Source organism: Flavobacterium limi (assembly GCF_010645075.1).
Classification (GTDB): domain Bacteria; phylum Bacteroidota; class Bacteroidia; order Flavobacteriales; family Flavobacteriaceae; genus Flavobacterium; species Flavobacterium limi.
This window is the reverse complement of record NZ_JAADZV010000004.1, coordinates 288,357-346,027: the sequence shown is the minus strand read 5'-3', so window position 1 is coordinate 346,027 and position 57,671 is coordinate 288,357. Positions and strand designations below refer to the sequence as shown.

Below are 57,671 nucleotides of genomic sequence, written 5' to 3'. Positions count from 1 at the left end.
ACTCTTAAATATAAGGATACTTTTTTCAAGGGATTTCCCATTTTAGATTATATTCCTAATGGTATTGATATCTATGAAGAACCTTTTTATCATTATAGTGAGATACCTTATTCTGCGGGTAATGATTTGATTATTAAAGGATATTTTCAGTCTTATAAGTACTTAAATAGAGATAAAGTGTTGGATCAGTATGCCGTTGACAAATCTACCTTTGAGTTTATTCAGCAAAATTATCCAGAAATCTTAAATGGAGGATATACAAGTATTCATGTAAGAAGAGGGGATTATCTTAAAGTATTGTACAAACATCCATTTTGTGGAATAAATTATTATTTAAAGGCAATTAACCTAATAGGAAAAAAAGAGAATTTTATTGTGGTAAGCGATGATATCGGGTGGTGTAAAAATAATATAAAATTAAGAAATGTTATATATGTAGAGAACACGTCTCCTATTATAGATTTGTATATTCAATCGTTTTGCGATAACAATATCCTTAGTAACAGTTCTTTTAGCTGGTGGGGAGCATATTTGAATAATAACAATAATAAAAAAGTTATTATGCCAAGTTTGTGGTTTGGATACCGGTTTAAAGTAGATGTAAAAGATTTAATTTTGCCTTCATACATAGTTATTAAAAATAGATATAGTTTGATTTTGTTTTTTAAATCATTAGTTCAGGTGATTAACGAAAAAAAAATATTTTTAAAGAAAGTAAATGTTTTTTAAAATAAATAACGTCCAATTTAAAAGATGCTTGTCATTAGGAATCCTTTTTTTTTCAGGAACAGGATTTAATATTCTCCAGATGAGCGGTGGTCTTATAATCTGGCTATTGATTTTGTTGCTTTTAAATTTTAAAAATTTACGTAAGGTTTTGTTGCATGATTTATTGGCTATAATAATCATATGTTCTATTCTGTTTATATTTTATTCTTTTAAAAGTAATGAAATACCCTATTTTATCTTTGTTGCTATAGTTTCTTCGTATATTATTTTACTAAATTATCGTACAGCTAATTTTCAAAATAAATTCATAAGTGATATTACACTGCTTCTTAGATTTTATATGTACTGGACTTTAGTACATGTTGTATTTTTATTTATTGGGCAATCATTGTTTCAACCAACTTATGTTAATTCTTATTATCGTCAAATAGGTTATGTTTTATGGTATATTGATTCTGGGGGGCCATCTTTTTTAAATAATTACAGATTGTGCGGATTAGCTTGGGAGCCGGGTATTTGGCAAATGTATTTAAATATGAATCTTTTGCTCATGTTTTATTGGAAAAAAAGGTTAGTTGAAATTCTTTTGTCAATACTTGCAATTATATTTACGTTCTCAACGACTGGAATACTTCTGATGTTATTTGTTGTGCTTTCATATTTCCTATATATTAAATCAGTAAAAAATGTAAAGGCTATAATTATTCCAATACTAATACTATTAAGTTTATCAACTCTAATAATTAGTAATGTTACAGATAAATTTCAAGGAAGCGGAGCTACTTCGTCTATGGTAAGGTTAGGAGATTTCAGCTTGGGACTAAAAATGCTTGAAAGAAGCCCTATAATAGGTGAAGATCCTAAAAGTACACTGAATTCTTCTGATCAAATGATCCTAAAAGTAAGAGAACAAAATTGGGATGATTCATTACAGGGAGATAAAACGGGATATTTGGATGCAGAAATGGTAAATGGATTTTTTATTTTTTTATTAGATTTCGGATTAATTGTAGGCGGGTATTTACTATGGAAAACGTATAATTTTAACTTGTTTACGAATAATAAACTGAGAAATATATTTATTACTATTATTATACTGACACTTTTATCTGAACCAATTTCCCGTACAGGTTTTTTCTTCTTTTTTGTGCTCGCATCAATTATAATCGTTCAGAAAAAGAAAAAAAATATTTTAAATAATTCATTAAAAATAGATTATTGATTCATGAATAATAATGTGATAACTATCGTAACTGCAACTTATAATGCAGGTAAATATTTAGAAAAATGTTTAAACAGCATTATTCCTCAATTAAATAATGAAGTGGAATTAATTATTATAGATGGAGGGTCAAAAGATAATACTATTGATATTATAAAAAAGTATCAAAACCATATTTCACATTTTGTTTCAGAACCAGATAAAGGTATTTACGATGCATGGAATAAGGGAATTGAAAAAGCATCAGGAAACTGGGTTATGTTTATTGGGGCCGATGATCAATTAGTGCCTGATGCCTTAGAGAGTTACCGCCAGTTTATTTATAATAATGGAGGCGCAAATGATATCGATTTAATATCATCGAAAGTTCAAATGATTGATGAAAATGGCAAAACCATTAGAATCAAAGGCTGGCCTTTTTTATGGCCAATGTTTTTAAAAGAAATGACAATTGCGCATCCGGGAGCTTTACATGCAAAAAAGCTTTTTGAAAAATATGGTAATTATGATATCAATTACAAAATTGTTGGTGACTACGAATTACTTCTTAGGGGAAAAGATTCTTTAAAAACTTTATATCTGGACAAGGTAAGCGTGATTATGAGCGAAGGTGGTGCCAGCGACAGTGTGAAATCAATTAAAGAACAATATAAAGCAGTTGTTTCCACAGGAAAACAGCCCAAATATTTGGCATTTATTAATATTGCTATCATATATTGTAAATTTAAAATTAAAAAATCTTTTCGAAAAATTGGCTTAAATTTATATCTGCGTAAGTCTTATTAAATATTATCTACATAATAACAGAAATTATATTAAAATAAAAATGACTAAAAAGAGGAACATATTACTAATCGGTGGTGCAGGTTTTATAGGGACAAATTTATTGAACGCTTTTATTGATAATGATGCATATAATATGTTTGTTTTGGAAACTCCATTTGCAAATATTTCCAAACTGCAGCATTTAGAAAAAGAAATTACAATTTTTAAGGGAGTATTGGCAGATTATGATTTGCTGCAATCCATTATATTAGATCATAATATTAATGTTGTAATTCATTTAGTTTCTACATTAGTTCCGGGAAGCTCTTATGATGATTACAAAAGAGAATTCGAAAATATAATTTTTCCGACTGTTCGTTTAATGGGATTATGTGCTGAAAAGAATATTAAGTTTATATATTTCTCTTCTGGGGGAACCATTTACGGCAATAATTCACAAGGAAAGTTTTTAGAGACAGATCTTAGAGAGCCAATTTCTTACTACGGACTTTCCAAGCAAATAATTGAAGACAGTATTTTGTTTGAGCATAGAAGAGCTAATCTCAGATACTTAATTGTCAGACCATCAAATCCTTTTGGACCGGGGCAATCGTTAAATGGAGTGCAGGGTTTAATTGCTGTGGCTATAGGCAAAATCATGGCAAACGAACCTATAACTATATGGGGAGATGGAAGCAGTATTAGAGATTATATCTATATAGATGATCTTGTACGTATAATGTATGAACTTATTAATAAAAATGTCGAAAATGAAATAATAAATATCGGAAGTGGTATTGGTCATTCAATAAATGATATTTTGTTGCATTTAAGAAATATAGCAGGAGACAAGTTAATGGTTAAATACGAGACATCTCGTTCAGTTGACGTAACAAGCGTTATATTAGATATTTCAAAACTTGAATCGTTTATAGAAATCAAAAATACGCCGTTAGAGGATGGCATAAGAATGTTCTACAATGATGTCAAATTAATTTTAAAAATTTAATGGACAGTAAGCCTTATTTATCTATTTGTATTCCAACTTATAATCGTTTAGAAATCCTGGCCAATACTTTGGATAGTATTTATGCTGATTTAAATGATGTTGATATAGAAGATTTTGAAGTCGTAATATCTGATAATCAGCCCAATCACTCGACTAAAGAACTTATTGATAAATTCAATTTTAAAAATTTGCATTATCATGCTTCCAAAAGCATTGGTTTTCTAAATTCTTTTGATGTGCTAAAGCTGGGTAATGGTATGTTCCTGAAATTGCATAATAATTATACTATGTTTAGAAAGGGTTCTTTGAAGCAAATGATTAATGAAATAAAAGAAAATTCGATAGACAGACCTGTTATTTTTTATACCAATGGATTAAATCAATTTGGCGGTATCAAAAGATTTGATTCGTATAATTCATTTATGTATGGATTGTCATATTTATCATCATGGAGTTCAGGATTTGGCATTTGGAAAAAGGATTTCGAAAATGTATGTGATACAATTGAAGTTAATAACTATTTTCCACAGACTTCTTTATTAGTAAGTCAAACCCAGAAATCAAATTATATTATAAATGATATACCGATTTTTGATAATCAGGATATTCCTAAAAAAGGAGGGTACAACATATTTAAGGTTTTTTCTGTTGATTACGTTTCATTAATTGAAAAAGTGCATAACAGGGAAGAAATTTCAAAGGAAACATTTAACAAGATAAAAAAAGATCTGCTTTTAGATTATCTGTCTGTAAGATATTTTAAAACAGTAATTGTAAGGATGGATAATTTTGAGAAAAATAATATAAAAGAAAGCATCCAAATCCATTATTCTGCATTCATGTATTATATAATGATTGGGACAGCTTTATTTGCGCCTGTCAAAGCTTTAATTCGAAAAGTGAAAGTGTTTTTTTACATCAAAAGTTATAATTAGTCTATGAAAATTGCAATACTAGGAACAAGGGGAATTCCTAATTATTATGGAGGTTTTGAACAATGTGCTGAGTATTTGGCTGTTGGTTTGGTAAAAAGAGGCTTTGAAGTCATTGTTTACAACTCTCATAATCATCCTTATCAGGAAAAAGTATGGAATGGTATTCAGATTATACACTGCTACGATCCTGAATATAAACTAGGAACGGCAGGACAATTCATTTATGATTTGAACTGTATTTTAGATGTCAGGAAACAAAATTGCGATATAATTCTGCAATTGGGATATACCAGCAGTTCCATTTGGGGATGGCTAATGCCTAAGAAAGCAATAGTAACAACCAATATGGATGGTTTGGAATGGAGAAGAACCAAGTATTCTGAAAAAGTCAAGAAATTTTTGAAATGGGCAGAATCTTTGGGAGTAAAATACAGTGATTTTCTTATTTCAGATTCTATTGGAATTCAAAATTATTTAAAAGAAACATATAAGGCGGATTCTACTTATATAGCATATGGGGCAACTCTTTTTGAAAATAATGATGATAAGGTCCTTAATGACTATAATTTATCAGCCTATAAATATGACATGTTAATTGCAAGATTAGAACCAGAAAATAGTATTGAAATTATTTTGGACGGAGTAGCAAAGGCAAATCTTTCACGTCCTTTTTTAGTAATTGGCAATCATAAAACTTCTTATGGGGATTATTTAAAAAATAAATTTTCTTCATCTTCCCAAATTCAGTTTATTGGAGGAATATATAATATTGAAGTGTTGAATAATTTACGGTTTTACTCAAACTTATACTTTCACGGACACACGGTTGGGGGGACTAATCCATCCTTGTTAGAAGCAATGGCTTCAAATAGTTTAATCTGTGCGAATGATAATGATTTTAACCGCTATATTTTAGGCACAGATGCTTTATATTTTAAGGATCAGAATGATGTTGCAGATCACCTGAAAAATGTAAATTACGTGGATGAGTCTTTTCAAATGATGTTAAGTGAAAATAGAAAAAAAATTACCAATATTTACGACTGGGAACTTATTATAGATCAGTATGCAAATCATTTTAGAGATATAATAGAGATAAAAGTTAATACTAATTAAAATATGGAAATTTTACAAAAACTTTCTAATTTTCGTTTTTCTCGTTACTTTAAGCTTTTGTTTGTAATTTGGGACGTAATATTGCTAAATACAGCTATTGTATTGTCTGCATGGGCACGTTTTGGGAATTTAGATAAACTCTTTCTCAAGGAGGTACAAACGGTGTCTTTTTTATCCAATTTAATCTGGATAGCTTTATTGTTGCGTAATGATTCCTATCGTATTGTACGAATCGAGCCTTTGGAATCTATTTTAAAAAGAACGACTAAAAAATTTATATTCCATATTGCAATTATTGCATTTTTTGTACTTTTTTTAAAGTATACACAGATTTCCAGGCTTCGGCTACTTTATTTTTACGCCTTTTTCTTTTGTCTTTTAATGCTTTCCAGATTTTTATCGATGGAGCTTTTAAAATTTATTCGTGCAAAAGGGTACAATTTTAAGAATATAATTATAATAGGAGCTAACGACGCAGGAGAACGAATTCGTAAAACATTGTCAAGAGATTTAACTTACGGTTATCGTTTTTTAGGTTTTTTTGATGAAAAAGTAGATCCTTTTGCTTTTATTTCCTCACCGGTATTAGGCGGATTTGATGATGTTGAGAAGTATATAATTACTAATCAGGTGGATGAGATGTATGTAGCATTGCATATTGATAATGTAGATGTAATAAGCAAATTGATAAAAATCTGTGAACATCACATGGTACGTATTAAGTTTATTCCGGACTTTCAATTGTATACTAAATCAAGCAAGGTTGAAATTTCATTTTATGATAATACACCTGTATTGATGTTTAGGACAGAGCCTTTAGAGTATACTGTCAACAGATTATTGAAGAAAGCATTTGATATCGTTTTTTCTCTGGCAGTAATACTATTGATTTTTCCGTGGCTTTTTCCGATAGTAATGATTTTGATCAAAATGGAATCGCCGGGGCCAGTTTTTTTTAGACAAGAGAGGTCTGGGCGTGATAATGAATCATTTTTTTGCTGGAAGTTTAGAAGTATGAGAGTTAACAAACAAGCTGATAAATTACAAGCTGGAAAAGGAGATGCACGTATTACTAAATTTGGGGCATTTATGCGTAAAACAAGCATAGATGAATTGCCTCAGTTTTTTAATGTTTTTTTAGGTGATATGTCCGTGGTAGGTCCACGTCCACATATGGTTAACCATACAAAACAATATACTGATTTAATTGGTAATTATCTGGTACGTCAATATACAAAGCCAGGCATTACAGGCTGGGCTCAGGTAAATGGCTATCGTGGTGAGACTAAAGAATTGATAGATATGGAAAACAGAGTAGAATATGATATATGGTATATTGAAAACTGGAGTATTTTATTAGATATCAAAATCATTATTAAAACTGTTATCAATGTATTTAAAGGTGAAGAAAATGCTTATTAAGTTTGTTTTTAGTTTGTAATATCATTTTAAAGTAGTAATTTAATGTTACAAATAATTAAAGTTAGATTACTTTTCTAATCTAAATCAATTAATAAATAAAAATTAAAGCTATTGCCTTATATTTGTTACATAAATCCACAATTCTAATGAATTTCAATCTTTCCAATCTTTTCAATAAAAGTATATTTTTTTTGCTTTTATTCTTATTTTTTTCCTGCGCCTCTAAAAAAGATATTGTTTACTATCAAAACATCGATGGAGCAAATGTGTCACAAAATACTGTTTCTTATGAAGTTAAAATCCAGCCAGACGATTTATTAATGATCATCGTATCTGCTGAGGATCCAGAAATAGCGAGTCCATTTAATTTAGCAGTAGTATCAATACCAAATCCAAATAATATACAGCTTGCTACAAATCAACAAACTGTCCAGTCTTATTTAGTAGATCGAAATGGTAATATTGAGTTTCCTGTTATAGGGAAATTGCAGGTTGGAGGCTTAACCAGAACAGAAGTGTTACAATCTTTAAAAGATAAAATTGCGGTTTATATTAAAAATCCAATCATTAACCTCAGAATAGTTAATTTTAAAATTTCATTACAAGGAGAGGTAACTTTACCCGGAACTTATTCTATAAACTCAGAAAGGGTTACCCTAATTGAAGCTTTAAGCATGGCAAAAGATTTAACTATTTATGGCAAAAGAAATAATATTTTAATTATACGTGAAATTAATGGTGTAAAATCATATAACAGAGTTGATATTACGAAAGCAGATTTTATCAATTCACCTTTTTATTATCTGGCACAGAATGACGTGGTGTATGTTGAGCCTAATAATACTAAGATTAATGCAGCAGCAGTTGGCCCTAATACTTCTGTTATCATATCGGCAATTTCTATTTTAATATCGCTCTCTGTTCTACTTTTTAAATAAAACTGAATAAACAAAAAACAATGCAAGATTTTTATAATGAAGGTGTAGAAGATGAAATCAATGAAGTGAATCTTCGTGAACAACTGGATAAATATTTAATTCACTGGAAATGGTTTATATTAAGTGCCTTCCTTTGTTTGGTTTTGGCGTTTTTGTATCTAAGATATACAACGCCTAGCTACGAAGCAACTACTTCTATATTGGTAAAGGATGAGAAAAAAGGGGGGATGCTTTCGGAATTATCTGCCTTTACAGATTTAGGAGGGTTGAGTGGAAGTTTAAAAAGTAATGTTGATAATGAGATTGAAATTTTAAAATCGAGAACATTAGTTGAGAGTACTATCAAAGAACTTGATCTTAATGTAAGTTTATTTGTGGAGGGAAATGTTGTAGATCGTGATATTTATGGTGAAGCCCCTGTAAATGTTTATTTTATTAATAAAACAGAATCATTTGATGAGGCTAATGTAGTTTTAAAATTAGATTTATTGTCTAATAATAGTTTTTCTTTAGAAAATACAATAGTTAATCAACCCGCTGTGAAGGTAATTTTATCTAAAAAAAAGCAATTTGAGTTTGGAGAAAAAATACCCACAAAAATAGGAACATTGATAATTGGGAAAACAGCATTCTATAAACTAAGTAACATTGGAAAAGATAAATCGATTCGAATTATAGTTAGTCCATTGGATAATGTAACAGCAAGTTTTAAAAATAGACTAAAAGTAGAACCAATAAGCAAAACAAGTAGTGTTGTTAATGTATCTGTAACTGATCCTGTACAAAAAAAAGCTGAGGATTTTCTAAATAGTATGATTCAAATATATAATGAAGATGCGGCGCAGGATAAAAATTTTATTTCAGAAAATACATCTAAATTTATTTCTGAGCGTCTGGCATTAATTACTCAGGAATTAGATGGAGTAGAGCAGGATGTCGAAAGCTTTAAGAAGTCAAACAGATTGACAGATATAGAATCTGAAGCCAAACTATTTATTGAAGGATCAAGTGAATATGATAAGAAAGGTGTAGAAACTGAAATTCAATTAAATGTAGTGTCTTCATTGTTGGATTTTATAAAAAAAAGTACCAATGAAGATTTACTGCCAACCAATATTATAACGGATAATGGAGATACAGGAGGGTTGATTGCATCTTATAATCAATTGGTTTTAGATCGTAACAGGATTTTAAAATCGGCTACAACTGAAAATCCATCTGTAATTAAATTAGACCAGCAAATTACATCTTTAAAATCTAATGTAGCGACAAGTTTAAGAAGAATGCAGTCTAATTTACAAATACAAAATCGTGATTTAAAAAGCCAGGAGAATATTTTAAATAATAAAATTGGTAAAATACCAGTGCAGGAACGTCAATTCAGAGTAATTGCACGACAGCAAAAAGTAAAGGAAGAGTTATATTTGTATTTATTACAAAAGCGTGAAGAAACAGCTATTTCATTAGCCGCTACCGAACCAAATGCGAGGGTAATAGACGCTGCAAAATCGAATAAAATTCCGGTAAGTCCTAAAAAAAATGTTATTTATCTCGCCGGATTGTTAATAGGTCTTTTAATCCCTTTTGGGATAATATACGGACATGATTTATTGGATACCAAAATTAAAAGCAGATTGGATTTGGAGGGAAAAACACAAATTCCTTTTATTGGTGATATTCCGACTTCTGAAGATGCTAATGAGTTGATTAAAACCGAGAGCAGAACAAGTTCAGCGGAAGCTATAAGGATTGTCAGAACGAATCTTGAATTTATGCTGACAAATGTTCCTGAAGGTTTGGCAAAAACTATTTTTGTAACCTCTACTTTTCCTGCAGAGGGTAAAACTCTCGTTTCAGTGAATCTTGCCGCTACATTTGCATTATCGGGAAGAAAAGTTTTACTTGTCGGAATGGATATTAGAAATCCTAAATTTATGGATTATTTTGCAATGCCAAATTTTGGATTAACAAATTATTTATCCTCAAATGATGCAGATATAAACAAATATATTATTAAGCATAATGATTATGACAATTTCTACATACTGCCTTCTGGGGTAATTCCTCCTAACCCTGCAGAGTTGTTGATGGGTAAAAACGTGGATAAGCTTTTTGAAATATTAAAGAAAGAATACGATTATATTATAGTAGACACAGCACCTGTAAGTTTGGTAGCGGATACTTTATTAATAGCAAAAAATGCAGATACTTTCGTATATGTAATGCGTGCGAATGTTTTAGAAAAAAGGATGTTGTCTATTGCAAATACTTTTTACAGAGAAAAGAAATTGCCAAATATGTGTATAGTACTTAATGACACTGATTCTACTAAAGGATATGGATACGGATATGGTTATGGCGTAAAAGCTGAGAAAAAATCATGGTTTAATAAATTCAAAAAAGATATAAGCTAATTAATGAGTTTTATATAAAAGAAGGTCCAAATTTATTTGGACCTTTTTTGTGAAATTATTATTTGTAGAAAATAAGTATTAGAATTTAAAAAACTGATTATTAGATATGATTTCTTTTAATCCATCGATTGAATTTATTTTTATTCTTTGTTCAAATGCAGCTATATGATTGTTATGATGTACATCTGTACCTGCAAAGTCATACATTCCGTTCTTCAGCAATTGTTCAGCAATTTTTGTAATTTCTTCACCGTAATAACCTACTACCGCCAGTAAATTCAATTGAAACAAACAGCCTGCTTTTTTTAGTCTTTCGTATTCGATAAAATTTTTATGATAAAATAAATATCGTTCCGGATGTGCTAAAACAGGTATGTATCCTGCAACCTGTAAATCAAATAAAATTTTATATAGCTGTATTGGAGCATTTATATATGACATTTCTACCAATACATAATTATCTTTTAAAGCAAGAAGCTTTTCATTTTGAAAATGCCTTTCAAACCAGTCATCCATAAAGTATTCTGCTGCAGCAAGAAAAGGTTTGGAAATATTATAAGTTTCGGTTAATAGTTTGCTTGTTTCTGCATGATTATCCTGAATGGCCTGAGGGGAATTATTCCAGATATAGTGACTAATATGGGGCGTTGTTATGAATTGCGAAACCCCAATATTTTGGAATGATTTAATTAATCTCTCAGTATCAGAAATTGTTTTAGCCCCATCGTCTATGCCTGGCAATAAATGCGAATGGATATCAATATAATCACCTGATAAAAGGTCTTTTAAGTAGTGTTTTTGTTTGAAGAATGATAACATAAAGACAAAAATAGAAAAATTGAAAGAAATAAAGATTAAATTAGAAAAGATTAATTATCCATATTATAAACAATATGAGTTTAGAAACAACCATTTTTTTGATGGTAATTATTTAGTTATTTTCAAAGATTGAAACTTGTAAGTTTATCGATGGAATTCAGCCATTAGAATCCGTTAGCGTGTTAAATGTAATAAAAAAAGCAACAGTAATATGATATTGTATTACGGTATTAGTAAAAAACGACTGTTCTTTGCATTTGGATTTGGTTGAAAATTTTTAACTTACCTCAATTTTTCAAATAAATATTTTGATGGAGTTATCGGTTATTATTCTTAATTATAATGTGCGCTATTTTCTGGAACTGTGTGTGCTGAGTGTTCAGGAAGCCCTTTCTGCAATCGATGGGGAAATCATTGTAGTTGATAATGATTCTGATGATGGGAGCTGTTTAATGATGAAAAGCAGATTTCCGGATGTATTATTAATTGAAAACAAGGAAAATTCAGGATTTCCAAAAGGAAATAATATTGGAGTAGCAAAAGCTAAAGGAAAATATATTTGTATTCTAAATCCCGACACAGTAGTAGCTGAAGACACATTTGTGAAAATTTTGGCTTTCGCCGAAGAAAAAAAAGACCTCGGAATTATTGGGTGTAAATTAATTGACGGAACAGGAAATTTTCTGCCTGAAAGCAAACGTGGAACTCCAACTCCCTGGGTAGCTTTTACCAAGATTTTCGGATTGTATAAAATTTTTTCAAATCAAAAGCTTTTTAATCAGTATTATGCACAGCATTTGTCAGAAAATGAAACAGGAAATGTTGATATTTTAGTAGGGGCTTTTATGGTAATGGAACGGGAATTATATTTGGAAACGGGAGGATTTGATGAAGATTGCTTCATGTATGCCGATGATATAGATTTGTCGTATTCTGTTTTGCAAAAACAAAGAAAAAATTACTATTTTCATGAAACATCTGTCATACATTACAAAGGGGAAAGTACTGTAAAAGACGAAAAATATATGAGAAGATTTCAGGAAGCAATGGAGTTTTTCTACCGAAAGCATTTTAGAAGATCTTTGTTTTTTTCGGTTTTTATCAAAGTTGGAATTTTTCTTTTTTCATTTGTAAAAATGTTTTTGGGAAAGCCTAAGTTAAATCCATTGCCGGAAAGCTATGTTTTCTTTTCTTCAAATGAAATTTTGTGCGGTCGACTGTCTTCGGTTTTAAAAAATAAAGTTGTTTTTTTAGATTTCAAAAAGGAAAAAATGGTAAATTCGTGCCTCGTTTCAAAGGGTAAAAGAATTGAAGTTATTTTGGATAATCAATACGTTTCTTTTAAAAAATGTATTGAAATCTTAGAAACTCTGAAGCATAAGAGTATTACTTTTAAAATTTTACCCAAAAAGGCTAATTTTATTATTGGAAGTAATTCTAAAAATGAACGGGGTGAAATGATGAAAATTGAGTAAAAATTATATTTTGTATAATTTATATTTAAAATATTTAGTAATTTCGCAATCTGAAAATCAAAATCACCTTTTAGGTTAATAATATGGCAAGATTTGAATTGAGACTTCCGAAAATGGGAGAAAGTGTCGCTGAAGCAACTATTACAAGCTGGTTGAAAGAAGTGGGAGACAAAATTGAAGCTGACGAAGCGGTACTGGAAATTGCGACTGACAAGGTTGATAGTGAAGTGCCAAGTGAAGTATCAGGAATTTTAGTTGAACAGTTATTTGGCAAAGATGATTTGGTTCAGGTTGGGCAAGTTATAGCGATTATTGAAATAGAAGGGAATAGTGCGGCAGAGGTAAAATCGATTGAAGAAACTGAAGTTCCTGTAGAAGCAATTGAAATTGAAAAAACAATCGAAGTTGCCAGAGAAGCTGTTTCTGTTCCTCAGGATTTTTCGGGTTCAGATAAATTCTTTTCTCCATTAGTGAAAAATATTGCCAAAGAAGAAGGGGTTTCTCTTTCTGAGTTAGAAAACATCACAGGTTCAGGAAAAGAAGGAAGGGTTACAAAAGAAGATATTTTAAAATATATTGAAAACCGTAAATCTGATGTTGAAGAAGTAAAAGAAGTTGTGCTTTCTCCAAAAACAGAAGAATTGGCACCTCAAAAAATTCAACAAGCAGTTCCGGTTTCTGTAAATGGAGATGACGAAATTGTTGAGATGGACAGAATGCGTAAGTTGATTTCTGGTTATATGGTAGCTTCACTTCAAACTTCTGCACATGTTCAGTCTTTCATTGAGGTAGATGTAACGAATATTGTAAAATGGAGAGACAAGGTTAAAGCAGCTTTTGAAAAAAGGGAAGGTGAGAAGCTAACCTATACACCAATTTTTATGGAAGCTGTTGCGAAAGCAATAAAAGATTTTCCGGGAATCAATATCTCAGTTGAGGGAGATTACATCATCAGGAAAAAGAATATAAATTTAGGAATGGCAGCTGCTTTGTCAAACGGAAATCTGATTGTACCTGTTATTAAAAATGCAGATCAGTTAAATCTTGTTGGAATGGCAAAAGCGGTAAATGATTTGGCAAACCGTGCTAAAACCGGAAAGCTAAAACCTGATGATACTCAGGGAGGAACATACACTGTCACTAATGTGGGGAGTTTTGGTAGTGTTTTTGGAACTCCAATTATCAATCAGCCGCAGGTTGGGATTCTGGCCTTAGGGGCTATTCGAAAAGTGCCTGCCGTTATAGAAACCCCGGAAGGTGATTTTATCGGAATCCGTCAAAAGATGTTTTTATCTCATTCTTATGACCACAGAGTGGTAGACGGAGCGTTAGGAGGCAGTTTTGTAAAACGCGTGGCTGAGTATTTAGAAGCTTTTGATGTCGATAGGGATTTCTAAAATAATATATTAAAATATTAATCCGGCAGAATTTCGAATTTTGCCGGATTTTTTATTTTTATAAACGTCAATTTTTTAAAAATAATTTTAACAGTTGTTTACAGTAATAAATTAGTGATAATTCGGCTTTAAAAATTACTTTTGTAACATTCAAAAACAAAAAAATGGAACTCAAACTCAGCAGACCAATCTGCTTTTTCGATTTAGAAACGACTGGAATTGATATCGGAAAAGACAGGATCGTAGAAATTTCAATATTGAAAGTTTTTCCAAACGGAAATAAAGAAAGTAAAACCTGGTTAGTGAATCCAACAATCCCAATTCCTCCTCATACGACGGAGGTGCATGGTATCACAGATGAAAAAGTCGCAGATGAGCCAACGTTTAATGAATTGGCGCCACAAATCTATAATATGATTAAAGACAGTGATTTGGGAGGTTTTAATTCGGATCGTTTTGATATTCCTTTATTGGCGGAAGAATTGCTTCGGGCGGGTGTGGATTTTGATATGAAAAATAAAGTATCAGTAGATGTTCAGACGATTTTTCATAAAATGGAAGAGCGTACCTTAAGTGCTGCATTAAAATTTTATTGTGGGAAAAATCTGGAAAATGCCCATTCTGCAGAAGCGGATACAACAGCAACTTATGAGATTTTAAAAGCACAGTTAGACCGTTATCCCGAATTGGAAAACGACATTAAAGCATTGTCGGAGTTTACAACACGGAAAAAAATTGCTGACTTTGCTGGAATGATTGCTTTTGATAAAGACAATGAAGAAATTTTTACCTTCGGAAAACATAAAGGAGCTAAAGTTGAAAAAGTTTTGGAAGCTGAGCCAGGATATTTCAGCTGGATTCAAAATGCGGACTTTCCTTTATACACGAAAAAGGTATTGACAGCAATAAAATTAAGAAAGTTAAATACGAAATAGGATTACGATATCAAAGGAGCTGTAATTTTTGTGCTCAATTTCTAAGAGAATCAGTAATTAGGGGCTCAAGTACTTAAAAGAAATGAAAATAATCTGCATCGGTAGAAATTATACCAATCATATAGAAGAATTAAAAAATGAAAGACCTGCTGAGCCTGTTGTCTTTATGAAGCCGGACTCGGCGGTCTTATTAAAGCAGCATCCGTTTGTAATTCCTGAATTTTCAGAAGATGTTCATCATGAAATCGAGATTGTTGTGAAAATTAATAAGGTCGGAAAATATATTGAACCTAAATTTGCACATAAATATTACGATGACATAAGTGTAGGTATTGATTTTACAGCCCGTGATTTACAGGCAAAGCTAAAAGAGAAGGGGTTGCCGTGGGAAAAAGCTAAAGCTTTTGACGGATCTGCAGTAATTGGGGATTTTTTGTCAAAGACACTTTTTAATTCTGTTGAAAATATTAATTTTGAACTCACAAATAATAATGAAACAGTTCAAAAAGGCAATACAAGTCTCATGTTGTGGAAAATAGATGAGCTTATTTCGTATGTGTCCCGGTATTTCACGCTAAAAATTGGTGATGTTATATTTACTGGAACGCCTGCGGGAGTTGCGGCAGTTAAGCCAAATGATGTTTTAGAAGGATTTTTAGAAGATAAAAAATTATTCAGAATACAAGTAAAATAATGGCATTAAAATATAATTTATCAAAAGTATATGCGCTTTCAGACAATGATTCGGAATTTGTAAACGAGATTCTAAGGCTATTTGTTACTGAAGTACCGGAAGATTTAAAGCAGATAAAAGAGGGTATTAAGAAGAAAGATCATAAACATGCTTATTCTTATGCTCATAAAATAAAACCGACTCTGGATTTAATGGGTTTGAATGTGGCTTTTGAAGAAATTTTGCAGGTTGAGGCCTGGACTAAGGCTGAAGGTAAAAAGAAAGAAATTATAGAGACTTTTAAAAGTATCAAAAAACAGGTCAATGATGCTATTAAAGAAATTAAAAAAGACTTCGATATCTAAATTGTTGTGTGAACTGATTTCGGTCCTTTAAAAGAGGAGAGTTGAAATCAGGTCAGGTTATATATCTTTTGTTTCGGAAATTTTATTTAACGAGTCATTTTTTAATATCAAAAGGATACTGTTTCCTGGTCTCGCTCAATTCGTTTATTTATAATCCTGTTTCCATAAGCAACTCATAAAGTTGAATAGAAAAAATCAAAATGAAAGCTACTATCATTACTATTGGTGACGAAATTTTAATAGGTCAGATTATTGATACTAATTCGGGATTTATTGCCAAAGCATTAGATCGAATTGGAGTAGAGGTTAGTGAGATGATTTCTATAAGTGATGATAAAAAGCATATTTTAAATACTTTTTCGCAACTTCAGAATAAAGTAGATGTCGTGATTGTAACCGGAGGATTAGGGCCGACAAAAGATGATGTTACGAAAAAAACATTTTGTGAGTATTTTGATGATGAATTAGTTGTAAATAAGGAAGTTCTGGCGCATGTAACGCAGCTGATCGAAGGTTATTTTAAACGTCCAATTACGCAAATGAATAAAGATCAGGCTCTGGTTCCTTCTGGCTGTACAATACTTCATAATAAAGTTGGTACCGCACCCGGAATGTGGATGAAAAAGGAAAATACTGTTTTTATTTCGCTTCCTGGCGTGCCATATGAAATGAAATATCTGGTTGAAGAAGAAATAATTCCAAAAATTGTCCGTGAATATAAACGTCCTTACATTATTCATAAAACGATTTTAACATATGGGCAAGGCGAGAGTTTAGTTGCGGAACGTATTGAACATTGGGAGAATAATTTACCTGATTTTATTAAACTGGCATATCTTCCAAATCCAGGTCGCGTTCGTTTAAGGCTGACTGCAAGAGGTACGGATAAAGAGGTTTTAGAGACGGCAATAGAAGAAAATGTAAAATCGTTAGATGCTATAATTCATGATATTATAGTAGGTTTTGATGACAATGAAACTATCGAAGTTGCTGTAGGAAAATTGTTGGTTCAGCAAAATAAAACTATTTCGACTGCTGAAAGTTTTACTGGGGGGAAAATAGCTTCATTATTATCTGCTGTTCCGGGAGCGTCTAGTTACTTTAAAGGCAGTGTTGTTTCATATGCAACAGAAGCGAAAGTTAATGTTCTTGGGGTGTCTCAGGGTTTAGTGGATCAATTTTCGGTAGTCAGTGCAGAGGTGGCATCGGCTATGGCTTTGAATGTAAAAGAGATACTTAAAACTGACTACGCCATTGCTACAACCGGAAATGCAGGCCCTTCCAAAGGTGATTCAGATGCTGAAATTGGCACTGTTTTTATAGCATTAGCAACGCCAAATGGAGTCATTACAGAAGAATTTAACTTTGGGCAACCTCGTGAAAAAGTGATAGATAGAGGCACCATTAAGAGTCTGGAGATATTGCAGAAAGAAATTTTAAAAAATGTGTAATATTTTTTTGCTACAATCGTTTATTTTTCTTTTCTTTGCACCCTGATTTTGAATAACGATAAAAGATAAGTATAATGTCAAGAGTTTGTGACCTTACAGGTAAAAGAGCGATGGTAGGAAATAACGTTTCTCACGCTATGAACAAAACTAAGAGAAAGTTTTCTGTAAACTTAGTTAAAAAGCGTTTTTATCTTCCAGAAGAAGATAGATGGATTACTCTTAGAGTAGCAGCATCTACGATAAAAACAATTAATAAAAATGGAATTTCTGCTGTTTTGAAAAAAGCACAGTCAGAAGGATTTATCAAATAATCTTTTCCTAAATAAATATATAGCAAGATGGCAAAGAAAGGTAATAGAATCCAGGTAATTTTAGAATGTACTGAACACAAAACTTCTGGTGTTGCAGGGACTTCAAGATATATCACAACAAAGAACAAAAAAAATACTCCGGACAGATTAGAGATTAAAAAATTTAATCCAATCCTGAAAAGAGTAACTGTTCATAAAGAAATTAAATAATAATTAGAGATTTTTTTAAATCTCAAATGAATTCGTTTGATGATTTATTGAATTTCAAATAACATTTGAATCATGGCAAAGAAAACCGTAGCATCGTTACAAACAGCTTCTAAGAGATTGTCAAAAGCCATCAAAATGGTAAAATCTCCTAAAACTGGTGCATATACATTCGTAGAATCTATTATGGCTCCTGAAGAAGTTGATGAATTCTTGAAAAAGAAATAATTACAACTACATTATATAGAAAAGCTACTTTCATTCGGGAAGTAGCTTTTTTATTTTTTATATTTGTGTGAATTTTTACAGAAGCCAAACATTTATCTTTGTTTTAATTATGGTTTCCCGCCATTCACTATATCTTTACCCGCCTAAAGAAGGCAGATAAAGGATACCGTTTCTGTCGGGGCTAAATACAATCAATTGGTCTTCTTTAAAGATTTGGATTTCAGATCATCTAAAAATCAGATATCCTAACATCTTAAAACCTACAAAACAAATGAGTTTTTTTAAAAAATTATTCTCTACCGATAAAAAAGAGACTTTAGACAAAGGTCTTGAAAAATCTAAAACATCTTTTTTCTCGAAATTAAGCAAGGCTGTAGCCGGAAAATCCAAAGTTGATGATGATGTATTAGATAATCTGGAAGAAATTCTTGTTGCTTCTGATGTTGGAGTAAATACCACTTTGAAAATCATTGAAAGAATCGAGAAACGTGTTGCCGAAGATAAATATCTGGGTACAGACGAATTAAACCAGATTCTTCGTGATGAAATCGGGGCTTTATTGTCTGAAACCAATACAGGTGAAGCAACAGAATTCGAGATACCGAGAGATAAAAAACCTTATGTTCTAATGGTTGTCGGGGTAAACGGAGTTGGTAAAACAACTACGATTGGTAAGCTTGCCTATCAATTTAAAAAAGCCGGACATAAAGTAGTTCTGGGAGCTGCAGATACGTTTCGTGCCGCAGCAATCGATCAACTGCAGGTTTGGGCAGACCGTGTTGATGTTCCAATTGTGAGACAAAATATGGGAAGTGATCCTGCTTCTGTAGCGTTCGATACTTTGCAGTCTGCAGTTGCCCAGGATGCTGATGTAGTTATTATTGACACTGCAGGACGTCTGCATAATAAAATCAATCTGATGAACGAGCTTTCAAAAGTGAAACGTGTAATGCAAAAAGTTGTTACTGATGCTCCTCATGATGTACTTTTGGTTTTAGATGGTTCTACAGGTCAAAATGCTTTTGAACAGGCAAAACAGTTTACAGCAGCGACTGAAGTAACTTCTCTGGCTGTTACGAAACTAGACGGAACTGCAAAAGGCGGTGTTGTAATTGGTATTTCAGATCAGTTTCAAATTCCGGTAAAATACATTGGTGTCGGCGAAGGAATTGAAGATTTGCAAGTCTTTAATAAATATGAATTTGTAGACAGTTTCTTTAAATAATTTCTTAAATGTAAAATGAAAAATATACCTCCTATTGCATTTTATTTTGCAAGTGTTCTGTGTTTTGTTTTTGCAAATGTTTCAAAAGATAAAAGTTTGTCTTTTTATTATGTTCTGTTAGTGTTGGGACTTGCTTTCTTTTTCGCAGGTATGTTAAAAAGAATCCGGACAAAAAGATAGCCTCTTTTTTAGTTACTTTTCTCTATATTTTTATGAAATATTATGGTGTCATCTTGCTGTTTATTCTGCTTTCCTGTACAAACAAGAAAAACGATAGAGATGATAAAGAATTTCGAACAGATCATCAAAAGGTAATTGTTATTCAGCCTTTGGGTAATTTTAAACTAAATCAGGCAGAAAAAGTTTTTAAACAAATCAAAGCTATCAATTCTAATGTGGTTTTAAGACAAAATATTTCTTTTCCTGAAAATTCTTTTTACAAACCCAGAAACAGATATCGTGCTGATAGCATTATTAAAAATCTTAAAAATAATATCGGAGTAGATTCTGTAATTGTGGGATTGTCACATGCTGATATCAGTACAACCAAAAACGGAATTAAAGACTGGGGTGTAATGGGGTTAGGCTATAAACCCGGAAAAGCTTGTGTAGTTTCTGATTTTAGATTATCCCGTAAAAATAAAAACGAACAATTTTATAAATTAGTTTTGCATGAATTAGGACATACTGCAGGTCTGCCTCATTGTAAAATCAAAACTTGTCTGATGCGTGATGCTGAGGGTGGTAATCCTATTGATCAGGAAAAAAGCTTCTGCAGAGATTGCAAAAGCTTTTTGAAAAGTAAAGGCTGGCAATTACTATAAATTGCTTTTCTGTGTTTATTGATACAAGGCACTGATCTTCTCCCACAAAACCTTGTCAAAATCAGATAAGGCCAGATTTACATTATCTGCCGCATCTCCCATTCTGATGACAACCATTTTTTTGCTTGGAATTACATATATTTTTTGATCGTTCTTTCCTAAGGCCATAAACATATCGTTTGGCGCTGTTGGAATTATACTTCCCTGAAAGATAAGCTGTGATTGAGGTAAATGATAATTTGCTTTTCCGTTTAGCCACCATAGATACCCATATCCCAAATTAATGTTTTGAGATGTTGTAGTTGCTTCATTGAAATAAGTTTCATTCAAAATTGTAGTATTTTCCCATTTTCCTTTGTTTAACATCAATAGGCCAAAGCGTGCCATGCTTCTGGTGTTGCTTGTATAAACGCTGTTTACGTCTATCTGAACCCAGGTGCCAGTCATTCCGATTTTATCTCTTAATTTTGTATTGAAATAGGTTGACCAGTTTTGTCCGCTAGCGGCTGCAACAACATCCTGCAGTTTTACATATACATTATGATACGCCCAGCGTGTACCTGCATCGGCTTTGTAAATTAGATCGGCCGGATCAACATCGTCTGTGCTGTCATCAAGACCTGATGTCATTGTTAGCAGATGTTTGCAGGTAATTAAATTCTCTTTGGCAAGTGTTTCGCTTGTCCAGTTGGTACCAAGATATTTAGAAACTTTGTCATTGATGCTGAGTAAGCCTTCCTGCTGAGCAATTCCAGTAACGGTAGCAGTTAGCGTTTTTCCTGCACTTGCCCAATACCAGGGCTTAGTTGCAGAATGGTCGCCGAAGTAATTTTCTAAAGCGATCCGGCCATTTACTAATATGATGAATGATTTAGAATTTTTGAGTTCTAAATAATCTAAAAGAGGCTGAACAGCATTCTGATTCCATTTTAGGTCTGAAATTGATGTTGTCTCCCAGGTATTTCCGGTTATGGGAGGAAAGTACATGGTTTGTGTTGGAGTGGTCTGAGAATTGTTGTCTTCTTTACTGCAACTAACGAAGGATAGCAGAATCAGGATTTTGAAAATTGTTTTGGTCATGGTTTATGTTTTTGGTTTGGGATTTGACCAAAAATATGTAAAATAGTTTAATGTGTTTTCCTGATTTTAATTTCTTTTTCATCTTATAAGATTATCTTTGTAGCCAATAAAATTTCTTTTGAATACCGAAGTCCTAGCCCTGATGGAAGCGGCATCCTTTTATGGCAGGGTTTGCCATAAAAGATACAGCGTACAGCAGGAAACAGCTTCTTATAAATAATACAATATGAAAAACACCTTTATGATTTTGGTTTTATCGCTTTTTTTTGTGAGCTGCAAACAGGAAATAAAACCGGCAGATATTGCAAAACTGAATGGTTATTGGGAAATTGAAAAAGTGGTTTTTGATAAAGGAGAAGAAAAGGCTTACGGAATGAATGAGAATTTTGATTATTTTCAGTTTAAAGGCTTAAAAGGTACCCGGACAAAAGTAATGGCGCAGCTGGACGGTACTTTTTTAACAACTGATACTTTTGAAAATGTTTCGGTTCGAATTACAGACAAAGGAACGTTTCTGGACTATAAAACGGATTATGCAAAGTGGAGTGAGGAATTGATTTCGCTTTCGGAAGAGACTTTTGTCGTGAAAAATAATCAGGATAAAGAGTATCATTATAAAAAATCAGGACCAGTAAATTTATTAAAAGATGGCAAAGAGGTTAAATAGCGAAAGTACGATTGGGGCTGTTTTACAACAGATCATTCAGGTGAATAAGTTACAGCCCGGAATGGATCAGATTGATGTTCGTGATGCCTGGAAAGAATTAATGGGAAGCGGTGTGAATACGTACACTAAGAATGTTGTTTTAAAAGGCAGTACACTGTACGTTGAACTGGGATCAGCTGTTTTACGTGAAGAATTGAGCCATGGAAAGTCTAAAATCGTTAAAATGATTAATGAAGAGTTGGGACGTGAGGTGGTGAAGGATGTAGTTTTACGATAGACTTCTTGGAATTTTAGACAACTTAGATTATTGGATTGAAAAAATAGTGGTTAAAAAAAGGAAACCCACTTCATTGAAGTGGGTTTCCTTTTGTAAGATTTTAAGGAATCTAAACATGTCTGAAAATCCAATAATCTAAGTTGTCTAAAATTAAAACTGCTCTCTTCCTGCAAAGTGAAACGCACCTTCGATTGCAGCGTTTTCGTCACTGTCAGATCCGTGAACTGCATTTTCTCCGATAGAAGTTGCGTATGCTTTACGGATAGTTCCTTCAGCAGCTTCAGCAGGGTTTGTAGCTCCAATTAATGTTCTGAAATCTTCTACAGCGTTGTCTTTTTCTAAAATAGCAGCAACGATTGGTCCGCGTGACATGAATTCTACCAATTCTCCGTAGAAAGGTCTTTCTGCGTGAACTGCATAAAATGCTTTTGCATCAGCTACAGTCAGTTGAGTTAATTTTAATGAAACGATTTTGAAACCCCCGTTTGTAATCATTGCCAGGATATTTCCGATATGTCCGTTTGCAACTGCATCAGGCTTAATCATGGTAAAAGTTCTATTTGTAGCCATTTTTTGTGTTTTTTAAATTTGGTGCAAAAATAGAACTTTTTTGCGAATTGATTTTAATAAATTCATAATTAAAATAGGTTAGAATGGTGTTTTGAATAATGAAAATATAAATCATGATTGTTGATGCAAAAAAAGAGACGCACAATAGTGCGTCTCTATAAATACGTAGAAATTTTTAAACTTTAAATATTAATTTATTTCTGTAGAATATCCACAAAATAAATGTCCAGATACAAACGTACACTAATGCACCTCCCAATGAAGCTGCTTTAGGGTCGTTGAAAAACGGCGCAATCCAAAAACGATATAAAAAGTCTAAAAGGTTGGTCTGCTCTTCGGGATTTTTTGGATTTTGAAACTGAATCATTACTAAAGCCTGCGGGATAATCTGAGAGCTGAAAAATACAATCATTGGGTTTACTCCCCAGATCAGGAAGGGTTTAAACCCTTTTTTATAACCTGCAATATCAATCAGATAATATAAGATGGTGAAAAATACGGTTGCTAATCCTGTTGTAAATAGAACATAACTGCTTGTCCAAAGCGATTTGTTGATTGGAAAAACCAAATCCCAAATTAATCCTGAAACGATTAATAAAGCGCCAATCTGGCCCATTTTTAGCCCTTTTTTTGTTTTAGGGTTGTCACTTTGTAAAAACTGGCCGATTAACAATCCGATAATTCCGTTTACGATAGATGGAATAGTGCTTAAAATTCCTTCCGGATCCCATGTGACAGTTCCGCTGTACATATGATCTTTTAGCAAAATACTGTCAAGCCAGGAAGCCAGATTGGTTCCTTTTTCAAGATTTGCTTCTCCTATGCCTGGAACGGGAATCAGTGTCATTATCCCCCAATATCCTAATAGTAAAACTGCTCCGGTTATAATTTGCGTTTTTTGAGTCGTTTTTAAATATAAAAGTGAGACTACGAAATATACAATGGCAATTCGTTGTAAAACTCCAGGAAGCCTTACATCATGATATGCTTCGATACCACTGTAAGCCAGAACCAGATAAATGAACAGAATCGAAAAAGCTAAAATGTTTTTGACTTTAGAACTAAAACTTCCCATTAAAGCATAGCCAACAGCAATTGTAATGGCTAATCTTCCAATAAGAAGCGGAATCCCGTCGAGCCCAAATAATTGAATTTTGCTAAAAAAATTGAAGAAAATTCCCAGACATAACATTCGAAGCGAGCGGACTAAAATTTTATTGAACGTTGTTCCGTCATAAAATTTCTCAGGCATTGCAAGCGGAACTGCAACTCCCATAATAAAAACAAAAAAAGGAAATACCAAATCGGTTGGTGTGCATCCGTGCCAGTCGGCGTGCAGTAGTGATGGATAAACGTTGCCCCAGTCTCCGGGATTGTTGACAATAGTCATTAATAAAATAGTGAGTCCACGAAAGACATCTAGCGAAATTAAGCGTTCTTTTACCATTTGTTTTGGGTAAATTGGTTAATTAATTATTTTAAAAATCGCTATTTGGTTTGAAAACAATAATCGAGAACGGAGTGGTTATTTTATTCTGAATTATTGTTGTATTTCGTACGTAATTATATTGTAATAATTGAAAAATTAGTTTCTAAAGGTCTTAATTTTTGAGTTAATAATGGAATTAATTGTTCGCCTTTTTCTAAATAAAATTCAGAGAAATTTGCCTGACGTTCCTGCAAACTGTTATTTGGAAACAATTCACACTGCAAATCAGTAACTCTTTCTAATTGATCCTGCAGTTTTCTTTTTTGTGCTTTAAGCAGGCGTTTTTCAAGGTTTTCAAGACCTTTTGTCTGTTTAATTTCTTGTGCTTTTACTGCACCTGAAAAAGATTTATCGGTTTGATCTGCTAATTCATAGATATATTGGAACTGGGTTTTCAGAATTTCTTTTTGAGCCGATAAATCAATCGGAAAAGCTGAGATTTTATGTGTTACAGTGTTTAATAAATCTTCCTGTTTTGTAAATAGGTCTTTCCAGTTTAAATGCAGCTGATCTGCTTTTTTAACCTGCTTTTCGGTTGCCAGAAGTACCGAATTACGAACTAAAAGTATTGGGAAAGTTATATTTACGGCATCAAAAAATGATTTCAATTCCAGCCAGTACGCAATTTCTCCGCCTCCGCCAATGTAGCATAAATTAGGTAAGATAATTTCCTGATACAACGGACGCATAATTACATTTGGACTGAATTTTTCAGGATTGTTTTCCAGTTCAGAGAAAATTTCTTCTTTAGAAAATGAAATTTTCGTATTGTTTATAAAGTATCGTTCTTTCTCAAATATGATTCTCTCACGCAAGTTGTCTTCAATATAAAACAAATTAATCTCACGCGGATTTACCTGAACACTATAATCGGTCAGTTTTTCGATTGTTTCCTGTACCGTTTTAAACGAAGTCTGCTTTACTAATTCTTCTTTTGCATACGGAATAAAAGCTTGTTTCAGGTCGGCATCATCTGCATCAATGATAACCAAGCCTTGAGAAGCAAATAGACTATTGGCTAAAAAACGTGTCGCATTAGCAAGATTATCATGTTTTAGGTAAGCATCTTCAAAAAGTTTTTTTAGTGTATTTGCGTTGGTGCTTGATCCTAATTCCAAAGCATAAATTTCCAGAAATTCGGCTAAACCTTCCGTTGAAAGTCTTCCAACAGGACCTGTACTTTCTTTGTTCCAACGAAATTTTTTTCCTTTAAAATTAAAATAATTGATCTCTTCAAAATCATGATCTTCCGTGGCCATCCAGTAAATCGGAACAAAATTATTCGATGGATATTTCGATTTTAATTCTTTGGTAAGATTAATGGCTGAAATAATTTTATAAAGGAAATATAATGGACCGCTGAATAAATTTAATTGATGTCCGGTGGTAATTGTAAATGTATTTTCGAGTGCTAAAAGTTCAAGATTTTGTCTGGTCAAATCAGAAATTTCAATATTCTGATATTGTTTTTTCAAGGTTTTAACTAAAGGAACCCGGTTGACATTATTAAAATTTGATTGCTTTTCAATGATTTGTTTTTCGAAATTTTCAAGTGACGGAAAGTGATTGTACAGCGATTTTAATTCTGGTTTCTGATCTAAATAGTCTTGCATCAATTTAGAGAAATACCCTGAGTTTTGATAGCTGATACAGTCGGTTGGCATAATTTTGAATTTATTTTTGACAGCTGTAAATTTAATGAAAATATACAGTTAAAAATGGTTTTAACGATTGCTTATGATTTGATTTTTATTTTTTGGTTTAAAAACTTTGTAATCAGGTTTTTAGTTTTTGAGAAGTTGTGTAACATTGAAAATTTATAAAATTTGTTAAAAAATGCGAGTGTTGTGAAACTAATTTTTCTAAAACTGAATTATTGACAATGAAACTTTATTTTTGCAGGTAAAAAAGTTATATTACAGTCATATGAAAAGTAACCCCAATCAAAAGAACTCCTTAAAACATGTTCTGTTTGGAAGCCTTATTGGTACCACAATTGAATTTTTTGATTTTTATATTTATGCCAATGCAGCAGTATTGGTTTTTCCTCAATTATTTTTTCCCGGTTCAGATGCTACCATGGCAACTTTAGAATCATTAGCTACTTTTTCAATAGCCTTTTTATCACGTCCGTTAGGTTCTGCTTTTTTTGGACATTATGGAGATAAAATCGGTCGAAAATTTACCTTAGTTGCAGCCTTATTAACTATGGGCATTTCTACCGTTACAATAGGATTTTTGCCTGGTTATGCCAGTATTGGAGTTGCCGCACCACTATTATTGATGCTTTGTAGATTCGGACAAGGTGTTGGTTTAGGAGGAGAGTGGGGAGGAGCTGTTTTATTAGCCATTGAAAATGCACCACCACATAAACGTGCCTGGTACGGAATGTTTCCGCAATTGGGAGCGCCAATTGGATTACTGCTTTCAGGAGGGACTTTCTTGTTGCTGACGGATTCAATGAGCAATGAAGATTTCATGAATTATGGCTGGAGAATTCCTTTTATCGCTAGTTCGCTATTGGTTATAGTTGGTTTTTATATCCGGACTAAAATCTCAGAAACGCCATCCTTTGAAAATTCTAAAAACGCGCACGAAGAAGTCAAAGTACCATTTTTAACTTTGATTAAATCTTATAAAAATCAATTGATTTTTGGAACATTGGCAGCAGTAACTACATTTTTGGTATTTTATCTTATGACAGTATTTACTTTGAGCTGGGTTACTTCAGATTTAGGTTATGTCAAAAGAGATGCTTTATTGATCCAACTGTTTTCGGTACTGTTTTTTGCTATTTTTATTCCGATTTCAGCTTTGGTTGCAGATAAAATTGGACGCAGAAAAATATTAATTTTTACAACAATTACTATTGCCATTTTCGGATTTTTCTTTTCGTTGTTTCTTAATTCCGGAAGTCCGTTTTTGGTAACAGCTTTTGTATGTATCGGAATGTCTTTGATGGGCTTTACTTATGGACCACTAGGAACATTTTTATCAGAGTTGTTTCCTACGACTGTTCGTTATTCCGGTGCTTCCTTGACGTTTAATCTGGCAGGGATTTTAGGTGCCGCTTTTGCACCGATGATTGCCATTTGGCTGGCAAGTACGTATGGTTTGAATTATGTTGGTTTTTATCTCACAATTGCGGCTTTTGTTTCTTTAGTTTCCTTTTTAGTGATTTCTAAAAAAGTACATCAGTTTTAATATTCCTGAAAATTAATTTATATGGAGGTAATGAGTCATTCATTACCTCTTTTTTTGGAATAATCTTAAAGATTCTTGTATTTTATACACTTTCTGAAATATTTATTTGTATTTTAATTTATTGTTATTCAGTATTTTGAAATTATTTTAAGAAAATTTTATCATTTAATTTGTTTATTAGAAAAATAATTCACAAAATTTGCATCAGAAAATAAGTAATTAACTATTAATAAACGAAGACAATGTTTGTATTAAACCTTACCTCACAAAACATCGCATCAGGATCAGATTCTGTTGGCATGTGTCTTCGTGGCTTTTCTCAATCATAGCAAATCAATTTTAGATATATGAACAAGCCCGAAGGAAAATAACTTTCGGGCTTTTTTTATTCTAGACACTTCAAAAATTCCCGAATATCCGAACTGAATTTATCTGTTAGCAGATAAAATGTTGATCAAAATCTCTTGCCCGGATTTTGCATAATGTTTTGCGCTATATTCTTACGCCTTAAATAGTTTGATGTAAAGCATTTCATTTTGTAAAAAGAAACAGGCAATATTGATTTTGGAAGAATTTCAATAGTAAAAAACAAATGGGAAATAAATTATCCGGAAAAGACCTGATTAAAATAGGCTTTCCAAAAAATAATAGTATCAATATTGCCCTGGGGCAAATCAACCGATACAGAAAACGAGAAAAAAAAGAAAGTATATTAACCGAAGCCAAAGAAGTTTTACTGTTTCCGGAAAAATTTACCGGACACGGTACCTGGGGTAAAGTTGCTGAAGGATTAGTAAATCCGGTACAAGTCAGAATGCATCAGCTTAACAACACCAGAGCACCTTTCTCTATTTTCGGAGAAAATGAAATTGATGAACAGGCAAAGTATCAGTTGTATGATGCCTTAAAACTACCAATTTCCGTAGCAGGAGCTTTAATGCCAGACGCACATTCCGGTTACGGATTGCCAATTGGCGGAGTTCTTGCGACAGATAATGCTGTAATTCCTTATGGAGTTGGAGTAGATATCGGCTGCCGAATGAGCTTATCAATTTTTGATATTCCGGCTTCTTTTTTCAAAGGAAAAGAACATCAGCTAGAGGCTATTTTAAAAGATAATACCAAATTTGGGATGTATGAAACCCACACCATTCGCCCAGATCACGAAGTGTTTAGCCGAAGTGAATTTCAGGATATTCCACTTTTGAAAAATCTTTTGGGTAAAGCTTACAAGCAATTGGGAACATCCGGTGGAGGAAATCACTTTGTTGAATTCGGAATTGCAAAAATCACTAATCCTCTCAACGAATGGAAGATTGGAGTTGGTGAATATTTTGCAGTGCTTTCGCATAGTGGTTCCCGTGGGCTTGGTGCTAATATTGCAAAACATTACACGTATCTGGCAACCAAACAATGTCCGTTGCCTAAAAATGTTCAGCATCTGGCGTGGCTGGATTTGAATACACACGACGGACAGGAATACTGGCTGGCTATGAATTTAGCAGGTGATTATGCCAAAGCCTGTCATGACGATATTCATCGCCGAATTGCAAAAGCGATAGGAAAGCGAGTGGTTGTAACCATTGAAAACCATCACAACTTTGCATGGAAAGAAATCGTAAATGGCAAAGAAGCAATTGTGCATCGAAAAGGAGCTACTCCTGCAAACGTTGGTGAATTGGGTATTATTCCGGGTTCGATGACTGCTCCGGGCTTTATCGTTCAGGGAAAAGGAAATCCCGAAAGCTTAAATTCGGCTTCTCACGGTGCAGGAAGATTGTTTTCGAGAAAGAAATGCAAAGAAACTTTTACGCAAAGTGAAATTAAAAAAGTGCTCAAAACAAATGGTGTGACTTTGATTGGCGGTAATATTGACGAAGCGCCAATGGCGTACAAAGACATTAATAAAGTAATGGCAAACCAAAACGAATTGGTAGATGTACTCGGTACATTCACTCCAAAAATCGTTCGAATGGATCGCTAGAAAATACAGAAATTATGGAAAAAATAATTCAAATAACATCAGGGCGCGGTCCGGCTGAATGCAGCTGGGTTGTGGCTCAGGTGCTGAAAACTTTTTTGGAAGAAGCAAATGATAATAAAATAAAAACAACTTTGCTTCAGCGGGAAAAAGGAATCGAAAACGGAACCGTAGAAACAGCTACAATTTTACTCGAAAGTGATACTCTAAATGATTTTATAAACTCATGGGTTGGAACTATTCAATGGATTGGGCAGAGCCAGTTTAGGAAATTTCATAAACGTAAAAATTGGTTTATCGGAATTTTTGAAGTTGATAAAACGACTACGACCGAAATTTCAGAAAAAGATATTCAGTATCAGGCGATGCGCAGTTCCGGTGCGGGAGGACAACATGTAAATAAGGTAAGTTCAGCAGTACGGGCAACTCACGTTTCAACAGGAATTAGTGTAGTGGCGATGGATTCAAGATCGCAGCATCAGAATAAAAAACTGGCAACCGAAAGATTGCTTCAGAAATTTAAGGACGAAACCGTAAAACAATTCAAAGCCGAATTTCAGACACAATGGATGAATCAATTGCAAATTCAGCGTGGAAATCCGATTCGGGTTTTTCAGGGTTCAGATTTTAAAAAACAAAAACAAGTTAAAAATTACAAACAGGAACGGCAAAGATTAAAACGGGAAGATTATTTCGATCGTGAATGAGATTTGATTCTTGCATTCCAAATAGAAAAATTATGAAAACAGTAGATAAATATCTTTTTCAGGCATTAGACAATTATCCGTATTGGTTGGAAGGAACGATTGAATCGTTGGATTATGCGTTGTCTTATGATGATAAAAACACCATGGCATTGTGTTTATACGGTCAGGTTTTCGCAGATCAATTATTGAAATATGAAGAAGCTAAAGAGTATTTTCAAAAGGCGCTTTCGATTAATATTTATGCTTTGGAGGTGTATCCTTTTTATATTCATACTTTGATTTTGAATGAAGATTACGAAGAAGCAATGAAACTGATTGATTTCGCATTGACTGTCAAGGGAATGAATAAAACAGAAATTCTTTTGAAGAAAATCATACTTTTAGAGCGTCAGCAAGAATTTAAGAAAGCATTGAAAATGATTAAAAAGGTAAAACTTACCATAATAAATACTTGCTATGATTATACAATTGAAGAATCTGAAAAAAGGCTGAACAAAAAATTGAATGGTGATTCGAAAAAAGACAAGCCGGCCAAGAAGAAAAAGAAAAACAAGTAAAAAAGAAAGGATGTCTCAGTTTGACATCCTTTCCTGCTTTTAAATTTTATCGTTTAAGGCTAAAATGCCCTCTGAATTCAGTACCATTAAATCGGGTTACAACAAACCAATAATCTGAAGCCGGTAAGTTTTGCCCCATATAAGTTCCGTCCCAGGCTGTATTGGGAGTTAATTCTTTAATGAATTTGCCATATCGGTCAAAAATTCGTATTCCGGTGTTAGGTTTTAAATAAGTAAAATCAATTGTCCAGAAGTCATTAGAGCCATCATTATTAGGGGTGAAAAATTTCGGGAAGGGAAGTTCTTCAACATAATTAATGCAGTCGCCCATTGTCGCTTCTATGATAGTAATGGCTACAGGAATTCTTTCACCTTCGCAATTACTTACTGTTTGGGAAGCGTAATAGGTAATTCCGTTTTCAAGTAAAACTGATTCCGATAAAGGGACAGTAGATGAAGCACTTTCAAACCATTGTATGTTTTGGCCTTCTATTTTAATATTGCTAATTTTTGCGTTTTTCTGGATGCAGAATGCTTGTGGAGAATCAGCAATTGGAGCTTGGGTATCCTGAATTTTTACATTGACAGCGAGTCTTTCGCTTTCGCAGTTGTTTAATGTCTGGGTAACATAATATACACCATTTTGAAGTAAAGTTGTTGGCGCTAAAATAGTTCCATTCATTGTAGAATCGTACCATTTTAGTGCTGTTCCAGAAATAGTAAGATTAGCAATAGCTGCATTTTGATCCATACAAAATTGCTGGTTACGATTTCCGGTTGGTAATGCTGTGTCGTAAACTTTAACCATAATAGCTGTTCTGTCGCTTTCGCAACCAACAGTTTGCGAAGCGTAATAGGTTCTGTTGTTTTCCAGTAAAGTTGTATTAGGTAAGGCAGCAGTTGCAGTATTGGTATCATACCATTTTATATTTTGTCCTGATATTTGAATGTTGCTTAGCGTTGCATTTTCATTTTTACAAAAGAATTGATTTGAATTCCCTGTTGGATCAGAAGGTGTATTTACAATCGAAACTGTAACTCTGAATCTTTCGCTTTCACAGCCATTTACAGTTTGCGAGGCATAATAGGCTTTGCCATTTTGAAGATTTGTTGTTTCTGCTAATAAATTACCATTTGCTAAGGCATCGTACCATTTTACTAAGGCTCCGTTAATCTGAATAGTAGCAATTGTTGGATTTTGACTGGTACAAAACGATTGATTTCCACTGCCTGTAGGTGCTGGGGTATTTTGAATATTGATAGTTACCGGAGCTCTTTCGCTTTCACAACCGTTTATGGTTTGAGTTGCATAATAGACTGTGTTGTTTTGAAGCAAAGTTGTATTTGCCAACAATCTCCCTGTGGTTTGGGAATCATACCATTTTATGTTTTGGCCTGTGATGCTAATTGAATTTAAAGTCGCATTTAGCTGAAAACAGAAAGCCTGAGGGCTTATTAGAGCAGGTTTTGGAGTGAAATTTGTAAAAGGGGTTATAACAGCAGTGGTCGCATTTGAAATGCATACTTTGTTGTTTTTTACTTTAATAAAATAGGTTTTTGGGTCAAGACTGGATTGAGTTGCATTTGTAGTCCAGCTAGTACCATCATCGAAACTATATTCTGCTGCAGCGCTGGTAATTGTAATACTGCCTTTCAGATTATTACAATCGGGCTGAATAGTTGTAAATTCAGGATTGGCTGGATAATCTGTCGGAGCATTTATTTGAATTGTTACTGTTTCAGATTCGCAACCAGCCGAATTTTTAATTCTGATTTTGTATTGACCAACGGGTAAATTACCGGAATTTGATGTTGTAGTCCAACTCAATCCATCATCAAAACTATAAGCATAAGCAACTGTTGTAATATTAATTATTCCAAAAGGATTTGTACAACTTATTGGTTGAGAAATCGTATAATTTGGTGTTATTATTGCATCAAGGGGAGGATTTATAGTCACTTTAACAGATGGAGATGGACAACCATTTAGGCTGTTTTTGATTCTGATAAAGTAATCACCTGTTGTTAAATGGGTTACAACAGGATTAGGTGACCATGTAAGACCATCGTCAAAACTATATAAATTAGCATTCGTAGTTACGGTTATTTTTCCTGTAGAACTAGTGCAGCTACTTGGCTGTTGGATAGAAATAGTAGGTCTCTGAGCAGGAGGGTTTGTATTGTAAAGATAAAATGAGTAAGGTTCTGATTCGCACCCTAATTCATTTTTAATTATAATGTTATAACTTCCTTGGGGCAAATTCGATTTTGTTGGATTTGAACCCCATGTTTTTCCATAATCAAAACTATATGCTGCTGCGGGAGTAGTTACAGTAATACTTCCTGTTGTTTGACAAGTAGGGGCTGTTGTTGTGTAATCAGGACGAGGTAAATAGAAAGGATAAAGTTGAACATGTCCAACTCCAGTTCCGCATCCCAAATTGTTTTTGGTAAGGATAGAATAATTTCCAGGTGATAAATTTATTGCTGTGTTGTGTTGACTCCAGGTACTGCCACCATCAAAACTATATTGTTCAGCAACTGTGTTTATTGTAATACTTCCTTTGTTTTTGGATTCACAAGTTGGTTGAGTTACTTGTATGCCTAATTGAGGTACAGTGTTTAAAACATTAAAGTTAATAGAATAACCAAATTGAGATTCACACCCTAATTCATTTTTAATTTTAGGATAATAAAAACCCGCGGGTAAATTTGTAGCCGTTGGATTTATACCCCAGGTTTCACCACCATCGAAACTGTAAAAAGGTGCCGGTGTAGTAATTGTAATAGTGCCTCCTTTACCACAAGTTGGATAAATAGCCTTATACTCGGCCGCTTTTATTTGAACCTTAGTTAATTCAATTGTATGGTTTCCTGACTCACATCCTTCTTTATTCTTAATTTTTAAATGATATTTAAAGCCTGCCGGAAGATTTGAAGCTGTAGGGTTAGTGCTCCAGTTTAAACCACCATCAAAACTATAAAAGTCAGCTGGTGTTGTAATGGTAATACTTCCGTTAGCATTAGTGTCACAAGTTGTTGGTTGTACTATTGTGTAAGCAAGAGTATGTAGGTAATTATCGTTAAGATTAAACCAGGCAGCTTCACTTACACAACCTGATTTATTTTTAATTCTAAGAGAGCCACTTGCGCCACCATTAGGATATTTGGTAAGATTTGGATTTGTACTCCATGTCCCTCCATCATCAAAACTATAAAATGCAGCAGGAGTGGTTATGGTAACACTTGCCGGAGTTGTACAAGTAGGTTGTATAGTTAAAAATTCAGGAGCTTCTAAATAATAGGCATTGCCTATATTGGCAACCGCATAATTTGATTCACAACCTAAAGAATTTTTTATTTTCAGGAAGTGAAATCCATAATCTAAATTAGAAATATTAGGGCTTGAACCCCATGTTAGCCCTCCGTCAAAACTATAAGATGCAGCTGGAGTTGTAATTGAAATACTCCATTTTGATTCCGTTTCACAATTAGGGTTTGTTATTTTGAATGTAGGCTCATCCAGATGAAAAACTGGTAAATAGGCATATTCAATATCTGATTCACATCCAATTTCATTTTTAATTCTAATGTAATAATAACCAGGAGGTAAATTAGTTGCCGTTGGATTTGTACTCCATGTTTCTCCATTATCAAAACTATATTCGGATGCGGGACTAGTAATAGTAATACTGCCCTTTGATGTGCATGTTGGATTTATTATGGTATAAGTCGGATTGGATAAATAAAAATTTATTTTAACCTGACTGACTTGTGATTCACAACCTAGTTCGTTTTGTGTTTTTAATAGGTAGTTACCAGGTTGTAAATTATTGAAGACAGATGTTTCCTGCCATGTTTCTCCGTTGTCAATACTATATTTATATGTAGAATTTAAAAAGACAATACTCCCGGTATTACTACACGTATTAGGTTGGTTAACTACAAAATCAGGGGGTGATTTAGAAAATGGATTCAAATAAATTTGATATATATAAGGTTTCGATTCACATCCGAATTCGTTTTTTATTCTAACATTATAATGACCAGCAGGTAAATTAGTAGCTGTTGGATTTGTTGTCCATGTCACTCCATTATCAAAACTATATTCGGATGCGGGGCTGGTAATAGTAATGCTGCCTCCCTGATTACAGATTGGCTGGGTTAAAGTATAGGCTGGAGAATCAATGTAAGGAGGAAAAAGCAATACATTTTGTGAATAGGATTCGCATCCGCTGCTGTTTTTTATTTTAAGTAAATAATTTCCAGCAGGTAAATTTGTTTTCGTAGGGCCGTTATCCCAAGTCAAACCATCATCAAAACTAAATTGTGATCCTGGCGTTGTTATAGTAATAGTTCCACCAGAATTGCAAACTGGCTGGATAATTGAATATGTGGGCCGGTCAAGTAATGTTGGAGGATCAAGTGTTACAATCGTAGGTGTAGAAACGCATCCCGAAGTAGTTCTTGTTTGAACATAATATTTGCCATATTCTGTTGTGGCAAAGTTACCATCTGTTTGCCATACTAAATCTTTTGAAACATAATAGTCATCCGAAAATAAAGGCAAACTTTTATAAAAACTATATTCTATTCCTGGGTCGTTAACGTTAATATAACCATTAGGATCCTGACAAGTAGGCTGAATTATTGTCACCGAAGGATTAGGAATTGAATTGTTTATAGTTAATTTTGAACTTATGAAACAATCACTTCCATCTGTAACTTTTACAGTATATTCTCCCAGATTTGTTTTATCTGAAGGAATTGAATAAGATTTATTGGTTGCTCCATTTATTGCTATACCATTTCTGTACCATTGAAAAGTTGTTGCTAAATTTATGGTTTTAGTCAGGTTAGCAGTCAACATTAAATCATTATTACAGAAACTGCCACTTTGAACGATAGTAACACCAAAATTCTCAGCAGTATTTAATCTTAAATTATCATATAAAAAAGAGGGTTCATAATCAGTGTTAAATGATGAAGAGAGGATTTTCTCAGGTCCAAGCATTATTGCGTTAATATCAGTATTTGTAGTGAAACTAATTGTAATTTCTCCCCAAGCAGTCTGTGGCTGGTACAAAACTTTTCCAATTTCAATCCAAGATGGATCAAATGAATTTGGATCTGAAGTGGTATATAATGGTAAATTATTTTTGTTATTACAACCATAAAGTGTTACATAAGTTGGCTGTAAAAAATTAAAATCGAAATTTTTACTTAAGTTAGATCTTTCAATACTCATTAATGTAGCAATATTCAGTGTTAGCTGATAGTTTACTCCGGTAAGTAATGGAGCTGACAATTTATTGGCAATATATTCTTTTTTATTGTTTTTATATACTGCTCTGATAATTCCTTTGCCATCAGGGAAATCCTGAAGATTTTTGCTGTAAATAGTATTAAAAAGATAGCAGTCTTTATTTAAATAGTCTGGAGATGGTATTGTTCCTTTTGTCCAATTACTAGCTGTAGGAGTGTCATCATAACCTTGTGGACATCCTGTTTTTTCTTCAAAAGAATGATTTTGCAGTAAAGATGGTTTTGTAGGAATATTGCAAATGCAATCCGAATCATTCAAGTCTATTTTTCCATCATTATCATCATCAGTTCCATTATTACAGTTTTCTTGGGAATAGCAAAATAGAGAAATAAATAAAAACACAACAAGTAAAGGATGTTTCATATAAATAAATTGAATCCCCGCAAATGTAATTAAATATCTACAAATTTGAACAAACCCAAGCAGTTGAATCTTTTCGCAAAAACAAAATAAATATCCCGTATTTTTGCAGAAAATATTTCCTTTTGAAAACGAAACTTTTTGTAATCACACCACCCTTTACCCAACTGAATACTCCGTATCCGGCAACGGCATATATAAAAGGTTTTCTGAATACCAAAAATATAGAATCGGTTCAGGCCGATTTGGGTATTGATGTGATTTTGGAATTGTTTTCGAAAAAAGGATTACAGGATTTATTCCAATCCAACAACCAAGAACCAACAACCGACAACTGTAAAAGAATCTTTGCCTTACAAGATGAATACATCAAAACCATTGACCCTGTAATCCAGTTTTTGCAGGGGAAAAATCCAACTTTGGCACTGCAGATCTGTCAGGAAGATTTTCTGCCCGAAGCTTCCCGTTTTGCACAATTGGAAGAACTCGACTGGGCTTTCGGTACTATGGGAACTCAGGATAAGGCGAAACATTTGGCGACTTTATATCTTGAAGACATTTCTGATTTTATTGTAGAATGTGTTGATGAAAACTTTGGCTTTAGCCGGTATGCCGAACGTTTGGGTCGCAGTGCAAATTCTTTTGATGAATTATACGAAGCTTTACAGCAAAAGCCAACTTATATTGATTCAATTTTAATTTCACTTTTAAAAGCTAAAATCGAAACTGTAAAACCCACTTTATTTTTAATTTCTGTACCCTTTCCGGGGAATTTATACAGTGCTTTCAGATGTGCGCAATGGGTAAAACAAAATCACCCCGAAATTAAGGTTTCAATGGGAGGTGGTTTCCCGAATACCGAATTGCGCTCACTTTCTGACGCACGTGTTTTTGAGTTTTTCGATTTTATTACTTTGGATGATGGAGAAGTGCCAATTGAAGAGTTAATTTTCAATTTAGAAAACCCGGATTACAATTTATACAAAAGAACTTTTCTGTTAGAAAATGGAGAAGTTGTCTATAAAAACAATTCTTTAAAACACGATTATAAACAATCTCAGGTGGGAACTCCGGATTATTCAGATTTGCCTTTGGATAAATATATTTCGGTTATCGAAATCGTAAATCCGATGCACAGAATGTGGAGTGATGGTCGCTGGAACAAACTCACCATGGCGCACGGCTGTTATTGGGGAAAATGTACTTTTTGCGATATTTCATTAGATTATATAAAAGTGTATGAACCTGTTGCGGCAAGTTTACTTTGTGACCGAATAGAAGAATTAATTGAAAAAACAGGGCAAAACGGATTCCATTTTGTAGATGAAGCTGCACCTCCGGCTTTGATGCGTGCTCTGGCGCTCGAAATACTGAAACGAAAATTGGCCGTAACCTGGTGGACGAATATCCGATTCGAAAAAAGCTTTTCAAAAGATTTATGTTTATTACTAAAAGCTTCTGGCTGTATTGCTGTTTCCGGAGGTTTAGAAGTAGCTTCAGACCGATTATTAAAGTTAATAGATAAAGGCGTTACAGTTGAGCAGGTTGCAAAAGTAACCCGAAATTTTACAGAAGCCGGAATCATGGTTCACGCTTATTTGATGTATGGATATCCGACACAAACGGTTCAGGAAACTGTTGACAGCCTCGAAATGGTACGCCAGTTATTTGAAGCCGGGGTTTTACAGTCGGGATTCTGGCATCAGTTTGCACTTACTGCCCATAGTCCCGTTGGATTGTATCCGGAGCAATTTGGCGTAACGAAGAAAACAGAAACTATTGGAACTTTCGCAAACAACGATATTGAATACAGTGATGCAACTGGAATCGATCACGATAAATTTAGTTTCGGTTTAAAAAAATCACTTTTTAATTTCATGCACGGAATCTGTTTTGATTACGAATTACAAGATTGGTTTGATTTTAAAATTCCGAAAACCAAAATCCATCCCGATTTTATTTTTAATGCTCTCGAAGAACAAAATGATTTTAATACAAAACCAAACGCAAAAGTAGTCTGGTTGGGAGGTAAGCCTTTTGCAGAACATTTTACAAAATCTAAAAAAGGAAGAACCTGGGAAATGAAGGCACTGACTTTTCACGATAAAAAAGAAAGTTTTACTATTCAAACAAGTAAAGATGAAGGCGAGTGGCTGGTCGAAATTCTAAAGAAAATTACAGTTTCAAACCCTAAGAATTATACTTTTCAGGAAATCAAAAATGATTTTGAAACGAAATTTGAGGATTTTGAATTGTTCTGGTATTCAAAACCAATTAACACGTTACGGGAATTTGGTTTACTGGTTTTATAATTAATACTCCACACATTCACCATCATTAGGAACAGCAGTTTTGGATAAAAGATCATTTTCGGCTAATGTCTTTTTTAATTCTTCTCTTTTAGTTGGACAATGGTTTAAAGCTTCCAGATGATTGGCAAAAACTTTTCCGGGTGCAAGGGCTGTAAATTTAAGAATATCATTGATTCGCATTAATAATGGCTGCCCAAAATCTAATCGTGCAGTTCCGCAGGCAACAGTTGCAATGTCAGGTTTCAGTTCAGTCAGGACTTTTTCGGTGTCTTTTGTAAAAATAGTATCAGAACTGATGTAAATGGTTTTTTCGTTCAGAAGTTCTATAAAAAAGCCCATTACATTTCCCATTAATTTGGCGATAAAGCCATATCCGTGAACGGCAGGAATTCCTGTTATTTTTCCGTCCAGAAAATTTTGAGGTTTCCAGTAATCTAAAGTTTGCATGACAGTTAAACCTCGCTGTGTTATCTTTTTTTCGTCTTTTATACTGCAAATCACAGGAATTGATTTTCTTTTTAGAAAGACTTCACCTGCCTTGTCCAGATGGTCAGGATGTAAATGTGTTATCAGACAATGTGTCACCTTACTCAGGATTTCCCTGCTGTTTTTTGGAAGTGCGGTCAGCGGATTTCTTTTTGGCTGGTAACGAAAAAGGGTAAAAGGTGCTATAGTCTTCCTTTTTCCTAACATGGGGTCAATTAAAAGGACATGTTTTTCTGTTTCAATAACTAAAGTGGCATTTCGTAAATGATGCAGTTTCATAATCTGACAAAATTAGAACTTAAAAATACAAAGGATTTTTTAAATTATATTTACAGAATATTCTTTATTTTTAATTGAATTGTTATTTAAAAGATGAATTTCAGGAAGGTTTGTTGCAATTATTATTTGAATTCTTGGCTCGACAAAACAACATGCCTAAGCTATTCAATCACAAACCGAAACCCAATTCCATGCAGGTTTTCGATAGAAATACCTTTTTCATTTGCTAAAATTTTACGCAGTCGCGAAATAAAAACATCCAGGCTTCGTCCCATAAAATAATCATCAGTGCCCCAAAGTGCAGTTAAAATCTGTTCTCTTTTTAAAACAGAATTTTTATTATCGAGAAATAATTTCAGCAATTCGGCTTCACGTTGTGTAAGACCAATTTTTTTATCAGCATTAAAAAGAATAAAATTTTTAGTATCAAACTGATATTTGCCTATTTCATAAATCGATTTTTCAGGTTTATTATTTTTTTGTGAACGCTTTAAAAAGACTTCAATTTTCAGTATTAATTCCTCAATGCTGAAAGGTTTTACGAGGTAATCATCTGCGCCTAAACGCAATCCTTTGATTCGGTCCTCTTTTAAAGTTTTAGCAGAGAGAAAAATAATCGGAATATCAGTATTTAGTTTTCTAATTTCTGCTGCTAATTCGAAACCATCCATTTTTGGCATCATGATATCAAAAATGCAAATGTCGAAATCCTCATTTTTAAAACTTTCCAGGCCTGATTTTCCGTCGGGACAATGCGTTACGTTATAGCTGTTCTGTTCCAGATTGTCTTTGGTCAAAAAAGCTAATGTTTCATCATCTTCTGTATAAAGGATTTTAAAGTTACTCATTTTTATATGGGATTGACAAAGTTATAGTAATACCTTTTTTGGTGTTTTGGATCGCAGAAATTTTCCAGTTTTGAAGGTCGCAAATCTTTTTCACATAATACAAACCTAATCCAAAACCGTTTACTTCATTACTTTTTTCATTCTGAATGCGGTAAAATTTATCAAAAATAAACGAAATGTTTTTAGAAGAGATTCCGATTCCGTTATCTTCAAAGGACAGTTTTAAAAGTTTATTTTCTGTAAAAATTCCAACGGTAATTTCAGGTTTTTCATTGCAGTATTTTACAGCATTATCCAGTAAATTATAGACCAGATTCGTAAAATGAAATGTATCAGTTTCAAGTTGGTAATGGTTTGAATCTGTTTTAATTTTAATAGAAGCTTCCGGATATTTTAAACGAATATTTTCAATTATTTCCTCAATAACAGGAATGATTAATAAATATTCCTTCTTCAATTCCAACGGAGCATAATCAGATTTGGCGATGTTTAAAATCTGCTCAATATGACTGTTTAGTTTGTTGCTCTGGCTGATAATGATATCGGTATAAGTGTGCAGTTTTTTGTCTTCTTTAATTTTGTCCTGACCAATTAAATATTTAGAAGCAATTAAAATCGAAGACAGAGGCGTTTTAAATTCGTGTGTCATATTATTGATGAAGTCACGCTGTAACTCTGAGTATTTTTTTTGCTGCAAAAGTGTCAAAATCGAATAGACATATATCAGTAAAATAAAAATCAAAACGATAGACAATACAAACCAAAAACGCATGGAACTAAAAAGATAAGTAGTTTCATGCGGAAAACGAACAGCAAAATAATACACCAGATTTTTGTGTTTGGGAAAATGTACAGATTGTTTGGCTCTTCCTTTATCTGATAATGAAATGTAGTTCCCATAAACCATTTCATCACTCTGACAATTGTACATGGCATACTCAAAATCTGTTGTAATATTCATTTTTTTGAATTCCGATTTCAAATAAAATTCAAGAATATCTGGTTCAAAATCATTATCAATATTTACGATATAATAATCATTGGCTATTTTTTGGATAGGATTCTGAGCCGGTAATTCATGATTTGTGCCTTCATGCAGTTTTTTGACTACTTCCAGAAGTGCGATATGAGTTTTCTGACTTAGCTTTTTCTGTTCTAATGTAAAAGCCTCTTTTGTCCACAGCAATTGTGCGATCAATATGCCGATAATGGCTATTAATCCTAAGATTATGATGCTGTTTAGTCTGTTTATTTTCAAGGGAATCTGCTTTTAGAGAGTGTAATATTAATCAAAATTTGAATTAAAAACAGCAGTTAACATGTCATTAACAAACATTTGAAACCGGTTAACAGCGAATTGTTTTTTTGTAAAGTACTTTTGAAATATAAAATTAAACCATATCACCAATTTAAATAAACAGACTATGAAAATTATTAGAATTTCGATGCTGATCTTAGCTTTAGGATTAATGTCATTCTCAGCAATCGCTCCGGTTAAATCATTGATTTCAAAATCAGTTGAAGCGGCAGCTGAAGGTACAATTGTATGGAAAGCAGAAACAATTGATGTTGGACAAATTCCGCAGGGAACGCCAAAAGCAATTGTTTACGAATTTAAAAACACTGGAAAAACAGCTGTAGTAATTACCAATGTGCAGGGATCATGCGGTTGTACAGCTACTGATTATACAAAAGAACCTGTGCTTCCTGGAAAATCTGCAAAAGTTACGGCAACATATAATGCTGCAAATAAAGGAGGTTTTACTAAAACAGTTACGGTTACGACAAGTGCCGAAACGACTCCAAAAATCCTTACTTTAAAAGGAACTGTTATCTAAAATAAAGTTGATTATATAAAGGTGGAAAACTCCGGACATGTGATGTGTCAGGAGTTTTTTTATGCTCAAAATTATTTTGGGATTGAATTTGTTTTTACCAAAACTTTTCTAATTTTATTAAAAAAATCATTATGAAAATTTGGTTCCGCTTTGCTGTTATTATGCTTCTTTTTATTGTTGTTTCCTGTAATTCAAAAGGAGATAAAAAAGAAGAAAATTCAAAGGAAGCAGAAGTTGTTATCCCTGAATTAAAACTTACCATTGACAGTTTGGCAATCGCCGGATTTTATGAAACGTATCCAAAATTGAAAAATTTTCAGGATGAGGTTGATGCTTTATACGCAAAAAAACAATCTACACAGTTATGGCTCGATAATAAAGGTGTTGTTGAGTTTGGAAATACGTTGTACGATAAATATAAAGGTTTAGAAAATGAAGGTTTGAAAGCTAATTTTCCGTACAAAGAAATCAATTCAGTTTTTGAAAACAATTCAGTCAACAAACTTTCAAAAGTCAATACCGATTTGATGATTACCAATTTGTATTTCTATTATGCAGAAAAAGTATATAGAGGTTTTGACGAAAAAACATCTATTTCATTAGAATGGCTGCTTCCTAGAAAGAAACTTAATTATCATGTTTTAACCGATTCTCTTTTTGAAAAATCGACTATTAGTGATGATAAGAAGAGCAAAATGTTCAGTCAGTATTACAAACTTCGCGATGCACTTCATCAATACAGAGATATTGAAAAAAACGGAGGCTGGAAAACAATTGAAGTTGATGAAGATTACAAAGGCCTAAAATTAGGAGATTCTTCGGCAATAATTTCACAAATCAGGGAAAGGCTTTTTGTAACCGGAGATATTAAGGAGGATAATAAAAGTGCTGTTTGTGATACTGTTTTAATGAAAGCCGTTAAAAATTACGAATTGCGTCATGGTTATGTGCCAAAAAATACGATTTTATTAGAACATATCAATGATTTGAATATTCCTGTTTCAGACCGGATCAAAACTATTATTGCCAATATGGAACGTTGCCGATGGATTGATCCTGAACTTGAAAAAGGTAAAAAATATATCGAAGTCAATATTCCTGAATTTAGATTGTATATAGTTGAAGATGGTAAAATTACATTTATATCGCCGGTTGTTGTGGGTAAAGCCATGACCAAAACAGTTGTTTTCAGCGGAATGATGAATAATATTGTTTTTAGTCCGTACTGGAATGTTCCGCCAAGTATAATTAAAAGTGAAATCAAACCGGGAATGGCCAAAGACAAAAACTATCTGGCAAAGAAAAATCTGGAATGGAACAACGGAGCGGTAAGACAGCTTCCGGGAAAAAATAATTCATTAGGACTGGTTAAGTTTTTATTCCCCAATTCCAATAATATATATCTGCATGATTCGCCTGCAAAAAGTTTGTTCGAAAGGGAAAGCAGGGCTTTTAGTCATGGCTGCGTTCGTGTAGCAAAACCACGTGAACTGGCAATCGAATTATTGAAAGATGATCCGAAATGGACTCCGGAAAGAATTGACAAAGCCATGCATGCAGGAAAAGAGAATTGGTACACACTGAAGAAAAAAGTTCCGGTTTATATTGGTTATTTTACAGCATGGGTAGATCGCGAAGGGCGGTTGAATTTTTATAAAGATGTTTACCAGAGAGATGAAAGCCTTATAAAATTATTGACGGAAGAATAAAACTTTATAAATTCCAATTTCAATAAATTCCAAATTCCAAAATTGAACTTAGAACAAGATTTTATTCAGATAAAACATCAACGCATTTATAAAATCGCTTAGTGTAATGTTCTTCATCAAGTCCTGTGATGGTGACTTTTTGTGCTTTTCCGGATGAAGCGTGAATAAATTTCGACTGCATTCCGTTGGCTTCGCAGATAATACCAACGTGTCCTATAACACTTCTGTCTTTGTAACCATAGAAGACTAAAATATCTCCCACCTTAAATTCCTCAGGTTTTAAGGTCTTGCCTACATTTTTATAACCACCTGAACTTCTGGGTAAGGTTAAGCCAAAATTGTTAAAAACATAATGCACAAAACCCGAACAGTCAAATCCTTTGTCAGGATTGCTGCTGGCATATAAATACCGTGTTCCCAAATATTGTTTCGCATAAGAAATGATAGAATCCCGCTCAATTGAAGTCTGGATTTCCGTAATAGGTTGTTGTACAGTTTTATTTTCTTTTTTGGAGCAAAAAGAGGAGCATAAAATTACGGTTAGAAAAAGCAAGATAATAGTGGTAGTTTTCATTTTAAAGTAGGTAAGGGTATTAATTTATAAAGGTAAGCTCTTCAGTTTTGATAATCAAAGAAAAGCCAAATTAGGTAAACGTTTTTTGGTGTTTTTTTATTGCTTTTTGACATTTTAGTATCTTTCTGTAAAATGTAATTCGGATATATTTGTGAAATGTATTTATATTTTAACGAATAAATTATGTTTATCAAAAAAATACCACTTTTAATTTTGTTTTTACTGATTTCGGCAATGTCGATTTCGCAGACAACAGAAAAAACCTTTTTATATGCCGGAAGAGTAGATATTTTGCAGGACAATAAGGCTGTGTTAATTGGGACTGCTTCTTCTATATCTTTTAATTTTACAGGAAATGAATGTACAATTTCTTTACAAAGTATAGATTCATGGGAACATCATAATTATGTTGTTTTAGAACTGGACGGGAGATACGCTGGAAAATATACCGTTCAGAAAGGTGCTCCACAATCTTTTCCGGTGAAAGTTACTTCGAATAAAAAAGTACATAATCTGAAGATTTATAAAGGAACAGAAGCTACAATGGGTAATGTTTTATTTGTAGGAACCACTGCTAAATTAACTTCCATAACATCCAAAAAGAAAAAGAAAATCGAGTTTATCGGAGATTCAATCACCAGTGGAGCAGCAAATGATCCATCCACAATTCCGTGTGATCAGGGCGAATATTTTGACCATCACAATGGATTTTTTGCTTACGGGCCCATATTGTCCAGAAATATTGATGCCGATTATTTATTGAGTTCTGTTTCCGGAATCGGAATTTACCGCAACTGGAACGATGAAGGGCCTGAAGTGCCCATTATGCCTGCAGTTTACGAAAATTTATATCTGACAAAAGACAATTCCAAACCTAAATATGATTTTGCTTTTCAGCCGGACATTATTAGTATCGCCATAGGAACGAATGATTTTTCGAATGGCGACGGTACAAAAGAGCGCCTGCCTTTTAATCCTGAAAAGTATGTTTCGAATTATGTCAATTTTATAAAAATGCTTTATAAACATAATCCGAATGCGCAATTGGTTTTGACAAATAGTCCAATGGTAAATGGAGAAAAAGCAGTGATTTTTGAAAATTGTCTGAATAAAATAAAAGCCGAATTTGATACCGATAAATCACACAGACCAATTTTGATTTTCAAATTTAAACCGATGACACCAAGCGGTTGTTCAGGTCATCCAAATATTGAAGAACACAAAATTATGGCTGCTGAATATGGTCCATTTTTAAAAAAGTTGCTAAATGAGAAATAATATAATTAAGTTTGCTTTCTTTCTGATTTCCGGCACTATGATGGCAAACGTTTCACTTCCGAATATTTTTGGCGATAATATGGTATTGCAGCGCAATTCCGAAGTCAAAATCTGGGGATGGGCGAATCCAAAAGAGGAAATCAAACTTGTTTCCGGCTGGAACAATCAGGAATATAAAGTTACAGCAAACAATCAGGCGCAATGGGAACTCAAAATCAAAACGCCTGAAGCCGGTGGTCCTTATACGATTTCCATAAAAGGGTATAATGAAGTAATCCTGAAAAACATTTTGATTGGCGAAGTCTGGGTTTGTTCCGGACAATCCAATATGGAAATGTCGGTAAGCTGGGGAATCGATAATGGTGAGGAAGAAGCTAAAAATGCAGCAAATCCTAACATTCGTTTTTTTACCGTTCCAAAATTAACCGCAACGACACCTCAAAACAACTTACTCGGAAACTGGACCGAATCGACACCGGAAACCATGAAATACTTTAGTGCGGTGGGGTACTTCTTTGCCAAACGCTTAAGAGAAGATTTAAAAAATGTACCTATCGGATTGATTTCTTCCAACTGGGGCGGAACTCCCGCTGAAATCTGGATGCCGGAAGAAGTGGTGAAAAACGATCCTGTTTTATTAGAAAATGCCAAAAGGCTGAACGAACAGGAATACGGCCCAAGACAGCCCGGACGCGCTTACAATGCGATGATTTCTCCTTTTGTAGGTTTTAAAATCGCCGGAACAATCTGGTATCAGGGTGAATCCAATGTGGGGTCAGAAGTTTATGATAAAACATTAGCAGCCTTAATTACTTCGTGGCGAAAAGCCTGGCAGGATGATTTTCCGTTTTATTTTGTACAGATTGCACCTTTTAAAAACGGCAGCAATAATTTCTCTAATGTTATTGTAAGGGATTCCCAAAGAAAGTTATTGAAAGAAGTCAACAACACCGGAATGGTTGTCATTAGTGACGTTTCAGATACGATTGATATTCACCCAAAAGATAAAAAATCAGTCGGAATTCGTCTGGCAAATTTAGCATTGGCGAATACTTATAAAACCAATTCTAATTTGGTAAATGGTCCACTTTTCAAAGATTTAAAAACAGATAAAAACAAAGCTATTGTTTCTTTTGATTTCGCTGAAGGATTATATTTTAAAAATAAAACCACGAAACAGTTTGAAGTTGCCGGAGCTGATGGAACTTTTTATCCTGCAGAAGCTTTGATAAAAAATAATCAGGTAATTCTAACGAGTAAAAAAGTAACGAATCCTGCAAAAGTAAGATTTGCATGGGGAAATACGATTCAGTCAGATTTGTTTAATAAAGTTAATTTACCGGCTTCGTGCTTTATTTCTGAGTAAAGGATTGCGCGTTTTTGTGTCATTTCGGCGAAGGAGAAATCTCATCCAGAGAGCAACGAACTGTATGGTGTAATGTGATTTCTCCTTCGTCGAAATGACAAGATTGTGAAAAAAAAACGAAAAAGCTCTCATTACCCTAAACTGCGTGAGGGATAGAAGAGAAAAGCCCACAGCCTGACGAAGGAAGTGCGAGGACTTGAAACGGATAGCCCGACCCGGAGGGACACGCCCAAAATATGATACTATTTAACCACTATGAAAAATAAAAAAATACTAATTATTGGGGTTTTTGCCCTGTTTACTGCTGGAAATATGAATGCACAGAAGAAACCATATCTGGATAAAAACAAAACAATCGAACAACGTATAGACTTACTGCTGCCGTTAATGACTTTGGAAGAAAAAGTAGGTCAGATGAATCAGTATAACGGTTTTTGGGATGTAACGGGACCGGCTCCAAAAGGCGGAAATGCCGAGTTGAAATACGAGCACCTGAGAAAAGGATGGGTAGGAAGTATGCTGACCGTTCGTGGGGTGAAAGAAGTTCGTGCTGTTCAGAAAATTGCTGTTGAAGAAACCCGTTTGGGGATTCCGCTGATTATTGGTTTTGATGTAATCCATGGTTACAAAACGCTAAGCCCGATTCCGTTGGCAGAAGCAGCGAGCTGGGATTTGGAGGCAATTAAAAAATCGGCAGCGATTGCGGCAGATGAAGCTTCGGCATCCGGAATTAACTGGACTTTTGGGCCAAATGTAGATATCACAAACGATGCGAGATGGGGGCGTGTGATGGAAGGTGCAGGAGAAGATCCGTATTTGGGAAGTAAAATTGCCGTTGCGAGGGTGAAAGGTTTTCAGGGAGAAACTATTGCTGATCTCGCAAAAGTAAACACCATTGCAGCCTGTGCGAAACACTTTGCTGCTTATGGTTATGTAGAATCAGGTCGTGATTATAATCTGGTCGATATCAGTAATTCTAAATTGTTCAATACGGTTTTGCCTCCGTTTGAAGCTGCGACACAAGCAGGTGTGAGAACGTTTATGAACTCGTTTAATCTGGTAAACGGCATTCCGGCAACGGGGAATGTTTTTCTGCAAAGAGACATTTTAAAAGGCAAATGGAAGTTTGATGGGTTCGTGGTTTCGGACTGGGCTTCGGTTCGTGAAATGATTCCGCATGGTTATGCAAAAGATGGTGAAGATGCGGCATTAAAAGCCGTTACGGCGGGTTCTGACATGGATATGGAATCACATTTATATGTTGCAGAGTTAGTAAAATTAGTGGAATCCGGAAAAGTAAAAGAAGCTTTGGTGGATGATGCGGTGAGAAGGATTCTACGTGTGAAATTTGAACTGGGATTATTTGACGATCCGTATAAATATTGTGATGAAAAACGTGAAAAGGCAACTATAGGAAATAAAGCCAACAACGATGGTGTTCTGGACATGGCGAAAAAGTCAATTGTTTTATTGAAGAATGATAAAAATTTGCTTCCGCTAAAGAAGTCCGGACAAAAAATCGCCTTAATCGGAGCTTTGGCCAATGATAAAAACAGTCCGTTGGGAAGCTGGAGAATTGCTGCGGAAGATAATACAGCGGTTTCAGTTTTAGAAGGAATGCAGCAATACAAAAATAACCAGCTGGTTTTTGAAAAAGGAGCTGATCTGATTGTAGGAAAAGCAACTTTCCTTGATGAGGTTGTTTTTAACACAACAGACAAAAGCGGATTTGAAGCAGCGAAAACAACAGCTAAAAATGCAGATGTTGTGGTAATGGTTTTAGGAGAGCATGGTTTTCAGAGTGGGGAAGGACGCAGCAGAACAAACCTTGATTTGCCGGGATTACAGCAGGAACTGTTAGAAGAAATTTATAAAGTGAATCCAAACATTGTTTTAGTTTTAAATAATGGACGCCCGTTGACTATTCCGTGGGCGGCAGAACATATTCCGGCAATTGTTGAAGCCTGGCATTTAGGAACCCAAACCGGAAATGCAGTAGCGCAGGTTTTATACGGGGATTATAACCCAAGCGGAAAACTGCCTATTTCTTTCCCAAGAAACGTTGGTCAGGTGCCAATTTATTACAATAATTACAGTACGGGAAGGCCTGTAAACGCTGATAAAAATGTGTTTTGGTCGCATTTCTCAGATGTTGAGAAAACGCCCCAGTTTCCTTTCGGATTCGGATTGAGTTATACTAAATTCGATTATAAAAACCTGAAAATAAATAAAACCGCTTTTGCAAAAGGAGAGCCGGTTCAGGTAAGTGTTGAGGTGACCAATTCAGGTAATTATGATGGAAAAGAAGTGGTTCAGTTGTACATTCATGATGATTTTGCCAGCATCGCCAGACCGGTTGAAGAATTAAAAGGATTTGAATTAGTGAATTTGAAAAAGGGAGAAACCAAGACTGTAACTTTTACTTTAACAGATAAAGAACTTGGCTTTTATGATAATAGCGGAAACTATTTGGTAGAACCGGGAACTTTTAAACTTAAAGTTGGAGGGAGCTCTGATAAAGGTTTGGAAAGTGGTTTTGAGATAAAGGAATAGTTTAAGATTAAGAAAAAGAGCATTTTCTCTCGCAGATTTTGCAGATCAGGAAGATTTTTTATCCTCCTAAATCTGCAAAATCTGCGTATTTTTATATGGAAAACAAAAGATTAGTAAATTTCTAAAATCATTAAATCATCATTTAAAATGAATGATTCGATAATTTCTTTTTTTGAAATCAAAGTTCACAAATCTGTTTCGTGTTTTTATTGAAAGTCTTAAGGATTAATTACTTTCGGAGGAACACCTTTTAAAAGTAATAATTTTTCAAAGTCGTCATCGTGAGTAAGAATGGTGTAGTTGTTTTGTTTGGCAAATTCCCAGATTTCAATATCTTTCGCTGGCTGATTTACTGCAATGTCTTTAGAATGCAGACACTCCGGAAAATCATATTCTATCAATTTAATGATTCTCCACGAAATATTAGCATAGAAGTAATTTCATTAAGCTGCAATTATCTTTGTAATATTCTCTCTATTAGCAGCAAAAGCTAAAGCCGCTAAAATATGCTCCTTTTTTAATTCGGGAAAATCTTCAATAATTTCTTCAAAAGACATTCCTGTTGCTAACCACGAAAGAATATCTGAAATACAAATTCGCGTACCAGTGATAATAGGTTTTCCAAACCGAATATCAGGATTTATCGAAATCAAATTTTGCCAGTTATTTCCCATAATTTTATTATTTAAACAAATTTACAAAATTTAAATACTACTTGGTTTTAAAATAATCAGGTTTGTTTTTTATCTTTAAAACCTATTAAAACTTTAACAAAAAACAATGAAATACAACAGATGTGGAAAAAGTGGGTTGCTATTACCTGAAATTTCTTTAGGATTATGGCATAATTTCGGATCGGTAGATAATTTTGAAAATGCTGAAAGTATAGCTGTAGAAGCTTTTGATAAAGGAATTACGCATTTTGATTTAGCCAACAACTATGGTCCGGTTCCAGGTTCTGCAGAAACCAATTTCGGAAAAATATTGTGGCATAATTTTCACGGAAATCTGCGTGATGAAATTATTATTTCCACAAAAGCAGGGTATACAATGTGGGATGGACCTTATGGTGACTGGGGTTCCCGTAAATATCTTTTATCCAGTTTAGACCAGAGTTTGAAAAGAATGAAGATTGATTATGTAGATATTTTTTACTCGCACCGTCCGGATCCTGAAACCCCGATTGAAGAAACTATGATGGCACTTGATTACGCTGTTCGAAGCGGTAAAGCTTTATATGTTGGAATCAGTAATTACTCTGCAGATCAGACCCGGGTTGCTGTTGATGTTTTAAAACAATTAGGAACACCATGCTTGATTCATCAGGCTAAGTACTCCATGCTGGTACGCTGGGTTGAAGAAGGTTTATTGGATGTTCTGGAAGAAAAGGGAGTAGGCTGTATTGCATTTTCGCCTTTGGCCCAAGGACTTCTGACCGATAAATACTTAAACGGAATTCCGGAAAATTCCCGTGCTCATAATCCAAACGGACATTTAAAGGAAGATGAAGTTACTCCTGAAAGAATTCAGAAATTAATTCAATTAAACGAAATAGCTCAAAACCGCAATCAGTCTTTGGCACAAATGGCACTGGCCTGGCTGCAGAAAGATAAAAGAATTACTTCGGTATTGATTGGGGCAAGTTCAGTAAGACAATTAAATAATAATATTGAGTGTCTGCAGAATCTGGATTTTACTCATGATGAACTGAATGCGATTGAGAAGATCTTAGCGTAAAATGTATATTCTAGCAGGTGTATTGTAAAATGTATATTGTTAGATGTAAAAATGAAAAACATAAACCCGACAGGTTCTAAAACTTGTCGGGTTTAATATTTAAACAAAACTACATTTGTTATTTCGGCTGAATAATCATCGCTAATCCACCGCCGCTGGCTAATCTATAAGTCAATTTGGTTGTCGAATCAATAGTTACAATTTCTCTTTTGTAATCATTCGCAGCCTTATCAGCATTCAGACCATCAGAGAAAATTTCGGCTTCAAATTTTTTGCCTTTTTCAAGAAAAGAAAAATCAATGGTTGTTTCTCTGGAATCCCAGTTGGTAATGGCACCCAAATACCAAACATTCGCTTTTTTACGGGCAATTGAAACGAATTTGCCTATTTCGCCATTTAAAGCTACAGTTTCATCAAAAACGGTTGGAATCTTAGCAATGAAATCAGTGCTTTCCTGCTCTTTCATATAAGCAGTCGGACTGTCGGCCATCATTTGCAGGGGTGCTTCAAAAATCGTGTATAATGCTAATTGATGAGATCTTGTTCCCTGACTCACCGGATTGGAATGGCTGGGTTTAAACTCGCTTTTAGTTGTATTTCGCATCGCGCCAGGTGTATAATCCATTGGTCCTGCGATCATTCTGATAAACGGAATCGAACAATCATATAGCGGAACATCATCGTTTGGTGTCCATTTATTGTTTTCCAGTCCTTTTACACCTTCAAAGTTTAGAATGTTTGGAAAAGTACGCTGAATTCCGGTTGGTTTGTACATCCCGTGAAAGTCTAAGAGCAATTTATGATCGGCAGCCTTTTGCGCAATATCATAAACTGAATTTACCATTTTAGCATCGTCACGATCCAGAAAATCTACTTTAAAACCTTTGATTCCTAAATCGGCATAATTCTTAAAAATTCCGGCTATATTTTTAGTCAAAGCCATCCAGGAGCTCCACAAAATTAGACCTACATTGCGTTCTTTTCCGTACGTAATCAGAGCTTCCAAATCAACATTCGGATTGTGTTTCATGATATCGTCTTCCATACTCCAGCCTTCATCCAGAACCACATATTCGACTTTATTTCTTGAAGCAAAATCAATGTAATATTTATACGTCTGCGTGTTGATTCCTGCTTTAAAATCGATGTTGTAAATGTTCCAGTCGTTCCACCAGTCCCAGGCTACTTTTCCGGGTTTGATCCATGAAAGATCTTTTATTTTGGTTGGTTCAGACAATTTCTGGACCATATCGTTATTGACTAATTCAGCATCATTTTTGGAAATTACTAAAATTCTCCACGGAAAAGTTCGTGTTCCTTTTGTCTTTACCAAATAATCTGCTCTTTTAGTAATCAGGCGATTGATGTTGTTAAAACCTCCGTTTGTTTCTTCCAACGGATAATTGGAAAACCGACTTTCAAAACCGGATTTCGATTTGTTATTCGTAACAAACAATCCCGGATAGTCTTCCAGACCAGCTTCCAGAAAAACTGCTTTTTTATTATTTTTAAAATCGATTAAAAACGGTAAAAAGGCTAAAGTATCTTTCGCAAACTCACTAATTTTTTTGTTTTCGTATTGTGCCTCAAAAGAAGAAATATAAGGATCTTTCGGGTTTCTTAAATCGCGAACATACGGCATTAAAGTGTTGTAATCCTGGTCAAAATTCAAAGAAACTTCTTCAGCTTTTACAACAATGTCTTTTTTCTTTTTAGTAATAAATCGGTAAGCCACACCATCATCAAAAGCACGATATTCGATACTGAAATCATTTTTAAAATTCAGAACCAGAAGATTGTATTGGTTTTTTACACTCCTCTTTTTGTAAAATGGAGATTCAAATGTCTGGTTTACTTTTTCTCTTTTTGAATTCAAAAGGAATGCATTTTTACCTAAAACTTCATTCTGATCAAGTGTCATCGAAACCGATGACGGGGCCAGAATCAAATCTTTTTCATGCAAAACAGACCAGGTTATTTTGTTATTAATTATAATACTGACTTTAATTTTTCCGTTTGGAGAAGCTAAAGTAAAATCCTGTGGCTGTTGTGATAAACAGATATTATAAAGAAAAATGAATAATGCAGGGAATATTTTTTTCATGATAGATGTATTAAACAAAGAAGTGATTACAAGTTCAGTCAAATGTACTTATAATCACTTATATGGTTAAGGAAATTATTTTTTATTGAATTCCAAATTGTATCTTTTTACAATTTCCAATGTCGATTTGTCACCATTAAAAACCGAGTTTAAACCCTGAGGTTCCTGCGGAGGATCAGTGGTTAATGGTTCTCCCGGATTCCATTTTCCTGTTGCATTAACCGCTTTTCCTTCACCGCCGTATCCCCAGAAATTGGCGGCCTGCAACGGACCTTTACTGGCAATACTTTCTGCAACTCTTCCAAAGATATAATTATAAAATTGATCGCGGTAGATTGATGAAGCTCCTGCATTTAGATTTTCGTTTTCCCTGGGTAATCCAAATTCCTCTATAATAATCGGACGTTTCAAATTATTGGCAACTTTAATATGATCGTCAATGTATTTGCCTGCATTTTCAATAGTAGCAGGAATCGTTGCTTCGGCATTATCTGCTTTAAACCAGTTCCAGTTTTTTGGCCAAATATGCATCGTCAGGTAATCTATGTTCGGATTCTGATGTGTGCGTTCAAACATTTCCATGCTGTCATTAGAACTGTTTTTGCCTTCAGAACCTGTCGAAATTAAGTGGTTTTTGTCAAGACTATCCATCAAATCGACGATGTTATTTAGCCAAACTGTGAATTTTGCTTCGTTTTCAGGTGTAAAAGTGCGTGGCTCATTTCCAACCTGCCATGCCATTATGGTATTATCCTCGGTATATTTCTTTTTAGAATATGCGTTTGTTCTTCCCATAATAAACTTTACATGATTGTTCAGGCCTTCCATACAAGGTTCACAACTATGAAACTGTTCTGTATACGACATAAACTGAGGCCATGTATTCGGAGCGATATTCGGAACCGGGATCGCACCTTTGCCATTCCACTCGAGGTATTGCGACATTCCGCCCGACCATTCCCAGTTGTTGGTCAGGTACAAAACTGCATACATATTACGTTTTCTCATTTCATTCATTAGAAAATCCAGTCCGTCAAGTAAATCGGCATCATATTTTCCCTGTTCGTACTGCAACGCCGGACGAACCGTAAAATCGTATTTTCCGCCATCTGCACCCACTAAAATTCTTAGGTTGTCGATTCCGTTTTTCTTCATAAAATCCAGTTCCCGAAGCAGTCTTTTTCGGTCACCGATTTTTTTCGAAGCCAGCATACTTCCGTACCAATAGTTCGTTCCAATGTAGGAGTAAGGCTTATCACCTTTATAAAATTGGGTTTCTTTTACGGTAATCCTTTCCTGTGCCTGACACGACATTGTTGAAAAGATTAAGGCTAAACCAAGTGTTTTTAAAAGTCTGTTTTTCATAATTATATTTTTAGGAGCTATTCCTGCTATCCGCTATATCTTTTATTTTTTAAAGAAAAAAACAAAAGGATACCGCTTCTATCAGGGCTAGGGCTTTACGTTTATAAAGAAATTATTTTGGCATTTCATACATTTTCGGTAATGAATTGACTAAAGCCGATTTGGGTTTTGAAATGAATGTTTTAAAATCTGCCGCATTTGAAACACTTGAATTCGGGACATAGTAACTATTTTTATCATTATTCCAAAATAGTACATAACTTACTTCGATACTATTTGATGTTAAAGCACTGTATAAATAGGTTGAAAACCAATTATCAATTGGTGCAGTTGAACTCGTAACACGATATCCTGTTTCAGTTAAGGCTGCAATTTTCACTTTAGCTTTAGCATAATCCGAAATAATTTTAAGTTTAGCGTTTGCTTTATCAGCACCAGTCTGTCCTTGATTGTTAAAATCTCCGTAATTATCCATTCCGAGAATATCAACATATTTATCTCCGGGATAGCGGCTTAAATAACCGGTTTCTGTAGTGTTTGAATTGTCAGGAGAAAAAGCATATAAAATATTATGAACCCCTTTAGTATCTTTTAGGTATTCAACGGTAAATTTGTAAGCTGTTTTATATTCTGCAGGAGTGCAAAAATTAGCACCCCACCAAAACCAGCTTCCGTCAAATTCATGAAAAGGTCTGAAAATTACCGGAATCAGTTCGCCTTTTGCACCTTTTAAATTTAGGAATACGCTGGCGACTTTGTCCAGTTTTTTCTTGTACCATTCGTGATTTGCACCACCTGGCAAAATACTTTTAAAAGCAGTAGTGTTTTGCTCTGCCGTCATTTCATAAGCATAAAAAGTATCTTCATTATTAGGTTCTCTCAAATGCCAGCTAAATGTATTGATAATTCCTTTTGCATAAGCTGCTTTTGTATCGCTGATAATCTTTTGCTCTTGCTGGTAAAACCAGTTATTGGACTGATTATTGTTGTTTTTATCTGTAATAAACATAAAATCTGAGCCCAGGATAGCAGGATCAAAACCCGTATTTTTTTTGATATCCGAATCACCGCCGGCATCCTGATAAAAACTGTTAAAAGCATCCTGCTGGCCAATTGCAAACTTTGTTTTAGCTAATTTTTTTAAATTATAGAATAAGGCTACAGTCTCTTTAGTTGCATTTGGATCGACCATATAACTGGGTGCATTTTGTGTAGTCAAAGGGTCTTCTTGAGTTGGCGGATGAACTATAACCTCGTTATCTGATTCTTTATCAGAAGAACAGCTTCCAATCGCCAAGAAAGCCAAACTCAAAAAAACTGTTTTTAAAAATGTATTTTTCATTTTACATTTATTTTGAAAGCTTAACTTCAATATTGTCAGCTAATAAGGTTCCTGTACAAACGCTCATCGCGATCATAATTCGGTATTTTTTTGCTCCTTCCGGAATCTGAAAAGACTTTTTAAAAGGGGTCCAGTCACTATTTCCGGTTACAGTTCCAATAACCTGATCTTCTGAAGCTTTGGTATTTTCGTCTTTTTTAAATTCAATAATAAACATGCCATTATTCCAGGGATCTTTTCCTTGTTGAATATCTTTAGCCTTTAGCCAACCTGAAATTTCCAGAGTTTTGTCACCTGCATTAATATCGGATACCTGATCAATTGCTTTCCATTCTGCAGTTTTTGAAGTGACTTCTACGGCTGCAGTTCCTTCTTTTTTATCTGTAGTAGAAATTGTTCCGTTCCCATTCCATGAATTTAGATTGTCTTCAAAATTTCCGTTAGAAAATTGTTTTGGAGTCGAAATTGTTTTCTGGCCTTCGGGAATTGTAATTATTGGATTTAGTTTAAAATATTCTTCCTCAGAAAGGGCAGTTGCATTTACATCATCAAAGAACAGAGAGCCATTTGTTTGTGCCAATGCCAGCATTATTCTGATTTTTTGTGCCTTTTCAGGAACCAAAACCGTTTTCTTATAATTGCTCCAGGTTACAGATCCTTTTACCTGCGCTATGTTTTCTGAAATTATTTTCTTTCCGCCACTGTTTGTAAATTCGGCAATCATTAAGCCTGCATTATACGATTCTTTGCCACCTTCGATCTGATCGGCTTTTACCCAAACGCTAAATTCTACTGCATAAGTGTTTTTTGGAATATTTATAATTTGATCTATTGCTTTCCATTCTGCACCGGTAAACTGATTGATAACAGCGCTGTTTTTACCCGTTTTTTTGTCATAAGGAGAAAGGGTAGCGGCATCACCATTCCAGTTTAATGTTTCAGATTCAAATCCGCCATTTTTGATCAGATTGGTTTGTGCATAGGTTATTGCACTAAAAAATAATAAACTAAAGAAAAAGAGTTGTTTCATAGATGTACGATTTATTTTTTAGCTGTCATAATAATGGTATTGTCTTTTTATTTATATATGTTTGACAGGACAAATTTGTTGATAATGGGAATTGCATGTACTGTTTTTTAATGCAATAATTAATTTTATAAAATTGAATTATCTAATATTTTATTCTTTGCATAAGTTCCAG

50 protein-coding genes (2 of these 50 cut by a window edge) are annotated in these 57,671 nt (G+C 33.9%); 33 read left to right on the top strand and 17 right to left on the bottom strand.

The window, feature by feature from the left end:
• The 9 genes from GXM16_RS10940 to GXM16_RS10900 all read left to right on the top strand — a co-directional run.
• A protein-coding gene (locus GXM16_RS10940) for an alpha-1,2-fucosyltransferase (protein ID WP_163394409.1) crosses the window boundary here: on the top strand, nt 1-729 show its 3' portion. Its footprint begins 117 nt before the window's first position; only the last 729 of its 846 coding nucleotides appear in the window; its start codon lies beyond the left edge, outside the window; the stop codon is at nt 727-729.
• Nucleotides 730-757: 28 nt separating this feature from the next.
• On the top strand, nt 758-1,951 hold the full coding sequence (locus tag GXM16_RS10935) for a hypothetical protein (RefSeq protein ID WP_163394408.1): 1,194 nt from the start codon (nt 758-760) through the stop codon (nt 1,949-1,951).
• 3 nt (nt 1,952-1,954) lie between these two features.
• On the top strand, nt 1,955-2,737 hold the full coding sequence (locus GXM16_RS10930) for a glycosyltransferase family 2 protein (protein WP_163394407.1): 783 nt from the start codon (nt 1,955-1,957) through the stop codon (nt 2,735-2,737).
• A gap of 40 nt (nt 2,738-2,777) precedes the next feature.
• On the top strand, nt 2,778-3,725 hold the full coding sequence (locus GXM16_RS10925; RefSeq protein ID WP_163394406.1) for an NAD-dependent epimerase/dehydratase family protein: 948 nt from the start codon (nt 2,778-2,780) through the stop codon (nt 3,723-3,725).
• Nucleotides 3,725-4,660, top strand: a complete 936-nt coding sequence (locus GXM16_RS10920) for a glycosyltransferase (protein WP_163394405.1) — start codon at nt 3,725-3,727, stop codon at nt 4,658-4,660. The genes GXM16_RS10925 and GXM16_RS10920 overlap by 1 nt, the downstream gene beginning before the upstream one ends.
• Before the next feature lie 3 nt (nt 4,661-4,663).
• Nucleotides 4,664-5,776 (top strand): DUF1972 domain-containing protein, encoded by a 1,113-nt coding sequence (locus GXM16_RS10915; protein WP_163394404.1) that lies wholly within the window; start codon nt 4,664-4,666, stop codon nt 5,774-5,776.
• Nucleotides 5,777-5,779: 3 nt separating this feature from the next.
• A complete protein-coding gene (locus GXM16_RS10910) occupies nt 5,780-7,198 on the top strand; it encodes an undecaprenyl-phosphate glucose phosphotransferase (RefSeq protein ID WP_163394403.1) in 1,419 nt (472 codons plus the stop codon).
• A gap of 146 nt (nt 7,199-7,344) precedes the next feature.
• The gene (locus tag GXM16_RS10905) at nt 7,345-8,136 is read left to right on the top strand and encodes a polysaccharide biosynthesis/export family protein (protein ID WP_163394402.1); all 792 of its coding nucleotides are present in this window, start codon (nt 7,345-7,347) and stop codon (nt 8,134-8,136) included.
• A 20-nt stretch (nt 8,137-8,156) separates the two neighbouring features.
• Entirely contained in the window at nt 8,157-10,550 is a 2,394-nt protein-coding gene (locus GXM16_RS10900) for a GumC family protein (protein ID WP_163394401.1), read from the top strand.
• Between the two features lie 78 nt (nt 10,551-10,628).
• Here the strand turns inward: GXM16_RS10900 and GXM16_RS10895 are convergent, their stop codons facing one another.
• The gene (locus tag GXM16_RS10895; protein WP_163394400.1) at nt 10,629-11,369 is read right to left on the bottom strand and encodes a tyrosine-protein phosphatase; all 741 of its coding nucleotides are present in this window, start codon (nt 11,367-11,369) and stop codon (nt 10,629-10,631) included.
• Nucleotides 11,370-11,680: 311 nt separating this feature from the next.
• Between GXM16_RS10895 and GXM16_RS10890 the strand changes: the two genes are divergently transcribed.
• From GXM16_RS10890 to GXM16_RS10840, 11 genes are all read left to right on the top strand, one after another.
• Nucleotides 11,681-12,844 (top strand): glycosyltransferase family 2 protein, encoded by a 1,164-nt coding sequence (locus tag GXM16_RS10890; protein WP_163394399.1) that lies wholly within the window; start codon nt 11,681-11,683, stop codon nt 12,842-12,844.
• Nucleotides 12,845-12,927: 83 nt separating this feature from the next.
• Complete coding sequence (locus tag GXM16_RS10885; protein WP_163394398.1) at nt 12,928-14,241, top strand: dihydrolipoamide acetyltransferase family protein; 1,314 nt, start codon at nt 12,928-12,930, stop codon at nt 14,239-14,241.
• A 164-nt stretch (nt 14,242-14,405) separates the two neighbouring features.
• Nucleotides 14,406-15,176, top strand: a complete 771-nt coding sequence (locus GXM16_RS10880) for a 3'-5' exonuclease (protein WP_163394397.1) — start codon at nt 14,406-14,408, stop codon at nt 15,174-15,176.
• An 82-nt stretch (nt 15,177-15,258) separates the two neighbouring features.
• A complete protein-coding gene (locus GXM16_RS10875; RefSeq protein ID WP_163394396.1) occupies nt 15,259-15,870 on the top strand; it encodes a fumarylacetoacetate hydrolase family protein in 612 nt (203 codons plus the stop codon).
• Nucleotides 15,870-16,214: an Hpt domain-containing protein gene (locus tag GXM16_RS10870; RefSeq protein WP_163394395.1), complete on the top strand. Its 345-nt coding sequence runs from the start codon at nt 15,870-15,872 to the stop codon at nt 16,212-16,214. The genes GXM16_RS10875 and GXM16_RS10870 overlap by 1 nt, the downstream gene beginning before the upstream one ends.
• A gap of 200 nt (nt 16,215-16,414) precedes the next feature.
• A complete protein-coding gene (locus GXM16_RS10865) occupies nt 16,415-17,665 on the top strand; it encodes a CinA family nicotinamide mononucleotide deamidase-related protein (RefSeq protein ID WP_163394394.1) in 1,251 nt (416 codons plus the stop codon).
• A 74-nt stretch (nt 17,666-17,739) separates the two neighbouring features.
• Nucleotides 17,740-17,976 (top strand): 50S ribosomal protein L28, encoded by a 237-nt coding sequence (gene rpmB / locus GXM16_RS10860; RefSeq protein WP_007805815.1) that lies wholly within the window; start codon nt 17,740-17,742, stop codon nt 17,974-17,976.
• A gap of 27 nt (nt 17,977-18,003) precedes the next feature.
• Nucleotides 18,004-18,186: a 50S ribosomal protein L33 gene (rpmG, locus tag GXM16_RS10855; protein WP_017495179.1), complete on the top strand. Its 183-nt coding sequence runs from the start codon at nt 18,004-18,006 to the stop codon at nt 18,184-18,186.
• 72 nt (nt 18,187-18,258) lie between these two features.
• Nucleotides 18,259-18,411, top strand: a complete 153-nt coding sequence (locus GXM16_RS10850) for a DUF4295 domain-containing protein (protein WP_070261881.1) — start codon at nt 18,259-18,261, stop codon at nt 18,409-18,411.
• A gap of 271 nt (nt 18,412-18,682) precedes the next feature.
• A complete protein-coding gene (gene ftsY, locus GXM16_RS10845) occupies nt 18,683-19,636 on the top strand; it encodes a signal recognition particle-docking protein FtsY (protein ID WP_163394393.1) in 954 nt (317 codons plus the stop codon).
• A 212-nt stretch (nt 19,637-19,848) separates the two neighbouring features.
• Entirely contained in the window at nt 19,849-20,460 is a 612-nt protein-coding gene (locus GXM16_RS10840) for a zinc-dependent metalloprotease family protein (RefSeq protein ID WP_163394392.1), read from the top strand.
• Between the two features lie 15 nt (nt 20,461-20,475).
• Here GXM16_RS10840 and GXM16_RS10835 read toward each other — a convergent pair whose 3' ends face one another.
• Nucleotides 20,476-21,540, bottom strand: a complete 1,065-nt coding sequence (locus GXM16_RS10835; protein ID WP_163394391.1) for a serine hydrolase domain-containing protein — start codon at nt 21,538-21,540, stop codon at nt 20,476-20,478.
• Between the two features lie 226 nt (nt 21,541-21,766).
• Between GXM16_RS10835 and GXM16_RS10830 the strand changes: the two genes are divergently transcribed.
• Nucleotides 21,767-22,207, top strand: coding sequence for a hypothetical protein (locus GXM16_RS10830; RefSeq protein WP_163394390.1), 441 nt, complete (start codon nt 21,767-21,769; stop codon nt 22,205-22,207).
• On the top strand, nt 22,188-22,484 hold the full coding sequence (locus GXM16_RS10825) for a DciA family protein (RefSeq protein ID WP_163394389.1): 297 nt from the start codon (nt 22,188-22,190) through the stop codon (nt 22,482-22,484). Before GXM16_RS10830 ends, GXM16_RS10825 begins: the two co-directional genes overlap by 20 nt.
• 150 nt (nt 22,485-22,634) lie before the next feature.
• On the opposite strand, the gene GXM16_RS10820 is transcribed toward GXM16_RS10825, so the two are convergent.
• The 3 genes from GXM16_RS10820 to bshC form a co-directional block, all read right to left on the bottom strand.
• Entirely contained in the window at nt 22,635-23,054 is a 420-nt protein-coding gene (locus tag GXM16_RS10820; protein WP_031456090.1) for a nucleoside-diphosphate kinase, read from the bottom strand.
• 175 nt (nt 23,055-23,229) lie between these two features.
• Complete coding sequence (locus GXM16_RS10815; protein ID WP_163394388.1) at nt 23,230-24,501, bottom strand: acyltransferase family protein; 1,272 nt, start codon at nt 24,499-24,501, stop codon at nt 23,230-23,232.
• Between the two features lie 116 nt (nt 24,502-24,617).
• Nucleotides 24,618-26,207: a bacillithiol biosynthesis cysteine-adding enzyme BshC gene (gene bshC / locus GXM16_RS10810; RefSeq protein ID WP_163394387.1), complete on the bottom strand. Its 1,590-nt coding sequence runs from the start codon at nt 26,205-26,207 to the stop codon at nt 24,618-24,620.
• Nucleotides 26,208-26,469: 262 nt separating this feature from the next.
• Here bshC and GXM16_RS10805 point away from each other — a divergent pair, with 262 nt between their 5' ends.
• The 4 genes from GXM16_RS10805 to GXM16_RS10790 all read left to right on the top strand — a co-directional run bounded on the left by GXM16_RS10805 (nt 26,470) and on the right by GXM16_RS10790 (nt 30,992).
• Entirely contained in the window at nt 26,470-27,747 is a 1,278-nt protein-coding gene (locus tag GXM16_RS10805) for an MFS transporter (RefSeq protein ID WP_163394386.1), read from the top strand.
• A 592-nt stretch (nt 27,748-28,339) separates the two neighbouring features.
• Nucleotides 28,340-29,731, top strand: coding sequence for an RtcB family protein (locus GXM16_RS10800; protein WP_163394385.1), 1,392 nt, complete (start codon nt 28,340-28,342; stop codon nt 29,729-29,731).
• Between the two features lie 14 nt (nt 29,732-29,745).
• Entirely contained in the window at nt 29,746-30,435 is a 690-nt protein-coding gene (gene prfH / locus GXM16_RS10795; RefSeq protein ID WP_163394384.1) for a peptide chain release factor H, read from the top strand.
• A 32-nt stretch (nt 30,436-30,467) separates the two neighbouring features.
• Entirely contained in the window at nt 30,468-30,992 is a 525-nt protein-coding gene (locus GXM16_RS10790) for a tetratricopeptide repeat protein (RefSeq protein WP_163394383.1), read from the top strand.
• 46 nt (nt 30,993-31,038) lie between these two features.
• Here the strand turns inward: GXM16_RS10790 and GXM16_RS10785 are convergent, their stop codons facing one another.
• A complete protein-coding gene (locus tag GXM16_RS10785; RefSeq protein ID WP_163394382.1) occupies nt 31,039-36,681 on the bottom strand; it encodes an Ig-like domain-containing protein in 5,643 nt (1,880 codons plus the stop codon).
• 122 nt (nt 36,682-36,803) lie between these two features.
• Here GXM16_RS10785 and GXM16_RS10780 point away from each other — a divergent pair, with 122 nt between their 5' ends.
• Nucleotides 36,804-38,990, top strand: a complete 2,187-nt coding sequence (locus tag GXM16_RS10780; RefSeq protein WP_163394381.1) for a B12-binding domain-containing radical SAM protein — start codon at nt 36,804-36,806, stop codon at nt 38,988-38,990.
• Here the strand turns inward: GXM16_RS10780 and GXM16_RS10775 are convergent, their stop codons facing one another.
• From GXM16_RS10775 to GXM16_RS10765, 3 genes are all read right to left on the bottom strand, one after another.
• The gene (locus GXM16_RS10775; RefSeq protein ID WP_163394380.1) at nt 38,991-39,755 is read right to left on the bottom strand and encodes an MBL fold metallo-hydrolase; all 765 of its coding nucleotides are present in this window, start codon (nt 39,753-39,755) and stop codon (nt 38,991-38,993) included.
• Nucleotides 39,756-39,916: 161 nt separating this feature from the next.
• The gene (locus GXM16_RS10770; protein WP_163394379.1) at nt 39,917-40,603 is read right to left on the bottom strand and encodes a response regulator transcription factor; all 687 of its coding nucleotides are present in this window, start codon (nt 40,601-40,603) and stop codon (nt 39,917-39,919) included.
• Complete coding sequence (locus tag GXM16_RS10765) at nt 40,596-41,861, bottom strand: sensor histidine kinase (protein WP_163394378.1); 1,266 nt, start codon at nt 41,859-41,861, stop codon at nt 40,596-40,598. The genes GXM16_RS10770 and GXM16_RS10765 overlap by 8 nt, the downstream gene beginning before the upstream one ends.
• Nucleotides 41,862-42,027: 166 nt before the next feature.
• Between GXM16_RS10765 and GXM16_RS10760 the strand changes: the two genes are divergently transcribed.
• Together GXM16_RS10760 and GXM16_RS10755 are read left to right on the top strand one after the other, a co-directional pair.
• A complete protein-coding gene (locus GXM16_RS10760) occupies nt 42,028-42,441 on the top strand; it encodes a DUF1573 domain-containing protein (protein ID WP_163394377.1) in 414 nt (137 codons plus the stop codon).
• A 131-nt stretch (nt 42,442-42,572) separates the two neighbouring features.
• Nucleotides 42,573-44,150, top strand: coding sequence for a L,D-transpeptidase family protein (locus GXM16_RS10755; protein ID WP_163394376.1), 1,578 nt, complete (start codon nt 42,573-42,575; stop codon nt 44,148-44,150).
• Between the two features lie 61 nt (nt 44,151-44,211).
• Here GXM16_RS10755 and GXM16_RS10750 read toward each other — a convergent pair whose 3' ends face one another.
• Entirely contained in the window at nt 44,212-44,724 is a 513-nt protein-coding gene (locus GXM16_RS10750; protein WP_163394375.1) for a C40 family peptidase, read from the bottom strand.
• Between the two features lie 183 nt (nt 44,725-44,907).
• Here GXM16_RS10750 and GXM16_RS10745 point away from each other — a divergent pair, with 183 nt between their 5' ends.
• The 3 genes from GXM16_RS10745 to bglX all read left to right on the top strand — a co-directional run bounded on the left by GXM16_RS10745 (nt 44,908) and on the right by bglX (nt 49,921).
• On the top strand, nt 44,908-46,002 hold the full coding sequence (locus GXM16_RS10745) for an SGNH/GDSL hydrolase family protein (RefSeq protein WP_163394374.1): 1,095 nt from the start codon (nt 44,908-44,910) through the stop codon (nt 46,000-46,002).
• A complete protein-coding gene (locus GXM16_RS10740) occupies nt 45,992-47,368 on the top strand; it encodes a sialate O-acetylesterase (protein ID WP_163394373.1) in 1,377 nt (458 codons plus the stop codon). The genes GXM16_RS10745 and GXM16_RS10740 overlap by 11 nt, the downstream gene beginning before the upstream one ends.
• A gap of 255 nt (nt 47,369-47,623) precedes the next feature.
• Nucleotides 47,624-49,921: a beta-glucosidase BglX gene (bglX, locus tag GXM16_RS10735; protein WP_163394372.1), complete on the top strand. Its 2,298-nt coding sequence runs from the start codon at nt 47,624-47,626 to the stop codon at nt 49,919-49,921.
• A gap of 218 nt (nt 49,922-50,139) precedes the next feature.
• Here bglX and GXM16_RS22830 read toward each other — a convergent pair whose 3' ends face one another.
• Together GXM16_RS22830 and GXM16_RS10725 are read right to left on the bottom strand one after the other, a co-directional pair.
• Entirely contained in the window at nt 50,140-50,322 is a 183-nt protein-coding gene (locus tag GXM16_RS22830; protein WP_229684321.1) for a DUF5615 family PIN-like protein, read from the bottom strand.
• Between the two features lie 42 nt (nt 50,323-50,364).
• On the bottom strand, nt 50,365-50,595 hold the full coding sequence (locus tag GXM16_RS10725; RefSeq protein WP_163394371.1) for a DUF433 domain-containing protein: 231 nt from the start codon (nt 50,593-50,595) through the stop codon (nt 50,365-50,367).
• Nucleotides 50,596-50,701: 106 nt separating this feature from the next.
• Between GXM16_RS10725 and GXM16_RS10720 the strand changes: the two genes are divergently transcribed.
• Complete coding sequence (locus tag GXM16_RS10720) at nt 50,702-51,658, top strand: aldo/keto reductase (RefSeq protein WP_163394370.1); 957 nt, start codon at nt 50,702-50,704, stop codon at nt 51,656-51,658.
• Between the two features lie 118 nt (nt 51,659-51,776).
• On the opposite strand, the gene GXM16_RS10715 is transcribed toward GXM16_RS10720, so the two are convergent.
• From GXM16_RS10715 to GXM16_RS10695, 5 genes are all read right to left on the bottom strand, one after another.
• Nucleotides 51,777-53,762 carry a retaining alpha-galactosidase gene (locus GXM16_RS10715; protein ID WP_163394369.1) on the bottom strand — a complete coding sequence of 662 codons (1,986 nt, stop codon included), beginning with the start codon at nt 53,760-53,762 and terminating at the stop codon, nt 51,777-51,779.
• A gap of 75 nt (nt 53,763-53,837) precedes the next feature.
• Nucleotides 53,838-55,127, bottom strand: a complete 1,290-nt coding sequence (locus tag GXM16_RS10710; RefSeq protein WP_163394368.1) for a glycoside hydrolase 5 family protein — start codon at nt 55,125-55,127, stop codon at nt 53,838-53,840.
• A gap of 112 nt (nt 55,128-55,239) precedes the next feature.
• Entirely contained in the window at nt 55,240-56,469 is a 1,230-nt protein-coding gene (locus GXM16_RS10705) for a glycoside hydrolase family 26 protein (RefSeq protein WP_163394367.1), read from the bottom strand.
• 7 nt (nt 56,470-56,476) lie between these two features.
• Nucleotides 56,477-57,499: a carbohydrate binding domain-containing protein gene (locus GXM16_RS10700; RefSeq protein WP_163394366.1), complete on the bottom strand. Its 1,023-nt coding sequence runs from the start codon at nt 57,497-57,499 to the stop codon at nt 56,477-56,479.
• A 142-nt stretch (nt 57,500-57,641) separates the two neighbouring features.
• Nucleotides 57,642-57,671: the end of an AGE family epimerase/isomerase gene (locus GXM16_RS10695; protein ID WP_163394365.1), read on the bottom strand. Its footprint extends 1,161 nt past the window's final position; the window shows 30 of its 1,191 coding nt (coding positions 1,162-1,191); its start codon lies beyond the right edge, outside the window — the gene reads right to left on this strand; its stop codon occupies nt 57,642-57,644.

Bases quoted from the DNA above. Each gene is read 5' to 3' on its own strand.
- GXM16_RS10865 (WP_163394394.1), top strand. From the start codon at position 16,415: ATGAAAGCTACTATCATTACTATTGGTGACGAAATTTTAATAGGTCAG.
- GXM16_RS10925 (WP_163394406.1), top strand. From the start codon at position 2,778: ATGACTAAAAAGAGGAACATATTACTAATCGGTGGTGCAGGTTTTATA.
- GXM16_RS10820 (WP_031456090.1), bottom strand. From the start codon at position 23,054: ATGGCTACAAATAGAACTTTTACCATGATTAAGCCTGATGCAGTTGCA.
- GXM16_RS10805 (WP_163394386.1), top strand. From the start codon at position 26,470: ATGAAAAGTAACCCCAATCAAAAGAACTCCTTAAAACATGTTCTGTTT.
- GXM16_RS10760 (WP_163394377.1), top strand. From the start codon at position 42,028: ATGAAAATTATTAGAATTTCGATGCTGATCTTAGCTTTAGGATTAATG.
- GXM16_RS10870 (WP_163394395.1), top strand. From the start codon at position 15,870: ATGGCATTAAAATATAATTTATCAAAAGTATATGCGCTTTCAGACAAT.
- GXM16_RS10715 (WP_163394369.1), bottom strand. From the start codon at position 53,762: ATGAAAAAAATATTCCCTGCATTATTCATTTTTCTTTATAATATCTGT.
- GXM16_RS10700 (WP_163394366.1), bottom strand. From the start codon at position 57,499: ATGAAACAACTCTTTTTCTTTAGTTTATTATTTTTTAGTGCAATAACC.
- GXM16_RS10850 (WP_070261881.1), top strand. From the start codon at position 18,259: ATGGCAAAGAAAACCGTAGCATCGTTACAAACAGCTTCTAAGAGATTG.
- bshC (WP_163394387.1), bottom strand. From the start codon at position 26,207: ATGCCAACCGACTGTATCAGCTATCAAAACTCAGGGTATTTCTCTAAA.
- GXM16_RS10750 (WP_163394375.1), bottom strand. From the start codon at position 44,724: ATGAAAACTACCACTATTATCTTGCTTTTTCTAACCGTAATTTTATGC.
- GXM16_RS10835 (WP_163394391.1), bottom strand. From the start codon at position 21,540: ATGACCAAAACAATTTTCAAAATCCTGATTCTGCTATCCTTCGTTAGT.
- GXM16_RS10740 (WP_163394373.1), top strand. From the start codon at position 45,992: ATGAGAAATAATATAATTAAGTTTGCTTTCTTTCTGATTTCCGGCACT.
- GXM16_RS10705 (WP_163394367.1), bottom strand. From the start codon at position 56,469: ATGAAAAATACATTTTTAAAAACAGTTTTTTTGAGTTTGGCTTTCTTG.
- GXM16_RS10720 (WP_163394370.1), top strand. From the start codon at position 50,702: ATGAAATACAACAGATGTGGAAAAAGTGGGTTGCTATTACCTGAAATT.
- GXM16_RS10930 (WP_163394407.1), top strand. From the start codon at position 1,955: ATGAATAATAATGTGATAACTATCGTAACTGCAACTTATAATGCAGGT.
- GXM16_RS10885 (WP_163394398.1), top strand. From the start codon at position 12,928: ATGGCAAGATTTGAATTGAGACTTCCGAAAATGGGAGAAAGTGTCGCT.
- GXM16_RS10905 (WP_163394402.1), top strand. From the start codon at position 7,345: ATGAATTTCAATCTTTCCAATCTTTTCAATAAAAGTATATTTTTTTTG.
- GXM16_RS10710 (WP_163394368.1), bottom strand. From the start codon at position 55,127: ATGAAAAACAGACTTTTAAAAACACTTGGTTTAGCCTTAATCTTTTCA.
- GXM16_RS10880 (WP_163394397.1), top strand. From the start codon at position 14,406: ATGGAACTCAAACTCAGCAGACCAATCTGCTTTTTCGATTTAGAAACG.
- ftsY (WP_163394393.1), top strand. From the start codon at position 18,683: ATGAGTTTTTTTAAAAAATTATTCTCTACCGATAAAAAAGAGACTTTA.
- GXM16_RS10725 (WP_163394371.1), bottom strand. From the start codon at position 50,595: ATGGGAAATAACTGGCAAAATTTGATTTCGATAAATCCTGATATTCGG.
- GXM16_RS10910 (WP_163394403.1), top strand. From the start codon at position 5,780: ATGGAAATTTTACAAAAACTTTCTAATTTTCGTTTTTCTCGTTACTTT.
- bglX (WP_163394372.1), top strand. From the start codon at position 47,624: ATGAAAAATAAAAAAATACTAATTATTGGGGTTTTTGCCCTGTTTACT.
- rpmG (WP_017495179.1), top strand. From the start codon at position 18,004: ATGGCAAAGAAAGGTAATAGAATCCAGGTAATTTTAGAATGTACTGAA.
- GXM16_RS10815 (WP_163394388.1), bottom strand. From the start codon at position 24,501: ATGGTAAAAGAACGCTTAATTTCGCTAGATGTCTTTCGTGGACTCACT.
- GXM16_RS10900 (WP_163394401.1), top strand. From the start codon at position 8,157: ATGCAAGATTTTTATAATGAAGGTGTAGAAGATGAAATCAATGAAGTG.
- GXM16_RS10895 (WP_163394400.1), bottom strand. From the start codon at position 11,369: ATGTTATCATTCTTCAAACAAAAACACTACTTAAAAGACCTTTTATCA.
- GXM16_RS10785 (WP_163394382.1), bottom strand. From the start codon at position 36,681: ATGAAACATCCTTTACTTGTTGTGTTTTTATTTATTTCTCTATTTTGC.
- GXM16_RS10790 (WP_163394383.1), top strand. From the start codon at position 30,468: ATGAAAACAGTAGATAAATATCTTTTTCAGGCATTAGACAATTATCCG.
- GXM16_RS10890 (WP_163394399.1), top strand. From the start codon at position 11,681: ATGGAGTTATCGGTTATTATTCTTAATTATAATGTGCGCTATTTTCTG.
- rpmB (WP_007805815.1), top strand. From the start codon at position 17,740: ATGTCAAGAGTTTGTGACCTTACAGGTAAAAGAGCGATGGTAGGAAAT.
- GXM16_RS10840 (WP_163394392.1), top strand. From the start codon at position 19,849: ATGAAATATTATGGTGTCATCTTGCTGTTTATTCTGCTTTCCTGTACA.
- GXM16_RS10745 (WP_163394374.1), top strand. From the start codon at position 44,908: ATGTTTATCAAAAAAATACCACTTTTAATTTTGTTTTTACTGATTTCG.
- prfH (WP_163394384.1), top strand. From the start codon at position 29,746: ATGGAAAAAATAATTCAAATAACATCAGGGCGCGGTCCGGCTGAATGC.
- GXM16_RS10825 (WP_163394389.1), top strand. From the start codon at position 22,188: ATGGCAAAGAGGTTAAATAGCGAAAGTACGATTGGGGCTGTTTTACAA.
- GXM16_RS10830 (WP_163394390.1), top strand. From the start codon at position 21,767: ATGAAAAACACCTTTATGATTTTGGTTTTATCGCTTTTTTTTGTGAGC.
- GXM16_RS10915 (WP_163394404.1), top strand. From the start codon at position 4,664: ATGAAAATTGCAATACTAGGAACAAGGGGAATTCCTAATTATTATGGA.
- GXM16_RS10775 (WP_163394380.1), bottom strand. From the start codon at position 39,755: ATGAAACTGCATCATTTACGAAATGCCACTTTAGTTATTGAAACAGAA.
- GXM16_RS10800 (WP_163394385.1), top strand. From the start codon at position 28,340: ATGGGAAATAAATTATCCGGAAAAGACCTGATTAAAATAGGCTTTCCA.
- GXM16_RS10770 (WP_163394379.1), bottom strand. From the start codon at position 40,603: ATGAGTAACTTTAAAATCCTTTATACAGAAGATGATGAAACATTAGCT.
- GXM16_RS10875 (WP_163394396.1), top strand. From the start codon at position 15,259: ATGAAAATAATCTGCATCGGTAGAAATTATACCAATCATATAGAAGAA.
- GXM16_RS10920 (WP_163394405.1), top strand. From the start codon at position 3,725: ATGGACAGTAAGCCTTATTTATCTATTTGTATTCCAACTTATAATCGT.
- GXM16_RS10755 (WP_163394376.1), top strand. From the start codon at position 42,573: ATGAAAATTTGGTTCCGCTTTGCTGTTATTATGCTTCTTTTTATTGTT.